Raw genomic sequence first — 55,948 nt, forward strand, 5'->3', positions numbered from 1 at the left:
CCGCCCCCCCCCCCCCCCCCCCCCCCGGCGGGGGGGGTCAATGGTGGTGGCCGTGGGCGCCGTGGGCGTGGCCGTGGGCGATTTCTTCCGGGATGGCGGCACGCACCGAGATCACCTTGAGCGCGAACTTGAGCGTCTGCCCGGCGTAGGCGTGGTTGCCGTCCAGGTGCACGGTGTCACCCTTGATCTTCTTGACGATGAACCACTGCTCCTGGCCCTGGTCGTTGTAGCCCTTGATCTCGCCGCCCACCTTGACGCCGGGCGGGAAATCCTTTTTCGGCATGGTGGTCACCAGGCTCTCGTCGTGCGGGCCGAAGGCGTCTTCGGGCGCCAGCGTCAGCGTGGTCTGGAAACCGGCCTCCTTGCCTTCGAGTTCGGCCTCCACGCGGGGCAGGGTGTTGCCGTAGCCGCCGTGCAGGTAGGCGCGCGGCTCCTTGCCGTCTTCGAGCAGCTTGCCCTGGGCGTCGGTGACCTTGAAGGTCATGGTGACCACGGTGTTCTTGGTGATGTGCATGGGGTGCTTTCAGCGCGGGGGGCGCACGGCGGATTTGGGCCGGAAGGCCTTGCAGACGCTGTCGTCGGTTTCGAGGTAGGGCCCGCCGATGAGGTCGATGCAGTAGGGAACGGCGGCAAAGATGCCGTTGACCTTTTGCGTGCCATCGGGGTTTTTCAGGCCTTCGAGGGTTTCGGCGATGGCCTTGGGCTGGCCGGGCAGGTTGATGATCAGGCTCTGGCTGCGGATCACGGCCACTTGGCGCGACAGGATGGCGGTGGGCACAAAGGCCAGGCTGATCTGGCGCATCTGTTCGCCAAAGCCGGGCATCTCCTTGTGGGCCACGGCCAGCGTGGCCTCGGGTGTCACGTCGCGCAGCGCGGGACCCGTGCCGCCGGTGGTCAGCACCAGCGAACAACCGGCGTCCACCAGCTCGATCAGCGTGTCGCTGATGCGCGCCTGTTCGTCGGGGATCAGGCGCGGCTCGAAGTTGATCGGGTTTTTCAGTGCCCGCGTGAGCCAGTCCTGCAAGGCTGGCAAGCCTTTGTCTTCGTAGACGCCGCTGCTGGCGCGGTCGCTGATGGAGACGATGCCGATGCGCACGGCGTCCAAACGGTTGTCACTCATGTTCGGTGTCGGTGTCTTCGGTGTCGTCTTCCTCATCACCGCCGCGCAGCGCGGCGCGCACCAGCTGGAAGATTTCACGGTAGGCCTTGCCGTGGCGCTGGGCCTCGCCCGGGCGCTCCTTGACGCCCTGGGCGTCCTTGCGGGCCTGGCGGATGAGGGTGCGCAGGCGCTGCACATCGGTGTCGGGGAAGGAGCCCAGCCACCCGGTCAGGGCGTCCTCGTCGGCGATCAGGCGGTCGCGCCACTGCTCGGCCTGGTGCAGCACCACCGACTCCTGGGCCGAGCCCTTGTGCTGTTCGTCCAGCGCGGCCTGCGCGGCATCGACCGTGTCTTCATCGAGCTGGCGCATCAGCTTGCCGATGAACTGCATGTGCCGGCGCCGGCCCTCGAAGTTGGTGATGCGCCTGGCCTCGGCCAGGGCGTCGGTCAGTTTTTCCGAGAGTCCAAGCCGCGCCAGCAGGTCGGCGCGCAGTGTCACCAGGGCTTCGCCCAGCGCCTGCCGCCGGTCGCTTTCTTTCTTGAGATCGGTGCGGCTCAGTTCGACCGAACCCTTGAGTTCGCGCTTGAGCTCCAGGTCGAGCTCGCTGCCTTCGGCCACGAAGTGGCCTCGGACGTAATAACCTTTGGTGGGTTTTCGGGACATGGTCTTTGGGGAATCCTCGCGGCCCGGCGGACAGCGGCAAGTATCATAGCCGCGCCATGAAGAAAACCCCCACCCGCGCTGTTTCAAGCGCCGCCACCCCTTCCCAGTCCCTCGATCCCCAGCAGCCCGGCCCCGGCTTCCAGTACGCCCGGGCGCAGTTCGAAGCCCTGGCCGACGTGGCGCTGAGCCACGCCCGGCAACTGGGCGCGGCAGACGCCGGCGTGGAGGTGTCCGAAGGCGCGGGCCTGAGCGTGTCGGTGCGCAAGGGCGAACTGGAGAACGTCGAGCGCAACCGCGACAAGTCGCTGGGCATCACGGTCTACCTGGGCCAGCGGCGCGGCAACGCGTCCACTTCCGATTTTTCGCCCGACGCGGTGCGCCAGACGGTGCAGGCAGCCTACGACATCGCCCGCTTCACCGCCGAAGACCCAGTGGCCGGCCTGCCCGACCCCGAGGACGTGGCCGACGAGTTTCCCGACCTCGATCTGTTCCACCCCTGGGCCATCTCCTCGGCCGAGGCGCTGCAGATCGCGCTGGCCTGCGAGGCCGCGGCCTTTGCCACCAGCAAGAAGATCAGCAACAGCGAAGGCGCGGGCGTGTCGGCGCAGCAGTCGCATTTCTACGCCGAACACATGCGCGGCGGCCAGCGCCGCATGACCGGCATCTTCAGCGGCGGCTACGCCAGTTCGCGCCACAGCCTGTCGGTGGCGCCCATCGCCGGCAAGGGCAAACACATGCAGCGCGACGCCTGGTACAGCTCCATGCGCGCGCCGCAGGACCTGGCCAGCCCCGAAGCCGTGGGCCGCTACGCCGCCGAGCGCGCGCTGGCGCGCCTGCACGGGCGCAAGATCGCCACCACCGAATGCCCGGTGCTGTTCGAGGCGCCGCTGGCCGCTGGCCTGCTGGGGGCCTATGTGCAGGCCACCAGCGGCGGTGCCCTGTACCGCAAGACCACCTTCCTGAACGAGAGCCTGGGCAAGCGGGTGCTGGCCCCGCACATCGACATCACCGAAGACCCCTTCCAGATGCGCGGCAAGGGCAGCGCGCCCTTCGACGACGAAGGCGTGCGCACGGCCAAACGCAAGGTGCTCAGCGCCGGCAAGGTGCTGGGCTATTTCCTGAGCACCTACTCGGCCCGCAAGCTTGGCATGCGCACCACCGGCAACGCGGGTGGCTCGCACAACCTGGTCATGAGCAGCCGCCTGACCCAGCCGGGTGACAACCTGGACGAGATGTTGCGCAAGCTGGGCACCGGCCTGTTCGTCACCGAACTCATGGGCCAGGGCGTGAACTACGTCACCGGCGACTACTCGCGTGGCGCGGCCGGTTACTGGGTGGAAAACGGCGTCATCGCCTTTCCCGTCGAAGAGATCACCATCGCCGGCAACATGCGCGACATGTTCAAGCAGATCGAGGCCATCGGCGCCGACACCTACGCCTACGGCGCCAAGACGGTCGGCTCCATCCTCATCGGCAAGATGAAGGTCGCGGGGAACTGAAGGAACACCCCGCGCCGCTTCGCGTCACCCCCCAGGGGGCGATGCCAGCCGACCGGCGGAGCCGGATCGGCGGCATCCCCGGAAAAGGCATGTCGCTCGGCTGAGGTGGTTTCTTCAAACCCAGCCCAGGGCGCCCAGCGCGGCGCCCGCCGCCAGCATCCACAGCAGGTGCAGCCGGGTGCGCCAGATCAGCAGGCTGCTGCCCAGCGTCAGCAGCCACAGGCCGGCATCGTGTGTGGGGTCGCCGCCGGCCCGGCCCAGCAGCCAGCTGGTGGCCAGCAGCACACCCACCACGATGGGGCCCATGCCCTGGCGGAAGGCCTTGACGCCCAGCCGCTGGTGGTGGCGCTGGCACCAGCGCGTGGCCCACACGGTCAGCAGCGAACTCGGCGCCAGCACGCCCAGGGTGCAGATCAGCGCGCCCGCCATCGCCAGCGGCAGGCCGAGTCCGGCACTGGTCCCGGGGCCGGCTGCGTTCAGGCCGACGTTCCAGCCGACCAGGGCCACGAACAAGACGTTGGGGCCAGGTGCGGCCTGCGCCAGCGTGACCGATTGGTTGAACTGCAGGTCGGTGAGCCAGTGCTGTTCGCTGGCCAGGAAACGGTGCATGTCGGGCACCAGGGTGATGGCGCCGCCCACGGCCAGCAGCGAGATCGACAGGTGGAACAGCAGCAGTTGGGCCCAGTCGGCCAGGCTCATGGTCGGTGCCCCCGGTGCAGCGCCAGCCCGGTGAGCAGGCAGGCCAGGCCGCCCACACCCAGCACGATGAGGTGCAGGCCGAGTTGCAGCACCACCACGCCCACAAAGGCCAGCGCGGCCAGCAGCAAGACCGCCGCAAAACCCAGCACATGCCGGCGCAGGCTGCCCAGCAGCTTGAGGCCCGCGCCCGCCATCAACCCGGCGGCCACCGCGCCCATGCCACGCAGCGCGCCCGCCACCTCGGCCTGGTCCGAGAAATGGGTGAACAGCGTGCCCAGCGCCAGCAGCAGCCCCATGGGCAGGGCCAGCAGCCCGGCCAGGGCCACCGCGGCACCGCGCCAGCCGGCGTGGCGGTCGCCGAACATCAGGGCCAGGTTGCAGACGTTGGGGCCGGGCAGGATTTGCGCCACCGCCCAGTCCTCCAGGAACTCGGCCTCGGTCAGCCAGCGGCGCTTGTCCACCAGTTCGCGGTGCACCACGGCCAGCACACCACCAAATCCCTGCAGCGAGAGCCAGGAAAAGGCCCAGAACAGCGCGCCCAGGCTGTGTGGCGCCGGGCGGGCGGCAGGTTTCACTTGGCCGTGCCTTCGGGGCGGGGCGCCACCGGGTCCAGGCCGGTGGCGCGCACGATCTCGGCCACGGACGGGGAGGTCAGGAAGCCCAGCAGCTGGCGCGCCAGCTCGGGCTGTTGTGCGCCCTGCACCAGGCCGGCCGAGAAGAAGATGGTCTGCTGCACCTCATCGGGCAGGGTGCCGATGAAGTCCAGCTCCTTGAAGTAGATCAGCTCGCTGACCTGCTGGAAGCCCAGTTCGGCATCGCCGCGCGCCACCACTGCGCCCACGCGCTCGCTCAGGATCTTCTTGCCGGTCTGGGCCAGGCGCTCCTGCACGCCCAGCTTGGCGAACAGCTCGGTCGACAGGTAGGTGCCGCTGGCGCTGGCCGAGTAGGCCACCGACGGCGCGTTCAGCAGCGCCTGGCGCAACGCGGCCACCGTGCTGATGTCCGGCTTGGGCGTGCCCTTGCGCACGGCGGCGCCAATCTGCGAGCGAACGATGTCCACCCGCGAGCCGGGCACCAGCTTGCCGTCGCGCATCAGCGCTTCCAGCCCACCTTCGGACAGGATGACCAGGTCAAAAGCCTCGCCGCGCGCGAAACGGCTTGGGATCGAATCGGGCGCGTTGCCGATGGATGCGCCATACGAACTGATGACGCGGTGGCCGGTGGCCGCCTCGAACATCGGCACCAGCTTCTTGTAGGCCTCGGTGAAGGCGCCGGAGGTGACGACGCGGATGTCGGCGGCCAGCGCACCCTGGGTGACCAGCAGCATCAGCAGCAGGGCACCCAGGCAGCGGCGGAACAGGGAGGTGATGGGCAACATGGGGGTCTCCTTCAGGGGGTGGGGTTCACTGCACGGTGATCTTGCGGTCGCGGATCACGCGGCCCCAGGTGCTGGACTCGCGTTCGATTTCCTTGGCGAGTTCGTCGCGCGTTCCGGGCTGGGGCGGCATGCCGTGGCCGTTGAGCTCGGTGACCACCTCGGGCGCTTTCAGCACCTTGACCAGTTCGGTGTTCCAGCGGTCCAGCACGGCCGTGGGCACCTTGGACGAGGCGACAAAGGCGTACCAGTTGGTGGCGCTGTAGCCGGGGTAGCCCGACTCGGCAATGGTGGGCACCGAGGGCAACTGCGGCAGGCGCTTGGGGCCGGTCGAGGCCAGCGGGACCAGCTTGCCGCTCTGGATGTGGGGCTGCGCGGTGTTCAAGGTCGAGTAGTACGCAGCGACGCGACCCCCGAGCAGGTCCTGCAGGGCCGGCGCGCCGCCCTTGTAGGGCACGTGCAGGGTGTCGATCTTGGCCATGTCGTCCATCAGCTCGCCCGCCAGGTGGGAGGCCGAGCCGTTGCCGGTCGAGGCGTAATCCAGCTTGCCAGGGTTTTGTTTGGCATAGGCGATGAACTCGCCAAAGGTCTTGATCTTGGTGCCGCTGTGCACCACCAGCACGTTGGGGAAGTTCACCCCCATGGTGATGGGCGCCAGGTCCTTGACCGGGTCGTAGGGCAGCTTCATCAGGTGCTGGGCGATGGCCAGCGGACCGACCGAGCCGAACAGCAGCACGCTGCCGTCGGCACTGCCCTGGGCCACGTACTGGTGGGCGATGTTGCCACCCGCGCCCGGCTTGTTGTCGATGATCACCGGCACGCCCAGGTTGTCGCCGAGCTTCTTGCCGATGATGCGGGCCGCCGCGTCGGCCGCGCCACCGGCGGCAAAGCCGACCACGATGGTCACGCTTTTCTTGGGAGGAAAGTCCTGCGCCTGCGCCTGCGCCCAAGGCGAGGCGATGGCGAGCAGGGCCGCGCAGGCGCTTGTGGTGAGTAGGTAGCGTTTGTTCATTCGATGTCTCCGTTGTGGATGGGATGCTTCAATCCGCGCTCAGGCCGATGGGGTTGGGCTGGCGTTTTTCGACCGCGTGGCGCAAGAGCGCGGCGGTGCGGAACACGCCATGGGCGAACTTGCCGTAGGGCAGGGTGGCGAACAGGGCCATCACCGCGCCCAGGTGCAGGCACAGCAGCAGCGGCAGGGCGGCACTGCCCCGGCCCAGCCACAGCGCCAGGCCGCTGGCGCTGGTGAGGAAGAGCAGGGCGATGAAGCCGAGGTCCATGGGCTTTTGCGCCGCGTCGCCGTGGTCGGGATGGCGGCGCCGGTTGAGCCGCCACAGGCCCGCCGTGCCCACCATCAGGCTCAGCCCGCCGGCCACACCCAGCAGCTTGGGCAGCGAGGGCAGCTCGTAGGGCGCGGCCCAGCCGAAGGCGTAGTGGTAGACGGTGGCCACGCTGGTGGCGGCGAAACACAGCATGAAGCCGTAGAAGGTCAGGTGGTGGAAACGCCGGCGCGACAAGGTGTGGGCGTCGTCCTCGTTGTGACAGCCGGCGCCATGGCCGCCGTCCAGGTACTTCAGGCGCAGCACGTCGTGGGTGGTCTCGGCCGAGGCGGGCAGGCTCACGGGCGCACCGCTGGTGGCGGGGGTCAGGTCGCGCCAGAAGCGTCGCACGCCCATGCCCAGCGCGAACACCACGAACAGGAAGACCGGCGCGAACAGCCCCACCAGCAGGTTGTGCGGAAAGATGGCGTAGAAACCGCCGCTGCCCACGGCACCCCACAGCCGGCCCTGCGAGGCCACGGCCAGCACCAGGAACAGGGCCAGCGCGGCGGCCAGTGCCACCGCCAGCGTCAGGCCGTTGCGCTGGTACAGGCGGCCCAACGCCGGCGGCCAGGCGTAGTCCACGTAGGTCTGGGCGCGCACCTGGGCCATGGCCTGGGGCACGTTGATGGCGAAGGCGTGGGGTGGCGCGTACTGGCAGGCGTGCAGGCAGGCGCCGCAGTTGTGGCACAGGTTGGCCAGGAAGTGGATGTCGGCCTGGCCGAATTCGAGGCGCCGCGTCATGGCGGGAAACACCGCGCAAAAGCCCTCGCAGTAGCGGCAGGCGTTGCAGATCTGCATCTGGCGCGCCACTTCGGCTTCGGGTGTGGTGAGCACCTCGCCGTTGGCCAGTGCCCGGGCGTCGCGGGTCAGGGCATCAAGCGCTTGCATGCTGGGGTACTCCGGGGTTGAGGGCGGCACGTGCCGCGTTGCTGCCGGCGATGCGGCCGAAGGCGGTGCCGATGGACATGCCGACACCGGCGGTGTAGCCCTGGCCCAGCACGTTGCCGGCCATCATTTCGCCGGCCACGAACAGGTTGTCGCTGGGTTGGTCCGCAAAGCGCACGGCGGCGCTGTCGTCGGTGTGCAGGCCCAGGTAGGTGAAGGTCACGCCCGGCCGCACGGCGTAGGCGTAGTAGGGCGCGGTGTCGATGGGGCGCGCCCAGTGGGTCTTGGCCGGTGCCAGGCCATCGGTGTGGCAGTCGTCCAGGCGGGTGTGGTCGAACTGGCCGACGCGGCAGGCCGCGTTGTAGGCGGTGAGCGTGGCCATGAAGGTGTCCACGTCCAGGCCCAGCTGTTGCGCCAGTTCGGGCAGGGTGTTGGCCTGGACGCCCGGGAACACCGGCGGCATGAAGCGGCCGATGGCCTTGGCGTCGATCACCGAATAGGCGATCTGCCCCGGCTGCTGGGCCACCAGCCGGCCCCAGATGGCGTAGCGCTTGGGCCAGAAGTCCTCGCCCTCGTCGTAGAAGCGTTGGGCCTCGCGGTTGACCACCACGCCCAGCGACACGCAGTCGATGCGGGTGCAGATGCCGCCGTCGTAGAGCGGCGCGCGGGCGTCGATGGCCACCATGTGGGCCTGGGTCGGGTCGCCGATGCGGTCGGCGCCGTGGTCGTCGAGCAGGTGCCTGAGCAGCACGCCCTGGTTGTAGGCCGTGCCCCGGATCAAGAAGTTGTCGGCCGGCCACTCGCCGCGCGCGTTCTGGCCCCAGGCGGCGCGCAGCCACTCGCGGTTGGATTCAAAGCCGCCGGCGGCCAGCACGCAGGTCTTGGCCGTGATGCGTTCGCCCTTGACATGAGCCGCCACGAAGCGGCCGTCGCGGATCTCCAGGCGGTCCACTGGCGCTTCGTAGCGGATGCGCACGCCCAGGCGTTCGGCGCTGCGGTAGTAGGCATTGACCAGGGCCTTGCCGCCGCCCATGAAGAAGGCGTTGGTGCGCGCCACGTGCAGCGCGCCCGACAGCGGCGGCTGGAAGAACACGCCGTGGCGGCGCATCCAGTCGCGGCAGGTGGACGAGGCGCGTATGGTCAGGCGGGCCAGGTGTTCGTTGGTGCGCCCGCCGGTGACCTTGAGCAGGTCCTGCCAGAACTCCTCCTCGGGGTAGGCCTCGACCAGCACGTCCTGCGGCGCGTCGTGCATGCAGCGCAGGTTGCGGGTGTGCGCCGAATTGCCGCCGCGCCAGGCGCGTGGCGCCGCTTCCAGCAGCAGCACGCTGGCGCCCGCTTCGGCGGCCATGAGGGCCGCACACAAGGCGGCGTTGCCGCCGCCGATGACCAGCACGTCTGTGCTCATGAGAATCTGCCTCCAGGTGGAATGGGGCCGATTCTGCTAGCGGGTCATTGTTTTGAGAAATGAAACCTGGGTTTTGATTGTTGCGATTCAAGGATGAATATCAAACCTTGAAATGTGCTTGGCGCAACAGCGCCTGGAAGGCTTCCGCCGCGGGCGACAGGCTGCCCCGCCTGGGCTGCAGCAGCACCACCTGGCGCTTGACCGCAGGCCGGGTGAGCGGGATCTTGCGCACGTTCGGGCGGTCGCCTTCCTTGAAAGTGGAGGATGGCAGGATGGCGCTGCCCACGCCGGCGGCGACCAGGTTGACCGCGGTGGCGTGGTGCTGCACCTCGTAGTTGCCGTGCAGGCGGATGCCGCGCTTGGCGAGCTGGTAGTCCATGAACACCCGGGTCGCCATGAAGCTGCTGACGCCGATCAGTTCGGTGTCGCGCATGTCGGTCCAGGTGACCGATGCGTGGTCCTGCAGCGGGTGGGGCGTGTGGCAGATGAAGACCAGCGGATCGGCGAACAGCGGCGTCTCGGTCAGGTCCGGGTGCTTGTCGCTCGACAACGCGATGCCCAGTTCGGCCTGGCCATTGAGGACGGCTTCCCGCACCTCGTTGGAGGAGCCATCGAGCAACCGTATCCGGTTGTCGGGGTACTGGCTGGCGTAGCGGCGGATGACGTCGGGCAGCACGTGCGAGGTCATGGACGGAATGCAGGCCAGCGTGAAGTTGCCGCGCGCGTGTTGCGACATGTCCTTGAGGCGCTCCACCGCAGCCGTCATCTCGTGGACGATGTTGCGGGCCTGCGGCAGGAACTCGCGGCCCACGGCAGTCAGGTCGACCCGCCGCGTGGTGCGGTCCAGCAGCTTCAGGCCCAGGTAGGCCTCCAGCTTCTGGATGCGCCGCGTCAGCGCGGTCTGGGTGATGTGCAGTTGCTGGGCCGCCTTGTTGAAGCCGCCGAGTTCGGCGATGAGGACGAAGGCCTGGACGCCGTCGAAGTCGATTTTCATGGCCCATGGTATGACACGGCGACAATCCCAGCCACGTCACGCCGCAGATTGAACCCATGCCCGTCGAATCCCTGGCCTTGCTGGCCGCTGCCTGCTGGGCCTCGGCCAGCCTGTTCTCCGCCACCGCCTCCAGCCACATGGGGGCCTTTGCCTTCACCCGCTGGCGCATGGTGTTCGCCTCGCTGATCCTGTGGGCCATGGTGGCCTTCACCGGCGGCTGGCGCAGCCTGGCCTGGGATGGCGTGGGCCTGCTGGTGGTGTCGGGGCTGATCGGCATCTTCGTCGGCGACACCGCTCTCTTCGCCTGCATGAACCGGCTGGGGCCGCGCCGCTCGGGCATCCTGTTCGCCACCCATGCCCTGTTCTCGGCCGTGCTGGCCTGGGCCTTCCTGGGCGAGCACATCCAGGGCTACGCCTTGTTGGGCAGTGCCCTGCTGGTGGGTGGGGTGATGACGGCCATCGCTTTCGGCAAGCGCGGGGACGAGGCGCACCGCTGGGAGGCCACACGTGGGCGGCTGGCCGTGGGGGTGGCCCTGGGCCTCACGGCGGCGCTGGGCCAGTCGGTGGGCACCCTGATCCTCAAGCCCATGATGAGCAGCGGCGTGGATCCCATGGCCGGTTCGGCCGTGCGCATGACGGCCGGTTTTGCCGCCCACGGGCTCTTGTGGCTCAGCGGCTGGCAGGTGGCGCGCAACCGGGCGCCGCTCAACGCGCGCGACCTGGGCTTCACCTTCGTCAGCGCCGCCGTGGCCCTGGCCTTGGGCATGACGCTGATCCTGCAGGCCCTGGCGCATGGCAGCGCGGGCCTGGTGGGCCTGTTGTCGTCCGTTTCGCCGGTGTTGCTGCTGCCGCTGCTGTGGGCGGTCTACGGGCGCCGGCCGCCGGCGGGCGCCTGGGTCGGCGCGCTGCTGGCGGTGGCCGGCTGCGCGCTCATCCTGGGGCTGATCAGCCCGCCAGGGCGGCCTTGACCGCCGCGCTGACCAGGCCCATGTCGGCCTTGCCGGCCAGCTTCTGCTTGACGGCTCCCATGACCTTGCCCATGTCGCCGGGGCCCACACCACGTCCCAGTTCTGCGCCCAGCGCCGCCACGATGGCGTGCACCTCGGCCGCCACCTCGTCGGCGCTCAGGCGTGCCGGCAGGTAGGCCTGCAGCACCAGCAGCTCGGCCTGCTCCTGGGCCACCAGATCCTGGCGGTCGGCTTTCTGGAAGGCCTCGATGGAGTCCTTGCGCTGCTTGACCAGCTTGTCCACGATGGCGATCACGGCGGCATCGTCCAGGGTCACGCGCTCGTCCACTTCCTTCTGTTTCATGGCCGCCTGCAGCAGGCGGATGGTGCCCAGGCGCGCCGAATCCTTGGCGCGCATGGCGGTTTTCATGTCTTCGGTGATCTGGTCCTTGAGTGCCATGGTGGATCTCGCTGTGAAGGGGAAAAATCGGAAAGGGGCGTCGGAAACAAAAAAGCCCGCCTGAGCGTCCTCCAGCGGGCTTGTGTGCGGGGGCCGCCCGAACGGGCAGCACCGGCTGTGCTCAGTACAGCTTCTTGGGCAGCTGCATGGAGCGCACACGCTTGTAGTGGCGCTTGACGGCGGCGGCCTTCTTGCGCTTGCGTTCGGCGGTGGGCTTCTCGTAGAACTCGCGGGCACGCAGATCGGTCAGCAGGCCCAGTTTTTCGATGGTGCGCTTGAAGCGGCGCAGGGCGACGTCAAACGGCTCGTTGTCTTTAACGCGGATGGTGGTCATTAGCTAATGGTTTCAAAATGGAGCACCGGGTAGATCAAGCCCTGTGCCGGGAGCAATTTCCCGAGGTTTTCCCGTCTGTGAAATGTATTGGCCGACGGGGATTGCCAGAAAAGCCCAGGATTATAGCGTGTCCTGGGCGGCTGTCACGTCCTGCTACAGTGTTCGCACAGCCACACCGGAGCGGTCCATGTTCGAGTCGGCGGAAATCGGCCACGCGGTCGACAAAAAAACCTACAAACGCGAGGAGCCGCTGCTGCGCGAAGCGCTGCTGGCCGCCCAGTATGCGCTGCTGCGCCAGGCGCGCACCGCGGTGGTGGTGCTGGTCAATGGCACGCCGGGGGCGGGCAAGGGCGAGACGGTCAACCTGTTCAACGAATGGATGGACCCGCGCCACATCCGCACCGAAGCCTTTGGCGCCGCCGGCAGCGATGGCCGCCCCGACATGTGGCGCTTCTGGCAGGTGCTGCCGCCCAAGGGCCACATCGGCATCCTGTTCGGTTCATGGTACGTCGACCCGCTGACCGATGCCGTCACCGGGCTGGACACGCGGGACCGCTTTGCCCATCGGCTGGAGCGCATCCGCCAGTTCGAGCGCATGCTGGTGGCCGAGGGCGTGGTGCTGGTCAAGCTGTGGTTCCACCTCTCCAAGAAGGCGGCCAAGGCCCGTTTCAAGCGGCTTGAATCCGATCCCAAGACCGCTTGGCGTGTGACCACCTCGGAGTGGGATCACCTCAAGCACCATGATGCATGGGTGTTGGCCAGCGAGGAGGCGCTGCGCAGGACCGGCACCGGCGAGGCGCCGTGGCGGGTGATCGAGGGCGCCGACCCGGCCTACCGCGCGCTCACCGCGGGCCAGCTGCTGCTGGATGCGCTCAACACCAGCCTGCGGGCCCCACCACCGGTGGCCCCCGCGGCCCATCCCGCCGCGCCACCATCACCGGTGCTGGATGAGGGCAGCCTGCTGGCGACGCAGGACTATCGCCGCCACATCGGCCGCAAGCGCTACGACGACCAGTTGGAGGTTCTGCAGGGCCGGCTCAATGGGCTCAGCCGCCGCCTGGCCGAACAGCACCGCTCGCTGGTGCTGGTGTTCGAGGGCATGGACGCGGCCGGCAAGGGCAGCACCATACGCCGCATCACCCAGGCGCTGGACGCGCGCCACTACCGGGTGGTGCCGGTGGCCGCACCCAACGAAAACGAACGCGCCCAGCCCTACCTGTGGCGCTTCTGGCGCTACATCCCGCACCACGGCCACGTGACCGTGTTCGACCGCTCCTGGTACGGCCGCGTGCTGGTCGAACGCGTCGAAGGTTATTGCAGCGAGGCCGACTGGATGCGGGCCTATGGCGAGATCAACGCCTTCGAGGAGCAGCTGGTGGAAGCGGGCGCGGTGGTGGTCAAGTTCTGGCTGGCCATCACGCCCGAGGAGCAGTTGCGCCGTTTTGACGAACGCAAGAACACCGCGCACAAGCAGTACAAGATCACCGAGGACGACTGGCGCAACCGCGCCAAGTGGCCGCTCTATGCACAGGCGGTTGGCAACATGATCGACCGCAGCTCCACCCAGGTGGCGCCCTGGCACCTCGTGGCCTCGGACGACAAGCTGTGGTCGCGCGTCGAGGTCTTACGCACCCTGTGCGAACGGCTGGAGGCGGCGCTGGGCTGAGGGATCAGGGTGGCGCCGACGCCAGCGCCCGCGCGCAGGCGAAGGCGCTGGCCCAGGCCCACTGGAAGTTGTAGCCGCCCAGCCAGCCGGTGACGTCGGTCACCTCGCCAATGAAGTAGAGGCCAGGCTGCCTGGATTCCAGGGTCTGTGAGGACAAGGCCTTGGTGTCGACGCCACCCGCCATGACCTCGGCCTTGCGGTAGCCCTCGGTGCCGGTGGGCGTGAGCTGCCACTGCCGCAGCGACTGGGCCAACCGGGCCAGGGCCTTGTCGGGCACTTCGTTGATCGGGCGTTGCAGCAGCGGGTCCAGCCGCGCCCAGGCATCGGCCAGGCGGCTGGGCAACCAGGTGGCCAGTTCGTTGGCCAGCAGGCGCCGGCTGGTGTGCTTGCGTTCGGTCAGCGCCGCCAGCACGTCCACCGTGGGCAAGAGATCCAGCCGCAGCGGCTGTGGATCGCGCCAGTAGCTGGATATCTGCAGCACCGCCGGACCGGACAGGCCCCGGTGGGTGAACAACAGGTCTTCGTCGAACGCGCCCTTGCTTTTTTTCTCACCGGTTTCGATGCGCACCGGCAGCGCCAGCCCGGCCAGATCGGCAAATGGGGCCCAGGCGGCCTCGTCAAAGGTCAGCGGCACCAGCGCGGGTCGGGTGGGCACGATGGGCAGGTCGAACTGCTGGGCCAGGCGCAGGCCCCAGTCGGTGGCGCCGATCTTGGGGATGGACAGGCCACCGGTGGCCACCACCAGCGCGCGGGCGCAGACGCTGCCGTTGCCGGTGTCCACGGTGTAGCCACCGGCGCCGTGCGACACCGCGTGCACCGTGCAGGGCTGCCAGCGTGTCACGCCACCGGCCTCGCATTCGCGCAACAACACCTGGATCAGGTCTTCGGCCGAACGGTCGCAGAACAGCTGGCCCTTGTGTTTTTCGTGGAAGGACACGCCATGGCGCGTCAGCAGGGCGGTGAAGTCGGCCGGCACATAACGCGACAACGCGGAACGGCAGAAGTTCGGGTTGTCGCCGATGAAGTGTTTGTGGGGGGCACGCGGGTCGAGGTCGCGGTTGGTGAAGTTGGCCCGGCCGCCGCCCGAGATGCGGATTTTTTCGGCCACCTTCTCGGCGTGGTCGATCAGCAGCACCTTCTGGCCCAATTGGCCGGCCACCCCGGCACAGAACAGGCCGGCCGCGCCGGCGCCCACGATCACGACGTCGAATTCAAGCATGGCGGCAGTGTAGCCAGCGCGTCGCGCGGCCTGTCACAGCGCGGGGTGCGGCACAAACACGTCGTTTCCCCGGCCGCCGGCTTTGGCGCGGTACAGGCCCTGGTCGGCGCGCTGCCACAGGCTGTCCGTGCTGTCGCTGGCATGGGCCTGCGCGATACCGGTCGAGAATCCAATGGCCACGCTGGGTGGCAGATGGGGCAATGTCTGGGTGCGAAACAGGGTGCGCAATGCGTTCAGCACGCGCTGCGCGCCTTCCCGGCCGGTGTCGGTCAGGACCAGCAGGAATTCTTCGCCACCGATGCGCCCGACCGCGTCCCGCTGGCGTACCGACTGGGCCAGGCGTTGCGAGAAACCCACCAGCACCTGGTCGCCCACCGCGTGGCCGTGTTGGTCGTTGATGGCCTTGAACTCGTCCAGGTCGATCACCACCACCGTCAATGGCCGCGCGTCTGCCTGGGCCTGTGCCAGCAGCGTTTCCAGGCGGCCAAACACGAAGCGGCGGTTGGGCAACTCGGTCAGCGGATCGGTGATCGACGCCATCAACGCGGCGTCACGGGCGCGGCGCAGGTCCGCCTCGGTGGACTTGAGGCTGGTGACGTCGGTGGACACGCAGAGTTGCCAGCCATCGGGCCGGGTCTCTTCGGTCACCCGCAGCCAGCGCCCGTCGGCGATGTCCGATTCGAAGCGCCGCAGGGCCTGCTGGCGGTATCGCTTGCGCACATCGGCCAGCCAGGCATCGATGTCGTCGGTGTCGATGCGCAGGCCGTTCTGGCTGCGGTGCGCCTCGCGCATCACATCTTCCCAGGTCGGTGTTTCGTCGGGCCGGTCCCAGTACAGGCCACGGTAGCTGCGGTTGGCATAGGCCAGGCGCTCGGCGGGGTCGAACAAGGCCACCGCCAGTTGCGAGCTGTCCAGCAACTCCAGGAGGCGGGTGGTGGTGTCTGACGGCGGCGTGGCCGGCGCGGGCACCCGCTGCGGCGCGGGCAGGTTGTCGCCTTGCGCCTGCGCCTGGCGCCGCGGCTGACACAGCCAGGTGGTGGCCTGCTCATGGGTGAGCGGGCGGGCGTACAGGTAGCCCTGGCCCTTGTCGCATGCCAGTGCCGCCAGCAGCGCCGCCTGGCCAGGGGTTTCCACCCCTTCGGCCACCGTGCCCATGCCCAGGGTGCGGGCGACGCGCACCGTCGCTTGCACCAGCACGCGGTGGTATTCGCTGGACTCCAACTGGCTGACAAAAGAGCGGTCGATCTTGACCACGTCCACCGGCAACTGGTGCAGGCTGGCCAGCGACGAGTAGCCGGTGCCGAAGTCGTCCAGCGCCAGCGTCAGTCCCAGCGCCTTGAGTTCACGCAGGCCCGCCTGCACGTGTTCGTCCTGTGCGGCCAGGCTTTCGGTCACCTCCAGCTGCAGGCGGCCGGCGGGCATGCCGGTGCTGCGCAGCACCTCGGCCACCTGGTCCACCAGGCTCGGGTCGGCCAGCTGCGCGCGCGACAGGTTCACCGACATCAGCCCCGGCGCCGATGCGCCCAACTCGTTCTGCCAGCGCACGAACTGGGTGCAGGCGCCACGCAGCACAAAGGCAGACAGGGGGCCGATGAGCCCACTTTCCTCGGCGATCGGGACGAAGTCGACGGGCGACACCAGGCCACGCACGGGGTGGTTCCAGCGCACCAGCGCTTCCATGCCGGCGGCCTGCTGGGTCGCGAGATCAACGATAGGCTGGTAGACCACAAACAGCTGTCGTGTCGCGATGGCCTGGCGCAGGTCGTCCTCCACCACGCCACGCCACCAGGCGCGCTCCTTCATGTCGGTGGTGAACATCCTGTAGCGGGCGCCGCCGGCCAGTTTGGCCTCGCGCATGGCCAGGCTGGCGTCCTGCAACACCGCGTCGCCGTGGGGCTGGGTGCTGCTGCCCAGTGCCACGCCCACGCTGACGGATGCATAGACCTGTTCGTTGCCGATGTGGTACGGCTTGCCCAGCACCTCGACCAGCCGAGCCGCCAGGGCGCGCGCGTCGCCAGGGTGCTGCAGGTCCTCCATCACCACCACAAATTCGTCGCTGCTGAGCCGCACCGGGGTGTGGCGGCCGTCGCCGCTGCTGGCCACCGCGTCGCCTTGCCGCACCAGCCCCAGGAGGCGGGCCGCCATCTGGCGCAGCAGCTCGTCGCCGCCGGCCTGGCCCATGGTCACATTGATGCGGTTGAAGCGGTCGCCGTTGATGAACAAGACCGCAAACGACGGCCCCTGGCGCTGCCGTGTGGCCTGCAGCGCGGCCTCGATGCGCTCGATGGCCACGGCCCGGTTGGGCAAGGCGGTCAGGGCATCCACGCGCGAGGCGTCGCGCAGCCGGTGGGCCAGGCGCTGCTGCTCTTCGTGCTCCACCTGCGACACATCGTTCACGCTGGCCATGAGCTTGTCCGGGCCCAGCCGCAACAGGCGCAGCGCGAGGGTGGTGGGCACACGGCCGCGTCCCTCCGGCTGGCTGTCCGCCAGGCCGGGGACGCGCAGGCGCAAGGCATCGCACACCGTGCCCGTGCCGCTGGCTTGCACCAGCCCGCGCAGCTCGGGCGCCAGCGGCGCCAGCAGGTCGAACAGGTTGGTCAGTTGGCCGTCGGTTGCCAGCGGCATCAGCAGCTGAGCGCCCATCGGGTTGATCATGGTGATCTCGCCATCGGCGCTGGTCTGCACCAGACCCACGGGCGCCTGGTAGAGGAACTGCATCAGCGCCTCGTGCTCTTGTTCTGCGCTGGCGTTCATGGCGGGCAATGTGGGGTCAGCTGGAACGGTCGACCAGCACAAAACGCTGGGCCATGCCGGGCTGGTACAGCAGACGCAGCCTGACCTTGACCGGGCGCATGCGCAGCGTCAGCACATAGGGGAGGGTGTCGTCCAGTGCCGTTTGCTGGGCCTCGGCATCGTCGAAACGCTGGGCCACCATGAAGTTGTTCATGCAGGGCGCCACCACGGTGAACAGGGCGTGGCCCAACACCCGCTCGCGCGACAAGCCGGCGGCGTTGGATTCAAAGCGGTTGTAGCGTTGCACCCGTCCCAGGCTGTCCATGCCGATCACGCCGAAGTCCAGCCCATCCAGATCGTCGTCGGTGGACTGGTGCAGGGCGGTGATCAGGCCGGGGTCGGCAAAAGCCAGGGCAGCGGTCGAATTCATGGCGGGTGGCTTGGGCGGACGGTGGCGCAGGGGGCCGCACCAGGGGTGGGCAGGGCATTGAAATTTCATTATAGAAACGGATGCCGCCGCGTGCACCTCATTGGCGCAAAGCCCCGCCGATGCGCGGGCTTGTCGGCGCGTGGCCCACGCGCCGATCGGCCGTCAGGCAGCGAAGCGCGTGGCCCGGTCCTCGGCAGGGGGGGTGTCGGTGGCGTGCCGCGACAGCTGCGCCACACCCGCGGTCACATCACCCACCACCATCACCGCCGGGCTGCCCATGCCCTGTTCGCGCACAGTGCGGGCCAGTTCGGCCAGGGTGCAGAAGGCCTCGCGCTGCTGCGGCAGGCTGGCGTGTTGCACGATCGCCACCGGCGTGTGGGCGGGCAGGCCAGCCAGCAGGCCATCGGCGATCTGCTCGACGCCGCTCACACCCATGTAGATCACCAGCGTCAGTTTCGCCTGGTGGGCACTGGCCGCCAGGGCCGGCCAGTCGGTGCCGTCGTCGCCGGGCTTGGCGTGGCCGGTGACGAACACCACGCCGTGGGCGTGGTCGCGGTGGGTCAGCGGCACGTTGAGCGAGGTCACGGCGGCCAGGCCGGCCGTGATGCCGTTGACCACCTTCACCTGGATGCCGGCGGCCTGCAGGCTTTCCACCTCTTCGCCGCCACGGCCGAAGATGAAGGGGTCGCCACCCTTGAGGCGCACCACGTTTTCGCCTTCGAGCGCGGCCATCACCATGAGCTTCTCGATGAAGGCCTGCGGCGTGCTCTTGCAGCCGCCGCGCTTGCCCACGTGCACGATGCGCGCGCTGGGACTGGCGTGTTCGAGCACCGCCACGTTGACCAGGTCGTCGACCAGCAGCACCGTGGCCTGCTGGATGGCTTTCACGGCCTTGAGCGTGAGCAGCTCCGGGTCGCCAGGGCCGGCGCCAACCAGGGTCACGGTGGGGGACAGGGTGCTCAGTGGTGTCATGTCAGCAGGCTCGGCTCGGGGCGGGCGTGGGAGGTTTGCATGAGGCGGTGCGCGTGCAAGATGTGTTCCACCTGCGCGGCGATCGGGGCGGGGACCGGCAACTGCCCGCCCAGCACCGCTTCGGTGTAGCGGGCGGTGGCCTCGGCGTCGGGGGACGGCAGCTCGGGCAGGCGCTGCAGCGAACCCGACTGCGCCGCCTGCAGGGTTTGGCGTTGGCCACCGATGAAGGCCTCGATCTGGGGCGCGCGCCGGGGGTCGGCCACGGGTTCGCCTTCGGTGCCACGCAGCAGCAGGGCATCGGCTTCCACCAATTCGAAGGTGGCCGCCATCGACAACGCGTATTCGGGATGGGTGTAACTGCCCACAACCAGGGCGCGACCGGCGCAGGGGTTCATGAGCTTGACCAGGCTGTGGGCCGGGTTGCGCAGGCCGACCACGCGGCGCACGTCGAGCAGGCGCTTGAGGCCCGGGCACAGCAGCGCGGTGGGCGCGTAGGCCACGCGGCCGGGCGCCAGCGAGCCTGGCGTGTCCAGCGGCGTGATGCCCAACTGTTCAAAGACCGTGGGCGCGTGCACGCGCACCGAATCGGTGGCCGCGCCGTGCACCAGCACCGGCAGACCGCGCCGGGCCAGCAGCAGGGCCAGCAGGGGGGTGAGCACCGGCAGCTTGCGGGCGCCGTTGTAGCTGGGCAGCACCACGGCGGGGCTGCCGGCGCTGTCCAACAAGCGGCTGCGCTGGCGCGTGGCGTCCAGGAAACCGGCCATCTCCTCGGGCGTTTCGCCCTTGATGCGCATGGCCAGGCAGAAGGCGCCCACCTCCAGGTCGGTCACGCTGCCGTCCAGCACCTGCCCGAACAGGTCGGTCGCCTGCTCACGCGACAGCGCCCGGGCGCCGTCCTTGCCACGCCCGATTTCCTTGATGTATTGGCTGATCCCCATGGTTTGCGATTGTCCGGCAAGCTTGATGACTTCGGGTTATATGCCGTGCGAAATCAGTGGGCTTGCAGCTGGGGCGTGGCGCGCACAAGGCGGCGCAGTTCGGGCACGCAGGAGCCGCAGTTGGTGCCACATTTCAGGCTGCCCTGCAGCGCGGCCAGGCGCTCGTCCTCGCTGCCTTCGCACGCCGACAGGCGTTCGGTGATCGCGGGCTCGGTGACGTTGAAGCAGGTGCAGACCTGGCGGCCCTTGGCCACCACGGCCACGGGGGCCTTGGCGCCGGGCATCAGCAGCAGGCGGCCATAGCCGCCGGCGGGCAGCTGGTCCTGCAGCAACGGCAGGATCCAGGCCTCCGCGCGGCTGTCGCCCGCCAGCACGAAAGCTTCCAGCGTGGTGGCCTCGCCCTGGCGCACCAGGCGGGCGGTGCGGCGCTGGCCCAGGCGGCGGTCGTTGTAGCGCAGGGCATCGGGCGTGGCCAGGCCCAGCAGCTGTTCGATCTGGTCGATCAGCGCGGTGTCGGGTGCGTCGTGCGCGGCGGCTCGCAGCAGCACGCCGGTGCGCTCGCGCCCGAAGGGCACGCAGGACGCGAACTCGAAGGCCGGCATGAGCCGGCGCAGCGCGGCCAGCGTGGCCAAGGCCTGGTCGTCGGGCAGCCAGGCCACGGCCAGCAGGGTCCAGGGCAGTTCGGCCTTGAGCACCTTGACCGCCGCGTGCTTGAGCTCGGGCTGCTTGGAGCTGGGGCAATAGGCCGAGGTGGTGATGGCGTTGACGCCGGCCAGCGGCTCGCCGATGCTGCTGCGCCCACTCAGGTACTCGGGTCCCCAGTGCATGGCGATGAAGGCCTGCGACAGGCCGGTGCCGGCGTCGCCCTGGGCGGGCAGCACGATGGAGCCGCGTTTGCTGGTGACGTGGACCAGGTCGCCGTCTTTCAGGCCGCGGCGCTCCATGTCCTGCGGGTTGAGCTGCACCGACGGTTCGGCCACGTGGCCGAACAGCCGGCCCAGCGTCCCGGTGCGCGTCATGCCGTGCCACTGGTCGCGCAGTCGGCCGGTGGTCAGCGAGAAGGGGAAACGCGATTCGCGCGGCTCGGCCAGCGCGCGCCAGGGCAGGGCGGCGAAGCGGGCCCGGCCATCGGCGGTGGGAAAGATGCCGTTCTCATACAGACGCACGCGGCCGTGGGCGCTGCCCTCGGGCAGGGGCCACTGTTGCGGGCCGCGCTGTTCGAGGGTGGCGTAGCTCAGGCCGGTGATGTCGAGGTCGCGCCCGCGCGTGCTTTCGCGGTGTTCCAGCCAGATGCTTTCGGGCGTGGGGTAGTTGAACAGGCTGGGCTGGCCCGGGCGCAGGCGCGCTTCCAGCCGTTGCGCCACGTCCACGGCGATAAGCCAGTCGTGCCGCGCCACGCCCGCAGCGGGCACGGCGGCGCGCACGCGGCTGATGCGGCGCTCGCTGTTGGTGACCGTGCCTTCCTTCTCGCCCCAGGTGGTGGCGGGCAGCAGCAGGTCGGCGAAGTCGCAGGTGCTCGCGCTGGCAAAGGCTTCCTGCACGATCACGAATTCGGCGCGCTGCAGCGCGCGCCGCACGGTGGCCTGGTCGGGCATCGATTGCGCCGGGTTGGTGCAGGCGATCCACAGCGCCTTGATCTCGCCATCGGCCGCGGCCTGGAACATCTCCACCGCCGTCTTGCCCGGTTTGTCGGGCACGTTGATGCCCATACGATCCAGGCCCCACAGTGCTTCCACCTCGGCGCGGTGCGCGGGGTTGGCGAGGTCGCGGTGCGCGCTCAGCAGGTTGGCCAGGCCGCCCACCTCGCGTCCGCCCATGGCGTTGGGCTGGCCGGTCAGGCTGAAGGGGCCGGCGCCGGGCTTGCCGATCTGGCCGGTGGCCAGGTGCAGGTTGATCAGGGTCGCGTTCTTGGCCGTGCCGCTGCTGCTCTGGTTCAGGCCCTGGCAGTAAAGGCTGAGCGTGGCGGTCGAGGTCGCGAACCACCTGGCGGCGGTGAACAGGTCTTCCTTCCTGAGCCCGCAGGCCTCGGCCACCGATTCGGGCGTGTGCTCGCGCACCAGGGCCTTGAGCTCGTCGAAACCGCTGGTGTGCGCGGCGATGTAGCTGGCATCGATCCAGCCTTCCCACAGCATGATGTGCAGCAGGCCGTGGAACAGCATCACGTCGCTGCCGGGCAGCAGGGGCAGGAAAAGGTCGGCGAGCTCGGCCGTGTCGGTGCGGCGCGGATCAGCCACGATCACCTTCATGGCCGGGTTGGCGCGTTTGGCTTCCTCGATGCGGCGGAACAGGATGGGGTGGGCGTAGGCCGCGTTGCTGCCGACGATGAACAGGCACTGGGCGTGGTTGACGTCGTCGTAGCAGGCCGGGGGCGCATCCGCACCCAGCGTGAGCTTGTAGCCGGCCACGGCGCTGCTCATGCACAGGCGGGAGTTGGTGTCGACGTTGTTGGTGCCCAGCAGGCCCTTGGCCAGCTTGTTGAAGACGTAGTAGTCCTCGGTCAGCAGCTGGCCGCTGAGGTACAGGCCCACGGCGTCGGGGCCGTGGGCTTGCACGACGCCGCCGATGCGCTCGCTGGCCAGGTCCAGGGCCGCGTCCCAGCTGAGGGGGGTGGTGGCGCCGCCGCGTTCGAGCCGGCGCAGCGGCTGCAGCAGGCGGGTCTGGCGCGTCACCTGGGGCGTGGCCGTCAGGTGCAGCGTGCTGCCCTTGGTGCAGAGCTTGCCGAAGTTGGCCGGGTGGTCCGGGTCGCCGCGCACACCGGTGATCTGCGCGCCATCGGACTCGATGATCACACCACAGCCAACGCCGCAGTAAGGACAGGTGGAGCGCGTTTCGGTCATGGTGCTCAGGCCGGGATGGACCTGCGTGCAGGGCCGGCGATGGGACGGGCGAGATCGGTGGCTTGTGTCGCGAGTTCGTTCGCGTCCAGGAACACCTGGCCATCTTCCACCTTGAGGCTGAATTTGGGCGTGCAGCCTTCGTCGGGCGCGGCCGCCTGGCCGGTGCACAGGCCAATGGTCCAGTTGTGCAGCGGGCAGGCCACGCTGGTGCCGAAGACGATGCCCTGGCTCAGCGGGCCGCCCTTGTGCGGGCAGCGGTCCAGCAGGGCGAAGACCTCGTCCTTGTCGTTGCGGAAGATGGCCACGTCCAGGCCCTGGGCGCGCGCCACGCGGCGCGAGCCCAGCACCGGGATGTCCTCGACGCGGCAGATGGGGGTCCAGTTCGTTTGGCTCATGCGGCGCTCCCTTCGGTCAGCACGGGTTTGATCGGAATGAATTGGCGGGTGTCGACGGCGGCTTCCTTGAAGTCGAACCAGGGGTCGGGTTCGCCGTCGAGCGCGAACTGCAGCTGTTCCCACAGCGCCTTGCGGCCTTCGGCGTCGTCCAGGATCTTCTTCTTGACGTAGTCCAGGCCCACGCGGTTGATGTAATGCACGGTCCGTTCCAGGTACCAGCCTTCCAGTCGGTAGAGCTGCATGAAGGCGCCGGTGTACTCCATCACCTCCTCGGCGGTCTTGAGCTTGGCGAAGAAGTGCGCGACCTCGGTCTTGATGCCGCCGTTGCCGCCCACGTACATTTCCCAGCCCGAGTCGACGCCGATGATGCCCACGTCCTTGATGCCGGCCTCGGCGCAGTTGCGCGGGCAGCCCGAGACGGCGAACTTCACCTTGTGCGGCGCGTACATGCGCCACATGGCCTTTTCCAGGTCCTTGCCCATCTGGGTGCTGTCCTGGGTGCCCATGCGGCACCATTCGGAGCCCACGCAGGTCTTGACCGTGCGCAGCGCCTTGGCGTAGGCGTGGCCGCTGGGCATGCCGATGTCCTTCCAGACATTGACCAGGTCTTCCTTCTTCACGCCCAGCAGGTCGATGCGCTGGCCGCCGGTGACCTTGACGGTGGGAATCTTGTACTTGTCCACCGCGTCGGCGATGCGGCGCAGCTCGTCCGCTGTGGTCTCGCCGCCCCACATGCGCGGGATCACGCTGTAGGTGCCGTCCTTCTGGATGTTGGCGTGGGCGCGTTCGTTGATGAAGCGGCTCTGCGGATCGTCCTTGGCCTCCTTGGGCCAGGTGCTGATCAGGTAGTAGTTGACGGCCGGGCGGCAGCTGGAGCAGCCGTTGGGCGTCTTCCAGCCGAGGTGGGCGAAGACCTGTGCCGAGGTCAGCAGCTTGCTGCCGTCGGGCAGGGGCTTGGCGATGGCCTCGCGCACCGCCGCGTGGCCGTGGTCGGTGCAGCTGCACATGGCCTTGAGCTTGGGCGTGGCGGAGTAGTCGCCGCCAGCGGTGAACATCAGGATCTGCTCGACCAGGCCGGTGCACGAACCACAGGAGGCGCTGGCCTTGGTGTGCTTGCGCACCTCTTCCAGCGTGAAGAGGCCCTTGTCCTTGATGGCCTTGCAGATCGCGCCCTTCTTGACGCCGTTGCAGCCGCAGACCTCGGCCTCGTCGGGCATGGTGGCGGCCTTGTTGTGGCCTTCGTGGCCGACATCGCCGATGTTGGACTCGCCGAACATCAGCTTGTCGCGGATGTCGGCCACGCTGCGGCCTTCGCGCAGCAGCTTGAAGTACCAGCTGCCGTCCACCGTGTCGCCGTACAGACAGGCGCCGATCAGCTTGTCGCCCTGGATCACCAGCTTCTTGTAGACGCCGCCCGAGGGATCGCTCATCACGATCTCTTCGGAGTCGGGGCTGCCCATGAAGTTGCCGGCCGAGAACAGGTCGATGCCGGTGACCTTGAGCTTGGTGGATGTGAGCGAGCCGGTGTAGCGGCCGATGCCGAACTCCGCCAGGTGCGTGGCCAGCACCTTGCCCTGCTCGAACAGCGGGGCCACCAGGCCGTAGGCGATGCCGCGGTGCGCCGCGCACTCGCCCACCGCATAGATGCGCGGATCGGTCACGGTCTGCATGGTGTCGCTGACCACGATGCCCTTGTTCACATGCAGGCGCATGCTTTCGGCCAGCGCGGTGTTGGGGCGTATGCCCACGGCCATCACCAGCAGGTCGGCCGGCACCTCGCTGCCGTCCTTGAAGCGGATGGCCTTGACGCGGCCATCCTCGCCGCCCACCAGTTCCTGTGTCTGCGCGCCGATCAGGAACTTCATGCCGCGCTCTTCCAGCGACTTCTGCAGCAGCTTGCCGGCCACGTCGTCGAGCTGGCGCTCCATCAGCCAGGGCGCGACGTGCACCACGCTCACGCTCATGCCGCGTTTCATCAGGCCGTTGGCCGCTTCCAGGCCCAGCAGCCCGCCGCCGATGACGACCGCATGCTTGTAGGTGGCAGCGGCGTCGATCATGGCCTGGGTGTCGGCGATGTCGCGGTAGGCCAGCACGCCCTTGAGGTCCTTGCCGGGGATGGGCAGGATGAAGGGGTTGGAACCGGTGGCCATGATGAGGCGGTCGTACTCGGCCGAGACCTTCTCGCCGGCCTCGTTCACCGCGTGCACCACGCGCTTGACGCGGTCGACCTCGGTCACCTTGTAGCCGGCGTGCAGGGTGACGCCGTTGTCGGTGTACCAGGACCAGTCGTTGAGGACGATCTCCTCCAGCGTCTGCTCGCCTGCCAGCACCGGCGACAGCAGGATGCGGTTGTAGTTGGGGTGGGGCTCGGCGCCGAAGACCGTGATCTCGTAGAGCTCGGGAGCGATCTTGATCAGCTCCTCCAGCGTGCGCACACCGGCCATGCCGTTGCCCACCATCACCAGTTTTGATTTCTTCATCGCGGCTACTCCTGTCAGTGATTCGCTTGAATAGGGAAAAGACGTTGCGTTGCGGAACGGGCCGTGCAGGGGCGCATGGCCTGGTCACCAGGGATACAAGTCGGGTATGTATGCAGCCCGGCCGAGTGGCCGGGTAGGGGTCGCCGCAAGGCTTGCCCTGGTCGTCGCTTGCGCACGTCGTTGTGCACACAAACCCCGTCGCTGCGGTCGGGGCGGGACGCTTCGTCACGTCTGGTCTGGGTTATGCAAGAGGTGTGCCATATCATCGGACCCCTGCCGCCCCCGACCGACGGGCGGGCCCGCCGATGCCGGCCGGGCGGTCCGCCCAGCGGACCGTTTTCACTCTGAAAGCCTTGATTTCCATGACCTCAGTGCTGGTTTTTCACCATGGTCCCCGCGCCACCCTGCCGCTGGTGGCCGATCTGGAGGCGGCAGGCTTTCAGGTGCTCGGGCATGTCGACGATTGCAGCAAACTGGTGCAAGGCGTTGTGCGGCATGCACCAGATCTGTTGATGGGCGAGGCCAACCTGCCGGGCGATGCCCTGTTCAGCGCCACCCGCGCCGTGGCCGACACCGCGCCCCGGCCGGTGATCGTGTTCACCACCGACTCCGACGCCGGGCGCATCGCGCAGGCCACCGCCTCGGGCATACAGGCCTACGTGGTCCACGGCTACGGCGCGCAGCGCCTGCGCCCGCTGGTGCACCTGGCGACGGCCCGCTTCGAGCAGGAATCGGCCCTGCGCGCGCAGCTCAACGACGTCACCCAACGCCTGGAGGAGCGCAAGATGGTCGAGCGGGCCAAGGGCATCCTCATGAGCGCGCGCCAGGTCAGCGACGACGAGGCCTTCCAGATCCTGCGCACCGCGTCCATGCACACCAACCAGCGCCTGAGCCAGGTCTCGCAGCACATCATCCATTCGGCGCACTTCGCCGATTCGGTCAACCGGGCCGGGCAGTTGCGCATGCTGTCGCAGCGCCTGCTCAAGCTGCATCTGTTGCGCTGCGCCGGCGTCTTGCCCGGCCCCTCCAGCCAGCGTTTCGACGATTCGGTCCAGCGCATCGACGCCAACCTTGCCCTGCTGGGCAAGGGCCTGTCGGCCGCGACCTTCGGAGACCTGCTGGCCCAGGTGCTCGCGACCTGGAAACAGCTGAAGGCCGTGCTGCAGGCCGCGCCCGCGCCCGGCCAGGTGCGCGAGGCCGATGGCCTGGCCGAACGCCTGCTGCAGGATGCCGAGCGCCTGACCGCCAGCCTGGAGAGCGCCGGCTCGGTGGCGCCGCTGCAGGTGCTCAACATGGCCGGTCGCCAGCGCATGCTCTCGCAACGCTTCGCCAAGCTGGCGCTGATGGACCTGCTGGACACCGACACCGGGGCCAGCGCCGACGAACAGGCCACGCGCGAGGCCGCCACCACCGCCGCGCAGCGCGACTTCGAGCAGGGACTGGCCTACCTGAACCGCATTCCCCTGTCCACGCCCGACATCCGCCAGGCGCTGGAGGCCGCCACGCAGGACTGGCAACAGATGCTGGCCGCCGCGCCCAAGGGTGGCCGGCGCCCGGCCGGCCGCGACCGCCTGGCCCGCCTGGACACCATTGCCACGGCCAGCGAGAGCCTGCTCGAATGTTTCGAGCAGCTGTCGGCCAAGTACGAGCACAGCATGCAGATGCTGATGGGCTAGGCTGGCATGGCGTTCCCCAGGCTCCGCCGCTGCGCGGGTCGCTGCCCCCCGAGGGGGCGGTTTCGCCTTGGGACGGTCCGGCGGCGAATCGGGATACCCCACGCTCCGCCGCTGCGCGGGTCGCTGCCCCCGAGGGGGTGGTTTCGCCTTGGGACGGTCCGGCGGCGAATCGGGGGCGTGCACCAAACCTGGGCATTCTTCTTGCTTATGGTGGTGCATGGCTTTTGACATCGACATCGGTTTCGTCTCACAGACCGGGCGCAAGGACAGCAACGAGGATTTTTGTGCCGCGATGCTGCCGACCGAAGGGCAGGCGGACATGGGCTCCATCGTGGCCATTGCCGATGGCGTGAGCGCGGGGGGCATGGGCCGCGAGGCGGCGCAGACCACGGTGACCAGCCTGGTGCGTGACTACTACGGCACGCCCGAAACCTGGGACACCACCGTCGCGCTCGATCGCATCATTGGTGCACAGAACACCTGGCTGGCCGGCATCAACCGTCGGCGCCAGCCGGTGATGGGCCTGACCACACTCACCGCTCTGGTGCTGCGTGGCCAGTCCTACACGCTGGCGCACGTGGGCGACTCGCGTTGCTACCTGCTGCGCGATGGCCAGACGCAACTGCTGACACACGACCACGTGGTCAACCACCCCGATCTCAAGCACCAACTGCTGCGCGCGGTGGGGGCCGAGGATCACCTGGTGGTCGACTATGTGCAGGGCGAACTGCAGGTGGGCGACACCTTCGTGATGCTGACCGATGGCGTGCACGGCAAGGTGCCCGAGCGCAAGCTGGCCGAATGCGCCGGCCAGCCCAGCGCCCAGGCCGCCAGCGAGGGCCTGGTGGAAACCGCACTGGCCGCTGGCAGCGACGACAACGCCACCGCCATGGTGGTGCGGGTGCTCGGCTTGCTGGACCCCAACCTGCAGGACGCCGGCCGCGACGCCCTGGCGCTGCCGGTGCCGCCGCGCCTGAAGCTGGGCGAGGCCATCGACGGCTTGCTGGTCACCGCCACCGTGGCCGACAACGGCGTCAACCTGCTCTACCAGGTGCGCGACCCTGCCTCACAACAGCTGTACGCGCTCAAGACCCTGCACCCCGGGCGCGCCCACGACCAGGATGAACGCGCCATGCTGGCGCACGAGGCCTGGCTGGCCAAGCGCATGCGTTCGTCGCAGGTGGCGGAGCACCTGGTCCACATCCACGACAGCCTGCCCAACCGCCAGCCGCGCAGCGCCTACTACCTGCTCTACGACTGGCATGGCGGCGAGACCCTGCAGCAGATGCTGGATCGCCAGCAGCGTTTCGGCCCGGTGCAGGCCGTGGGCACCGCCATGCAGGCGTTGCGCGTGCTGGGCCGACTGCACCGCCAGGGCGTGATCCACCGCGACATCAAGCCCGCCAACCTGCACCAGGGTGACGACGGCGTGCTGCGGGTGCTGGACCTGGGCGTGGCGCTGACCGGTCGCGAACCCGAGAGCATGCGCCGCCTGCACGCCGGTACGCCCAGCTACGTGAACCCCGAGCAATGGGGCTACAACAGCCGCGTGCCGGCGGGCGGCGAAGCCGACAAACAGCTGCCCAACGCGCAGAGCGACCTGTTCGCGCTCGGCGTCACGCTGTACCAGTTGCTCACCGGCAAGCTGCCGTATGGCGAGGTGCTGCCCTACCAGGTGGGCCGCTACTACCGCGACCCGACACCGCCGAGCCGGCACAACCCGGAGGTGCCGATCTGGCTGGACCACGTGGTGCTCAAGGCCGTGGCGCGCGACGAGATTCTGCGCTTCGAGACGGCCGAGGAATTCCTGCTCGCGCTGGAGCGTGGCGCGTCGCGCCCGCTGACCATGCCGCCGGCGTCGGCCCTGCTGGACCGCGATCCCACCATGCGCTGGAAGCTGATGCTGGCCCTGAGCCTGCTGTTGAACCTGATGCTGGTGTACTGGCTGCTGTTCCTGCCTCGGTGAGGGGGCTGCCTGCCATGGCGGCGGCCACGCCGGTTCACCCCCGAAGGAAGGCCAGAAGCGCATCGTTGAACGCGGGCGCATGCGACAGGTTCAGCCCGTGTGGCGCGCCGTCCACCGTCACCAGTTGGCTGTGTCCCACGGCGCGGTGGGTGCGCAGGCCCGAGATTTCGATCGGCACGATCGCATCGGCCGTGCCGTGGACCACCAGCGTGGGCACGGTCACCCGCCGCAGGTCCGCGCGGAAATCGGTCGTGCTGAACGCGTCCATGCATGCCAGTGCCGCGTGTGGCGCCGACTGGTGGCACAGGGCGATGGCATCCGTGCGCTGCGACTCGGTGACCAGCAGTGTGTCCTTGGCCGAGAAGAAGTCCCGGGTGAACTGCTCAAAAAACGTGCCACGGTCCAGCTCGAGTGCCTGTCTCTTCTGCTGCACCTTCTCGGGCGTGAGTGGCCCCTCGGGGTTGTCAGCCGTTTTCCTCAGGTAGGGCGGCACGGCCGCGGCAAACACCACGCTGTGCAGGCGCGACTCGCCGTGCCGGGCCACGTAGCGCGCCACTTCTCCGCCGCCCATTGAAAAACCCACCAGCGTCACATCCTGCAGCCCGCAACGGTTCATGACCTGCTGCAGGTCATCGGCCAGTGTGTCGTAGCCGTAGCCCGACGCGGGTTTGTCGGAGCGGCCGAAGCCCCTTCGGTCGTACGCGACCACGCGGTAGCCGGCGGCGCGCAGCGCCGACACCTGCGGCTCCCAGGCCTGTGCCGACAGTGGCCAGCCATGGATCAACACCAGCGGCCGGCCGCCGCCACCGCTGTCCTCGATGTGCAGCCGCACGTTGGCCATGGACGCCGTGTTGGTGTCATGCGAATCCGCCGCATCCACCATCGTGCCAGCGGCGGCTCCCCCGAGCGCGCCGGCGACGGCGCCCAGTGCGGCACCCACCACCCCCCCCGCAGGGCCGGCCACCATGACGCCGAGGGCGGCTCCCGTGGCCGTGCCGGCCACCACACCGCCGCCCATCAGCACCGAGTTCGCCTCGCGCGCGGCTTCCTGGGGCGCCAGCGCATGTTGGGCGGCGGGGTCCGGGTCCTGCGACGGAATGCCGTGGCCGGGAAGGGCTTGTTCGGCAAGGTCTTCATCGGCGCCCGTGGTGCGGGTGGGCAAGGTGGCGATGGGGCTCATGTGTCTCTCCTGAGTGTGTTGACGACGGAACGACCACGAGGCTGGTGCCGTGACCGGTGTGTGACCTTATGCCCGCGCCAGCGCGCCTGTCCGTGCGGCAGCGGACGGTCGCCGCGCCATGTGTGGCCTTGTCGCCGTGACGGCTTACCGGGTCAAGGCCGCTTCGAGCTGCGCCTTGTTCATCTTCGAGCGCCCCTTCACGCCGCGTTGCCGGGCCTCATCGCGAAGCTGGAGCAGCGTTCGGCCACCCGGACCTTGATGCGAACGCTGGCCACCGCGCCGGCCCGATGGCATGTCGTTGAGCGACGAGGCGCTGGCCGTTGCGGACTCGCCGTGTTGTGCCCGCGCCTTGTTGACCACACGCGCTGCGATCTCCTCGGCCACGGGCTCGGGCCTGCCCCGCTCGAGCAGGCTGTCCTTGATGTGCACGTATTGGCGCTTGCGTTGGGCGCTCCAGGCGTTTGGTGGCATGACGGGTCCTCGCAGGCCAGGGCGCAGCCGGCGGCGCTCGGCGAGCGCCGTGTATGCACGCGGAAGCGGATGGTCGCCGTCCCGGGTTGCCGTGTCTGTTCTTCAGCACACAGAGCCGACGGATCGGCCTGTCCGGGGCCACGGGGGGTGGCAGGGGCGCCGGCTGCGATCCCCCACCGGCTGCGCAGTTCACGCGCTGCGCGCGCGGCCTCCCTTTTTGTGTCTCAGAAAGTGGGGCCAGGTGCTGGCGCACCTGTCTGCTGCGCAGATCACGCGCTGCGCGCGCGGCCTCCCTTTTCTGCCCAGGTGCGGGTCCAGCGCACTTGCATCTTGCGCATCACGGCCAGCATCAGCAGCGAGAAGATGGCCATGGCGACGAAGCCGGGCAGGAAGCTGTCGGTGTGCTGCTTGGCCTGACCCATCATGGCGGGCACCAGGCCGCCGCCCAGGGCGCCGATTTCACCGATCATGGAGCCGGCCACGGCGGTGGACATGGGCCAGCGCAGGGGCACCAGCTGGAACAGCGCGCCGTTGCCCGCGCCCAGGGCGGCGAAGCAGACGATGAGCAGCAGCGTGGTCAACACGATGGAGTGCGCCGACAGGCCAACACCCACCAGCGCGAAGGAGACGACAACGAGCACCACGGTCAGGGTGTTGACGCCGCCCCAGTGGTCGGAAATCCAGCCGCCGAAGATGCGCACCACGGCGCCCATGAGGGCCGCCAGCATGGTCAGCTGGCCGGCTTGCACCTTGCTCACGCCAAACTGGTCGTGGTAGTAGGTGGGCAGGAAGGTGGTGACGCCGATGAAGCCGCCGAAGGTGACGACGTAGATGAGGCTGAACACCCAGCCGTCTTTTTCCAGCAGGCAGGCCAGGTGGTCGCGCAGGCTGGCGTGTTCGTCGCGGTCGGGGGGCTCCTTGGCCATGAAGGCCACCACCAGCATGGGCACCAGGGTGGCGATGGCGGCAAAGCCGTACACCGTCTGCCAGCCAAACTTCAGCGCCAGTGGCGGCGCGGTGAGGGCGGCGATGGCGGTGCCCACGTTGCCCGCGCCCACCAGGCCCATGGCGAGGCCTTTGTACTTGGGCGGATACCAGCCGGCGCCCAGCGACATGGCAACGCCGAAACTGGCGCCGGCCACGCCCAGCAGCAGGGCCAGCTTGAGCATGTCGTCGTAGGTGCTGACGAAGAAGTAGCCAAAGGCCATGGTGAAGCAGATCAGGCTCAGCTCCACCAGGGTGGCCGTCTTGCGACCCACGTACTGCGCCAGCAGGCCCAGCGGGAAACGCATGATGGCGCCGGCCACGATGGGGATGGACAGCAGCAGCCCCTTCTGGGCCGGCGTGAGGTTGAACTGCTCGCTGATGAAGGGCGCCATGGCGCCGTTCATGACCCAGATCACGAACGAGAACGTGAGGTAGAAGAAGGCGGCAAACAGTGTGGGGCTGTGTCCGCTGGCAAGAAAGGAACGGAATCCGGCCATGGTGTGCTCAGGGTGGTGGCTAGGGGGAGGGGCTGCCTGTCCAGCCCGCGCACCGGCGTGGCGGTGGGCGGGGCAGGGTGGGCGTGGATGCGCCGGCCGCGGGGTCGGGCAATACCAGTGGGGTGAGGCCTTCGTCAGCCTCGTGGTGCCACATGCAAACTCCGTGCCTGTACCGCTCGCGGGCCAAGGCCCGGCGTCCGGCCATCTTGCACCAGCATGGTGAAAACGGATCCCGAAGCGCCCATGAAAAAAGGGACGCGCCTCGCGGCGTGCCCCTTTTTGGGTGGTTGGACCTCAGGCCACTTTTTCCACGTGTCCCTGGCGCGTGTAAAGGAAATCGATGACGGCCTTGCGGTACTGCTGGTACTGCGGGTCGTCGGCGAGGGCCACGCGGTTGCGCGGGCGCGGCAGCTCGACGCTGAGGACCTCGCCGATGGTGGCGGCCGGGCCGTTGGTCATCATCACGATCTTGTCGCTCAGCAGCACGGCCTCGTCGACGTCGTGGGTGACCATCACCACCGTGGCCTGGGTCTGGGCGACGATGTCCAGCAGTTCGTCCTGCAGCTTGGCGCGGGTCAGGGCGTCGAGCGCGCCGAAGGGCTCGTCCATGAGCAGCACCTTGGGTTCCATGGACAGGGCACGGGCGATGCCCACGCGCTGCTTCATGCCGCCCGAGATTTCACCGGGGCGCTTCTGCGCGGCCGGCGTCAGGCCGACCAGGGCCAGGGCGGCGTCGGTGCGGGCCTTGAGCTGGGCGCGGTTCTCGGTGGCGCCGAACACGCGCTCGACCGCCAGGTAGATGTTCTCGAAGCAGGTCAGCCAGGGCAGCAACGAGTGGTTCTGGAACACCACCGCGCGCTCGGGGCCGGGGCCGGCGATCTCGCGGTTGGCGCACAGCAGGGTGCCGGCGGTGGGCGTGGTCAGGCCGGCGATCAGGTTGAGCAAGGTGGACTTGCCACAGCCCGAATGGCCGATCAGCGCCACGAATTCGCCCTTGGCGACGTTGAGGTGGATGTCGCGCAGGGCCGGGAACAAACCCTTTTTGGTCTTGAAGGTCTGCTCGACGTTCTGGATCTCGATGTACTTGCTGGTCAGGTTGTCGCTCATGATTTCACTTCCTCGAAGGTGAAGGCGGTGGCCAGTTTGATGAGCGCGAACTCCAGCACCAGACCCACGATGCCGATGACGAAGATCGCGATGATGATGTGCTGGACGTTGAGGTTGTTCCACTCGTCCCAGACCCAGAAGCCGATGCCCACGCCGCCGGTCAGCATCTCGGCCGCCACGATCACCAGCCAGGCCGTGCCCACGGCCAGGCGCACGCCGGTCAACATGTAGGGCAGCACGGCGGGGAAGAGGATCTTGGTCAGGATCTTCCATTCGCTCAGGTTCAGCACGCGGGCCACGTTCATGTAGTCCTGCGGCACGCGCTGCACGCCCACTGCGGTGTTGATGACCATGGGCCAGATGGAGCAGATGAAGATGGTCCAGATGGCGGCCGGGTTGGCGCCCTTGAAGACCAGCAGGCCGATGGGCAGCCAGGCCAGCGGCGAGACAGGGCGCAGCAGGCTGATGAGCGGGTTGAACATGCGCGACAGGAAGCTGAAGCGCCCGATCATGAAACCCACCGGTATGCCGATCGCCGCCGCCATGCCGAAGCCCACGGCCACGCGCTGCAGCGAGGACAAGACGTTCCAGCCGATGCCCTGGTCGTTGGGGCCGTTGCGGTAGAAGGGGTCGCTGAACAGTTTGACGGCGGCCTCCCAGGTGGTGGCCGGCGAGGGGATGCTGCTGCCGGTGGAGACCGACACCAGGGCCCAGATGCCGATCAGCAGGCCGAGGCCGAACAGCGGCGGCAGGACGCGCAGCCACAGGCCGCGCCAGTCGAAGGACGGGCGGCTGGGTGCCGCCGCGACGGGGGCCGTCACGGGGGGGGCCTTGGCGGCGGGCCGCGCGGCGGCCGAGGGCGTGGCGGTGCTGGTGTTCATGGAACTCGCCTCCAGGGGTGAGTGAAAAACGGCGCTGACCATGGCTGTCTCCTTCAGGCTTTCACTTTGAAACTGTCGGCGTACTTGACCGGGTCCTTGCCGTCCCAGGTCACGCCGTCAATGAACTTGTGCGTGCGCAGGTCGCTCTTGGGCAGGCTGACCTTGGCGGCGCTGGCGGCCTGCTTGTAGATGTCGATGCGGTTGATGGACTTGGCCACGTTCAGGTAGTCCGGGTGGTCCTTCATCAGGCCCCAGCGCTTGTGCTGGGTCAGGAACCACATGCCGTCGGACAGGTAGGGGTAGTTCACCGCGCCGTCGTTGAAGAACTTCATGTGGTTGGGGTCGTCCCAGGTCTTGCCCAGGCCGTTCTGGTAGCGGCCCAGGATGCGCTGGTTGATGGCGTCCACGCTGGTGTTCACGTAGGCGCGGTCGGCGATGGTCTCGGCCATCTTCAGCTTGTTCTGCAGGCCGGCATCGATCCATTTGCTGGCCTCCAGGATGGCGGCGGTCACGGCGCGCGCCGTGTTGGGGTTCTTCTGCACGAATTCGGACGTGGTGCCCAGCACCTTTTCGGGGTGGTCCTGCCAGATGTCCTGCGTGGTCACGCCGGTGATGCCGATGCCGTCCATGATGGCGCGGTGGCCCCAGGGCTCGCCCACGCAGTAGCCGTCCATGTTGCCCACGCGCATGTTGGCCACCATCTGCGGCGGCGGCACGGTGATGATCTTGGCGTCCTTCATCGGGTTGACGCCATAGCTGGCCAGCCAGTAGTACAGCCACATGGCGTGGGTGCCGGTGGGGAAGGTCTGGGCGAAGGTGTATTCGCGCTTTTCGCTGCCCATCAGCTTGGCCAGCGAGGCCCCGTCCACCGCGCCCTTGTCGGCGATCTTCTTGCTCAGGGTGATGGCCTGGCCGTTGTGGTTCAGGTTCATCAGCACGGCCATGTCCTTCTTGGGGCCTGCCGTGCCCAGGTGCACGCCGTAGATCAGGCCGTACAGCACGTGGGCCATGTCGAGTTCGCCGTTGACCAGCTTGTCGCGCACGCCGGGCCAGCTGGCCTCCTTGGTGGGGATGATCTTGACGCCGTACTTCTGGTCGATGCCCAGCACCGATGCCATGACCACGCTGGCGCAGTCGGTCAGCGGGATGAAGCCGATCTTGACTTCCTTCTTCTCGGGGGCGTCGGAGCCGGCGGCCCAGGCGCCGTGGTGGCCCAGCGTGCTGAACAGGGCACCGGTGGCCAGTGCGCCCCCGGTCTTGATGAAGTCGCGGCGCGAGGCGGCCGCGGTGGCGGCGCTGGTGCCTGCAACGGGGGGGTTTGCCGGTGTGTCCATGGTCAACTCCTGTAAGCCAATAAAAAAATGCGGTTCCGGAAAGCACAACGGCGTCCATCTTCGGAGTGCGGATGCACTGCGATGACGGACGCCGTTGTCCTGTGTCTGGCTGACTGTTGGCACCCACCGCCCTTGGCGGGTGCCGCACCAAGGACTAAGCAGTTTGTGTGCCAGGTCGGTGTGGCGGGTTGAGGACCGAAGATGGCGCCTGAATGGGCCGGTGCAGAGGGTGCAAGCCACTTGTTGGTGCATCCCGCCGGGGGCAGGCACAGCTCTTGTGCGTTGCAGCATCCGGCGCTCCGCCGGGGTCAGTACACCGTCAGCGTTCGGTCTGTGGCAGGTCCGCCAGGGCCAGCACCGACTCGGCCACGTCCACCAGGCGCCGGTTCTGGTTCATGGCCAGCTGGCGCAGGGTCTTGTGGGCCTCGGCCTCGCTGATCTGGCGTTGCGCCATCAGCAGGCCCTTGGCGCGCTCGACCAGCTTGCGCTCGTTGAGGCTGGCGCGCGTGGTGTCGAGTTCCGCCGACATCGCCTGCAGACGCTTGGCCTGTGCCTGCACCAGGTCCAGCACGGAACGGTCGAGGTGCGAACCCAGCGGGTAGCTGGGCGCTGCCGGCGTGGCGTCCTGGGGTTCGTCGAAATAGGACAGCGACACGGCTTCGTCCGGTGTGCCGGCCACGTGGCTGTGGATGCCGTCGAGCGCGCTCAGCTCGTGTTCGAGGTTGTCGCGCCGGAGTTCGCACAGCGCCCGCAGGTCGGCGCTCAGGTGGTCTTCCACCGCCTTCATCGCGTTCATGCGGTCGGTGCAGATGTCGAACCAGCGCTGGCTGAGTTCGGGATTGAGGGGCCCGCGTTCGCCGGCGGTGCACAGGATGCGGCGCATGCGTTCCAGCGCGGCCTGGGTGCTGGGCACGTCGCAACGCTGCCACAGGGCCACCGCGTCGGGGTGGGCGAACTGGGCAAAAACCTCCAGCGCCCGCTCCTGCGAGTCGATCAGGTAGAGCAGCCGCTGCTGACCGGCGCCGTCGACCTGGCCGCTGGCGAACAGGGCGGAGCCGGTGGCGCGCTCCTGGCCCGCGAACTCCTTGCTCTGCATGAAATTGAACAGGCCCACCAGCAGGCGCGAAATGGCCGGATCGCTGGCGGTGTCCGCCGCCTCGAAGATCACCGCCAGCAGGCCGGCGATCAGGCGTGTGTAGGCGGCCGACGAGCGGGTGGGCGTCCACGCCCCCGACGCCACCTGCTGGCGCAGGGCGGGCAGGGCGGCCAGGCCATGCAGCACGTAGGCGATGCGAGCAAACAGGCGCGCGCCGTGGCCCAGCCGGGCGGCCTCGGTGTCGAGCCGGTCAAAGTGCGCGCACAGCGCGGACTGGGCGGCCCCGGTGTTGGCCACCTGCGCCAGCCGCTCGGCGCCAAAACGCTGGCCAGCCGACGCCAGGTACAGGTTGCTCATGCCACGCTCGCGCTGCAGCTCGTGGACCAGCCCGGCGCTGGCGTCCACCAGGGTGGCGGTCAGCGTCAGCTGCTGCAGCTCGGCGATTTCACAGCGCTTGGCTGCCAGGAGGAAATGGAGGCCTGATTTCATGGTGCGCCCTGGGTGCAGCAATAACCGTGCCCTGTTGCGGTGCATCCGGGGCACACCCGCCGCTTACACTCGGCGCCATGTTGATCCTGGGTATCGAATCGTCCTGCGACGAAACCGGCGTGGCGCTGGTGGACGCCTCCGTGGCCGCCACCGCCGCCGGTGTGCCGCGCCTGCTGGCGCACGCCCTGCACAGCCAGATCGCCATGCACCAGGCCTATGGCGGGGTGGTGCCCGAGCTGGCCAGCCGCGACCACATCCGCCGCGTGCTGCCGCTGAGCACCGAGGTGCTGACGCAGTCCGGCCGCACGCTGGCCGAGGTCGATCTGATCGCCTTCACCCGTGGCCCCGGCCTGGCCGGCGCCCTGCTGGTGGGGGCCGGGGTGGCGGTGGCCATGGGTGCCGCGCTGGGCAAACCGGTGCTGGGCATTCACCACCTGGAGGGGCACCTGCTGTCGCCTTTTCTGAGCGCTGATCCGCCCGAATTTCCCTTCGTGGCCTTGCTGGTGTCGGGTGGTCACACCCAGCTGATGCGGGTGGACGGCGTGGGCCGCTACGAGCTGCTCGGCGAGACCATCGACGACGCCGCCGGCGAGGCCTTCGACAAATCGGCCAAGCTGCTGGGCCTGGGCTACCCGGGCGGGCCGGCCTTGTCGCGCCTGGCGCAGCAGGGTGACGGCACGGCCTTCAAGCTGCCGCGCCCGCTGCAGCACAGCGGCGACCTCGACTTCTCGTTTGCAGGCCTCAAGACGGCGGTGCTGACCACGCTCAAGAAACAGCTGGCCCAGCACGATGTGGCCACGGTGGCCGATCTGCCGCCCCAGGTGGTGGCCGACATCGCGGCGTCCACTCAGACCGCCATCGTCGAGGTGCTGGTCAAGAAGGCGCTGGCGGCGGTGGCCCAGAGCGGCCTCAAGCGCCTGGTGGTGGCCGGTGGTGTGGGCGCCAACAGCCTGCTGCGCCAGCAGCTCAACGCCGGCTGCGCGGCGCGCCGGGTGCGCGTGCATTACCCCGAGCTGGACCTGTGCACCGACAACGGCGCCATGATCGCCCTGGCCGCCGGCATGCGCGCCCAGGCCGGCCTGCTGCCCGCCGCCGAGGCCGGCATGAGCTACCGGTTCGACGTCAAGCCGCGCTGGCCCCTGTCCGAGCTCGCCAGCCAGCCTGTTTGAATAGAAAGCACACCGTTCATGAGAGACATCGTCAGCGCCCTGGAGGGCTCCCGCATCCGCGAGGTGGCCAACGAAGGCCTGGGCCGCGAGGGCGTGCTCAAGTTCTGGTTCGGCGAAAGCGACGAGGTCACGCCGGCCTTCATCCGCGAGGCCGCGATCGCCTCCATCAACGAAGGCGAGACCTTCTACGCCCACAACCTCGGCCTGGTCGAGCTGCGCGAGGCCCTGGCGGCCTACACCGCGCGCCTGCACCCGGCCCAGCCCGCCGCGGCGCTGGCCGAGCGGCTGGCCGTCACCTCTGGTGGCGTCAACGGCCTGATGCTGGCCTGCCAGGCGCTGGTGGACGCGGGCGATGAGGTGGTGGCGGTGACGCCGGTGTGGCCCAACCTGGTGGCGCAGCCGGCCATCATGGGCGCCATCGTGCGGCGCGTGCCGTTGCGCGTGGGCGCGGGCGGCGCCTGGCAATTGGATCTGGAAGAGCTGCTGGCCGCCATCACACCACGCACCCGCCTGCTGGTGGTCAACGCGCCCAACAACCCCAGCGGCTGGACCCTGAGCGCCGACGAGCAGCGCGCCATCCTGGCGCACTGCCGCCGCACCGGCACCTGGATACTGGCCGACGAGGTGTACGAGCGGCTGTATTACGCCCCAACAGCCAACGGCTGCGCGCCGAGTTTTCTGGATCTGGCCGAGCCCGATGACCGGCTGGTGGTCACCCACAGCTTCTCCAAGAGCTTTCTCATGACCGGCTGGCGCCTGGGCTGGCTGGTGATGCCGCCCGGGCTGACCGCGCCCATGGGCAAGCTGATCGAGTTCAACACCTCCTGCGCGCCGGTCTTCGTGCAGCGCGCCGCGCTGCAGGCCCTGGCCCGCGCCGACGAGGTGACCCCCGCCCTGGTGGCTCATCTCAAGACCTGCCGCGACACCCTGGTGCCTGCGCTGCAGGCCCTGCCCGGCATCGAGGTTGCCACGCCGCTGGGCGGCATGTACGCCTTCTTCCGCATCCAGGGCCAGGACGACTGCCTGGACGTGGCCAAGCGCCTGGTGCGCGAGGCCGGCCTGGGCCTGGCGCCGGGCAGCGCCTTCGGGCCGGAAGCCGCCGGCTGGCTGCGCTGGTGCTTCGCCAGCCGCGACACCGGTCGCCTGGTGGAAGGTGTGGATCGACTCCGGCGCTGGCTCGGGCTATAATCACCGGTTGCTGCCCGTTTGGGCGGCATCTTCACGCCTGCTGTGGCGCCGCCGACCGGGATCTGTCCCGGGGCTGCGGACCCGCTGCGACAGGTCGCATGTCACTCTAGGAAATCGAAATGATCGCTCAATCCATCAAGGCCGAAGTCATTGCGGCCAACGCCCGTGGCGCTGCCGACACCGGCAGCCCCGAAGTCCAGGTCGCCATCCTGACCGCTCGCATCAACGAACTGACCCCCCACTTCAAGACCCATGCCAAGGACCACCACGGTCGTCGCGGTCTGCTGCGCATGGTCAGCCGCCGCCGCAAGCTGCTGGACTACCTGAAGTCGCGTGACGCCGACCGTTACGTGGCCCTGATCGCCAAACTGGGCCTGCGCAAGTAATTGCTCTAGCCAAGTGGCCAAAAACGCCTGGGTTGGTTCGCTGGCTCAGGCGTTTTTCGCTTCTTTTCCGCGTTAGTTCATCGGAAACACCACCACAGCAGAGCGAAGCTGTGTCATTCCAACGGGTCTGCCCCAGGCCCGCAGCCCCGCTGGAATGGCATCGTGTTCTGCAACTGTGGGTTCCGGGCACCGGGTGCTGCCACAAGCACCTCATCTCCAGGAGAACCACATGACCATGTTCAACAAAGTCACCAAGACCTTCCAGTGGGGCCAGCATTCGGTCCGCATGGAAACCGGCGAGATTGCCCGCCAGTCCAGCGGCGCCGTGCTGCTCGACATGGAAGGCACCGTGGTGCTGGCCACCGTGGTGGCCAAGTCCGACGCCAAGGCCGGCCAGGACTTCTTTCCGCTGACCGTCGATTACATCGAGAAGACCTACGCCGCCGGCAAGATCCCCGGCAGCTTCTTCAAGCGCGAAGGCCGCCCGAGCGAACTCGAGACCCTGACCAGCCGCCTGATCGACCGTCCGATCCGCCCGCTGTTCCCCGAGGGCTTCTTCAACGAAGTGCAGGTGGTCATCCACACGCTGTCGCTGAACCCCGAAGTGGACGCCGACATCGCCGCCATGATCGCCACATCGGCCGCCCTGTCGGTCTCGGGCATCCCCTTCAACGGCCCCATCGGCGCCGCCCGCGTGGGCTACGTCAACGGCCAGTACGTGCTGAACCCGGGCCAGACCGAGCGCAAGAACTCGTCCATGGACCTGATCGTGGCCGGCACCCAGGCCGCCGTGCTGATGGTCGAGTCCGAAGCCCAGCAGCTGAGCGAAGAGATCATGCTCGGCGCCGTGGTGTTCGGCCACGAGCAGGGCAACATCGCCATCGCCGCCATCAACGAGCTGGTGCGTGACGCCGGCAAGCCCGAGTGGAACTGGCAGGCACCGGCCAAGGACGAGGCCCTGATCGCCAAGATCGACGGCCTGGCCAAGGCCAAGCTCGAAGCCGCTTACCAGATCCGCAACAAGCAGGCCCGCACCCAGGCTTGCCGCAGCGCCTATGCCGACGTGATGGCCGCCCTGAAGGCCGAAGGCGTGGCCTTCGACAGCGTGGCCATCGAAGGCCTGCTGTTCGAGATCGAAGCCAAGATCGTGCGTGGCCAGATCCTGGCCGGCGAGCCCCGCATCGACGGCCGCGACACCCGCACCGTGCGCGCCATCGAAATCCGCAACGGCGTGCTGCCGCGCACCCACGGTTCGGCCCTGTTCACCCGCGGTGAAACCCAGGCGCTGGTCGTGGCCACGCTGGGCACCGACCGCGACGCCCAGCGCATCGACGCCCTGGCCGGCGAGTACGAAGACCGTTTCATGCTGCACTACAACATGCCTCCCTTTGCCACTGGCGAAACGGGTCGCGTGGGTTCGCCGAAGCGCCGCGAAATCGGCCACGGCCGCCTGGCCAAGCGCGCCCTGGTGGCCGCGCTGCCGAGCAAGGAAGAGTTCCCCTACACCATGCGTGTGGTGTCGGAAATCACCGAATCCAACGGCTCGTCGTCCATGGCCTCGGTCTGTGGCGGCTGCCTGGCGCTGATGGATGCCGGCGTGCCCATGAAGGCGCACGTGGCCGGCATCGCCATGGGCCTGATCAAGGATGGCAACCGCTTTGCCGTGTTGACCGACATCCTGGGTGACGAAGATCATCTGGGCGACATGGACTTCAAGGTCGCCGGGACCACCAACGGTGTGACCGCGCTGCAGATGGACATCAAGATCCAGGGCATCACCAAGGAAATCATGCAGGTCGCGTTGGCCCAGGCCAAGGAAGCCCGCATGCACATCCTGGGCAAGATGCAGGACGCCATGGGCGAAGCCAAGACCGAAGTGAGCAACTTCGCGCCCAAGCTGTTCACCATGAAGATCAACCCCGAGAAGATCCGCGACGTGATCGGCAAGGGCGGCGCCGTCATCCGCGCGCTGACCGAGGAAACCGGCTGCCAGATCAACATCGAGGAAGACGGCACCATCACCATCGCCGCCACCGACTCGACCAAGGCCGATGTGGCCAAGAAGCGCATCGAAGCCATCACCGCCGAAGCCGAAATCGGCAAGGTCTACGAAGGTCCGATCACCAAGATCCTGGACTTCGGCGCCCTGGTCAACATCCTGCCCGGCAAGGACGGCCTGCTGCACATCAGCCAGATCGCCCACGAGCGCGTGGAAAAAGTCACCGACTACCTGCAGGAAGGCCAGATCGTCAAGGTCAAGGTGCTGGAGACCGACGAGAAGGGCCGCATCAAGCTGTCCATGAAGGCCCTGGCCGATCGCCCGGAGCGCACGGAGCGTGCCGACCGTGGCGCGGCCGACGCCGCTGCACAACAGCAGCAGCAACAGCAGCAATAAGGCGGAGCTGCGCCATGGCCACCATGCAAGCTGTGGAGATCGCCGCCTTTGGCGGGCCCGAGGTCTTGCAACTCTGCGAGCGCCCCCGGCCCGAGGCTGGGGCGGGCGAGTTGTTGATCCGTGTCGGCGCGTCGGGCGTGAACCGCCCGGACGTGCTGCAACGCACCGGCAACTACCCTGTCCCGCCGGGTGCGTCCGATCTGCCCGGCCTGGAAGTGGCTGGTGTGGTCGAGTCCGGCGACGCGGCGGCCCTGGCCGCCGCCGGCCTGAAGCTGGGCGACCGCGTCTGTGCGCTGGTGGCCGGTGGCGGCTACGCGCGGTACTGCGTGGCGCCCGTGGGCCAGTGCCTGCCGGTGCCGGCGGGCCTGTCCGACGTCGAGGCCGCGTCGCTGCCCGAGACCTTTTTCACCGTCTGGAGCAACGTGTTCGACCGTGCCCACCTGGCGGCCGGCGAAACCCTGCTGATCCAGGGCGGCTCCAGCGGCATCGGCGTGACCGCCATCCAGATGGCCAAGGCGCTGGGCGCGCGCGTGATCGTGACCGTGGGCAGTGAGGACAAGGCGCAGGCCTGCCGCGCGCTCGGCGCCGACCACGCCATCAACTACAAGACGCAGGACTTCGTGCGCGAGGTGGCCGACTTCACCGGTGGTGCCGGTGTCAACGTCATCCTCGACATGGTGGCTGGCGCCTACGTGGCGCGCGAGATCGACTGCCTGGCCGATGAGGGCCGCCTGGTCATCATCGCGGTGCAGGGCGGGACCAAGGCCGAGTTCAATGCCGGTGCCGTGTTGCGCCGCCGCCTCGCCATCACCGGCTCGACGCTGCGCCCGCGTCCGATCGCCTTCAAGGCGGCCATTGCTCAAGCGCTCAAGGCCCGCGTGTGGCCGTTGATCGAAAGCGGTGCCATCAAGCCCGTGATCCACAGCGTGTACCCGGCCGCAGAGGCGGCCCGGGCCCATGCGCTGATGGAGTCCAACCAGCACATCGGCAAGCTGGTGCTGAGCTGGGCCTGAGGGTCCGCCAGACATCACACGTTTCGGGAATCAAGAGATGAAGAAGCTCATCGTCGGCAACTGGAAGATGAACGGCAGCCTGGCGGCCAACGAGACCTTGCTGCAAGGTGTCCTGGCGGGGCTGGGGGCCGAAGACCAGTCGGTGCTGGTGGCGGTGTGCGCCAGCGCGCCCTACCTGTCGCAGCTGCAGCAGCGCCTGGGCCAGGGTCCTGTCGCCTGGGGCGCGCAGGACGTGTCGGCCCACGAATCGGGTGCCTACACCGGCGAGGTCGCTGCGGCCATGCTGCGTGAATTCGGCTGCCGCTACGCCATTGTGGGTCACTCCGAGCGCCGCCAGTACCACGGCGAGACCGACGAGGCCGTTGCGGCCAAGGCGCAGCGCGCGCTGGCGGCGGGCATCACGCCCATCGTCTGCGTGGGCGAAACGCTGGCCGAGCGCGATGCCGGCCAGACCGAAGCCGTGGTCAAGCGCCAGCTGGCCGCCGTGATCCACACCGTGGGCCATTGCAGCAGCGAGATCGTGGTGGCCTACGAGCCTGTCTGGGCCATTGGCACCGGCCGCACGGCCACGCCAGAGCAGGCGCAGGCGGTGCACCATGTGCTGCGTGCGCAGGTGGCGGCGGCCACGGTCAATGCCGACAAGCGCGTGCACATCCTCTATGGCGGCAGCATGAACGCCGCCAACGCGGCCAGCCTGCTGGCCATGCCCGACATCGACGGCGGCCTCATCGGCGGCGCGTCGCTCAAGGCGCCCGACTTTCTGCAGATCATTCGCGCCGCCCGCAGCTGAGCCGCTGGCGTGACGCTTTTCGACTTTTTGGAGCAAACATGAGTGTGTTGATGACAATCCTGCTGGCTGTGCAAATCCTGGCGGCGGTGGGCATGATCGGGTTGATCCTGATGCAGCATGGCAAGGGTGCCGATGCGGGTGCCGCCTTTGGCGGCGGTGGCGGTGGCTCGGCCAGCCTGTTCGGAGCCTCCGGCAGCGCCAATTTCCTGTCGCGTGCCACGGCTGTGCTCGCGACCCTGTTCCTGGCCTGCACGTTGGGCCTGGCCTACTTCGGCAACCTGCGTCCGGCAGCGCCTTCGGGCAGCGTGCTGGAGACCGCGCCGGTGCCCGTCGAGGCCGCGCCGGCTGCCGCCGGTGGCGCGCCCGCAACGCCTGCCCCGGAAACCGCGCCTGCCAAGCCGCAGATTCCTGCGCAGTAAGCGCCTTGTCATCCTGGGTGGGGGTGTGTGCATCCGCATCCCCCGCCTTCCCTGCCGGGCGGGTGCGCGGCCAGCTGATTTTCAGTGGCCGTGTCCAAAAACCCGTGTGGTTTCAGGGTAAACTCCAATGCTTGTCAGCAAGCCCGCAAACTTCCCTCGTGGGCTTGGCGATCTGACGATGACTGACAAATGCCGACGTGGTGAAATTGGTAGACACGCTATCTTGAGGGGGTAGTGGCGAAAGCTGTGCGAGTTCGAGTCTCGCCGTCGGCACCAATCATTGGCACACATGGCACCGCAGTGGTGTCACTGGTACACGCAAGATGAACCTCGACCAATACCTGCCCGTTCTTCTGTTCATCATTGTGGGTATCGCGGTCGGTGTGTTACCGCAATTGTTGGGCTACATCCTGGGTCCCAACAAGCCCGACGCGGCCAAGAACTCTCCCTACGAATGTGGCTTCGAGGCCTTCGAAGACGCGCGCATGAAGTTTGACGTGCGCTACTACCTCGTCGCCATCCTGTTCATCCTGTTCGACCTCGAGATCGCGTTCCTGTTTCCCTGGGCTGTGGCGCTCAAGGACGTCGGGGTGGTCGGTTTCTGGTCGGTGGTGGTCTTCCTGGGCATTCTGGTCGTGGGTTTTGCCTACGAGTGGAAAAAAGGCGCCCTGGACTGGGAATGACGGGTCGCACCCTAAGGAACACAGCACATGATTGAAGGCGTCCTGAAAGAGGGCTTTGTCACCACCAGCTACGACTCGGTGGTGAACTGGGCCAAGACCGGTTCGTTGTGGCCCATGACCTTTGGTCTGGCCTGCTGCGCGGTCGAGATGATGCACGCGGCGGCAGCCCGTTACGACATCGGCCGCTTCGGCTCCGAGGTCTTCCGTGCCAGCCCGCGCCAGTCCGATCTGATGATCGTCGCCGGCACGCTGTGCAACAAGATGGCGCCCGCGCTGCGCAAGGTCTACGACCAGATGAGCGAGCCGCGCTGGGTCCTGTCCATGGGCTCCTGTGCCAACGGCGGTGGCTACTACCACTACAGCTATTCGGTGGTGCGTGGCTGCGACCGCATCGTGCCGGTCGACGTCTATGTGCCGGGCTGCCCGCCCACGGCCGAAGCCCTGCTGTACGGCATCATCCAGCTGCAGCAGAAGATCCGCCGCACCCAAACCATCGCGCGCGCCTGAGGGACTCCCATGAGTGAATTTGCCATCCGGCCCGAGGCCATCCAGGATGCGGTTGTGGCCGCGTTGGGCGACAAGGTCCGCCGCATCGACGTGGCGCTGGGCGAGGTGACGTTGCATGTGGCGCCGGCCGACTACCTGGCCGCCATGGCCACCCTGCGCGATGCGCCGGGTTGCCGCTTCGACCAGCTGATCGACCTGTGTGGCCTGGACTACTCCACCTACCGCGACAGCGTGTGGGAGGGGGCCCGTTTCTGCGTGGTCTCGCACCTGCTGTCGGTTGAGTTGAACCAGCGCCTGCGCGTCAAGGTGTTCTGCGCCGACGACGAACTGCCGGTGGTGGACTCGGTCAACGACCTGTGGGCCTCGGCCAACTGGTTCGAGCGCGAGGCCTTCGACCTCTACGGCATCGTCTTTGAAGGTCACAGCGACCTGCGACGCATCCTGACCGACTACGGTTTTGTCGGCCATCCCTTCCGCAAGGACTTCCCGGTTTCGGGTCATGTGGAAATGCGCTACGACGCCGAGCGCCAGCGCGTGGTCTACGAGCCGGTGTCCATCGAGCCGCGCGACATCACGCCGCGCATCATCCGTGAAGACAACTACGGAGGTCTGCACTGAGCACACCGTGCAAAGTGGGATGACACATGGCAGAAATCAAGAACTACACCCTGAACTTCGGTCCGCAGCACCCGGCCGCCCACGGCGTGTTGCGCCTGGTGCTGGAGCTCGACGGCGAGGTCGTGCAGCGCGCTGATCCGCACATCGGCCTGCTGCACCGCGCCACCGAAAAACTGGCCGAGAGCAAGACCTTCATCCAGTCGCTGCCCTACATGGACCGGCTGGACTACGTGTCGATGATGTGCAACGAGCACGCCTACTGCCTGGCCATCGAAAAGCTGCTGGGCCTGGAAGTGCCCATCCGCGCGCAGTACATCCGCGTGATGTTCAGCGAGATCACCCGCCTGCTCAACCACCTGATGTGGCTGGGCTCGCACGGCAACGACTGCGGCAGCTCCACCATCCTGATCTACGCCTTCCGCGAGCGTGAAGACCTGTTCGACATGTACGAGGCGGTGTCGGGCGCGCGCATGCACGCGGCCTACTTCCGTCCAGGCGGCGTCTACCGTGACCTGCCGGACAGCATGCCGCAATACCGCGTCAGCAAGATCAAGAACGCCAAGGCGCTGGCGCAGATGAACGAGAACCGGCAGGGCTCGCTGCTGGACTTCATCGACGACTTCACCCAGCGTTTCCCGACCTACCTGGCCGAGTACCACACGCTGCTGACCGACAACCGCATCTGGAAACAGCGCACCGTCAACGTCGGTGTGATGGCGCCCGAGCGTGCCATCAACCTGGGTCTGACCGGCCCCATGCTGCGCGGCTCCGGCATCGCCTGGGACCTGCGCAAGAAGCAGCCCTACGACGTCTACGACCGCATGGAATTCGACATTCCGGTGGGCAAGACCGGCGACAGCTACGACCGCTACCTCGTCCGCATGGAAGAGATGGCCCAGTCCAACCGCATCATCCAGCAGTGTGTTGCGTGGTTGCGGGCGAATCCGGGTCCGGTCATCACCGACAACCACAAGGTGGCGCCGCCGTCGCGCGAGGCGATGAAGTCCAGCATGGAAGAGTTGATCCACCACTTCAAGCTCTTCACCGAAGGTTTCCACGTGCCCGAAGGCGAGGCCTACGCCGCGGTCGAGCACCCGAAGGGCGAGTTCGGCATCTACCTCGTGAGCGACGGCGCCAACAAGCCCTACCGCCTGAAGATCCGTCCACCCGGCTTCGTGCACCTGGCCGCGCTCGATGAGCTGGCCCGCGGCCACATGCTGGCTGACGCGGTCGCCATCATCGGCACGCTGGACATTGTTTTTGGGGAGATCGATCGATGATCACCGACGCCACCCGTGCGCGCTTTGACCGCGAAGTCGCCAAATACCCACCCGAGCAGGCGCAGTCGGCCGTGATGGCCTGCCTGTCCATCGTGCAGCAGGAGCAGGGCTTCGTCAGCACCGACGCCGAGCGCGAGATCGCCGAGTACCTGGGCATGCCGGCCATGGCCGTGCACGAGGTCACGACGTTCTACAACATGTACAACCAGCGGCCGGTGGGCAAGTTCAAGCTCAACGTTTGCACCAACCTGCCGTGCCAGCTGCGCGACGGCCAGAAGGCGCTGCATTACCTGGAGGGCAAGCTGGGCGTGCACATGGGCGAAACCACGGCCGACGGCCTGTTCACCCTGCAGCAGAGCGAGTGCCTGGGCGCCTGCGCCGATGCGCCGGTGATGCTGGTCAACGACCGCCACATGTGCAGCTTCATGAGCAACGAAAAACTCGACCAGCTGGTCGCCGGACTGAAGGCTTCGGAGGGACGCGCATGAACGCGAACCAGGTGCTCGAACAGTTCCAGGCCACCGGTGTCCAGACCTGCTTCCACGACCGCCACATCAACCCGCAGATCTACGCGGGCCTGAACGGCGCCAACTGGAGTCTCAAGGACTACGAAGCGCGAGGCGGCTACCAGGCCCTGCGCAAGATCCTGGGCAAGGATGGCTCGGCCCCCCACGCCGAGACCGGCGTGTCCGGCATGACGCAGGACCAGGTCATCGCGGTGGTCAAGGAGTCGGCCCTGCGCGGCCGCGGTGGCGCCGGTTTCCCCACCGGCCTGAAGTGGAGCTTCATGCCGCGCCAGTTCCCGGGCCAGAAGTACCTGGTCTGCAACTCGGACGAGGGCGAGCCCGGCACCTGCAAGGACCGGGACATCCTGATGTACAACCCCCACATCGTCATCGAAGGCATGGCGATCGCCGCCTACGCGATGGGCATCAACGTGGGCTACAACTACATCCACGGCGAGATCTTCCAGGTCCACGAGCGCTTCGAGGCAGCCCTCGAAGAGGCCCGCGCGGCCGGCTACCTGGGCGACAAGATCATGGGCAGCGACTACAGCTTCCAGCTGCACAGCCACCACGGTTTTGGTGCCTACATCTGCGGCGAGGAAACCGCGCTGCTCGAGTCGCTGGAAGGCAAGAAGGGCCAGCCGCGCTTCAAGCCGCCGTTCCCGGCCAGCTTTGGCCTGTACGGCAAGCCGACCACCATCAACAACACCGAGACCTTCGCGGCCGTGCCCTGGATCATCCGCAACGGCGGCCAGGCCTACCTCGAATGTGGCAAGCCCAACAACGGTGGCACCAAGATCTTCTCGGTCAGCGGTGACGTCGAGCGTCCGGGCAACTACGAGATCCCGCTGGGCACCCCCTTCAGCAAGCTGCTGGAACTGGCCGGTGGCGTGCGCAAGGGCCGCCAGCTCAAGGCCGTCATCCCCGGCGGCTCGTCGGCACCGGTGCTGCCCGCGCACATCATGATGGAATGCACGATGGACTACGACTCCATCGCCAAGGCCGGTTCCATGCTGGGCTCGGGCGCCGTCATCGTGATGGACGATTCGCGTTGCATGGTCGAGTCGCTCAAGCGCCTGTCCTACTTCTACATGCACGAGAGCTGCGGTCAGTGCACCCCCTGCCGCGAAGGCACGGGCTGGCTGTTCCGCCTGGTCGACCGCATCCACAACGGTCAGGGCAAGGCGGCCGACATGGGCGTGCTGGACAACGTGGCCGAAAGCATCATGGGGCGCACCATCTGCGCCCTGGGCGATGCCGCCGCCATGCCGGTGCGCGCCATGATCAAGCACTTCCGTCCCGAGTTCGAGCACTTCATCGAACACAAGACGCCCCTGGTCAAGACGGCCGCCTGAGCGCGTGTCACCCGCGTGAGAACACAACATGGTTGAAATCGAACTCGACGGCAAGAAGGTGGACGTGGCCCCCGGCAGCATGATCATGCATGCGGCCGAAAAGGCGGGCAGCTACATCCCCCATTTCTGCTACCACAAGAAGCTTTCCATCGCGGCCAACTGCCGCATGTGCCTGGTCGACGTGGAAAAGGCGCCCAAGCCCATGCCGGCTTGCGCCACGCCCGTCACCCAGGGCATGATCGTGCGCACCAAGAGCGACAAGGCGATCAAGGCCCAGCAGTCGGTGATGGAATTCCTCCTCATCAACCACCCGCTGGACTGCCCCATCTGCGACCAGGGCGGCGAGTGCCAGTTGCAGGATTTGGCCGTGGGCTACGGCGCGGGCAAGTCGCGCTACGAGGAAGAAAAACGCGTCGTTTTCCACAAGGACGTCGGTCCGCTGATCTCCATGGAGGAGATGAGCCGCTGCATCCACTGCACCCGCTGCGTGCGCTTCGGCCAGGAAGTGGCCGGCGTGATGGAGCTGGGCATGTCGCACCGGGGTGAACATTCCGAGATCGAGACCTTTGTCGGCCAGTCGGTGGACTCCGAACTGTCGGGCAACATGATCGACATCTGCCCGGTGGGCGCGCTGACCAGCAAGCCCTTCCGCTACAGTGCCCGCACATGGGAGCTGTCGCGCCGCAAGTCGGTGAGCCCGCACGATTCCACCGGCGCCAACCTGATCGTCCAGGTCAAGAACCACCAGGTCATGCGTGTGGTGCCGCTGGAGAACGAGGCCGTCAACGAATGCTGGATCGCCGACCGCGATCGCTTCAGCTACGAAGCCCTCAACGGCGACCAGCGCCTGACCGCACCCATGCTCAAGCAGGGTGGCGAGTGGAAGACGGTCGACTGGCAGACCGCGCTGGAGTACGTGGCCAACGGCCTCAAGCAGATCAAGAACGATTTCGGCGCCCAGGCCATCGGCCTGCTGGCCAGCCCGCACAGCACCGTGGAAGAACTGGCCCTGGCCAGCGCCCTGGTGCGTGGCCTGGGCAGCGCCAACGTCGACCACCGCCTGCGCCATGCCGACTTCGGCAACAGCACCGGCGTGCGCTGGCTGGGCGCGCCCATCGCGTCCCTGTCCACCCTGCAGCGTGTGCTGGTGGTGGGCTCGAACCTGCGCAAGGACCACCCGCTGTTCGCCCAGCGCATCCGCCAGGCGGCCCGCAAGGGCGCCCAGGTGAACGCGGTCAACAGCCGCGTGCACGACTGGGCCCTGCCGGTGGCCAACACCCTGGTCGCCGAGAGCGGCGTCTGGGTCCAGGCGCTGGCCCAGGTGGCAGCGTCCATCGCCCGTGAAAAAGGCATCGCCTCGCCCTGGAACATGGCCACCAGCGTCGAGTCCGACGCCATCGCCCGTTCACTGCTGGGTGGCGAGCGCAAGGCCGTGTTGCTGGGCAACGCCGCCGCGCACCACGCCTTCGCCGCCAGCCTGCTGGCCGTGGCGCAGTGGGTGGGTGAACAGACCGGTGCGTCGGTCGGCTACCTCACCGAAGCCGCCAACACCGTCGGCGCGCAGTGGCTGGGCGTCCTGCCGGGCAACGGTGGCCAGAACGCGGGTCAGATGCTGGCCGGTGGCCTCAAGGCCGCCCTGCTGCTGAACAACGAACCCGTGTTCGACAGCGCGGCCGGGCAGGGGGCCATCGCCGGGCTGGAACACGCCCAGATGGTGGTGAGCCTGAACCCCTTCAAGGCCAACCTGGACGTGGCCGACGTGCTGCTGCCCATCGCACCCTGGACCGAAACCCCGGGCAGCTTCGTCAACGCCGAAGGTCTGCTGCAGAGCTTCTACGCTGTGGCCCGTCCGCTGGGTGACACCCGCCCGGCCTGGAAGGTGCTGCGCGTGCTGGGCAACCTGCTGGGCCTGCCGGGCTTCAACCAGGAAACCGCCCAGGACGTGCTGGCCGAGGTGCTGGCGCAACGTGGACTGACGGGCCAGAAGGCGCCGCTGCAGCTGCCTGCGTCCGCCCTGAGCAACACCACCTCGGTGGCCGCCGACCTCTCGCCCGTCTCGGGCCAGCCGGCCCAGGCCGCCATCTACCAGCTCGACGGCACGGTGCGCCGCGCGCCGTCGCTGCAACTGACCGCTGACGCGCGTGCCGCGCAGGAGGCCCTGGCATGATCGACGCGATGTACAACGCCGGCCTCGGGCTGCTCTCGGCCCACTGGTGGACGGCCATCGTCTGGCCCGTGTTGTGGGCCCTGATCAAGATCGTCGCCGTGCTGGCGCCCCTGATGGGCGCCGTCGCTTACCTCACGCTGTGGGAGCGCAAGCTGCTGGGCTGGATTCAGGTTCGCCACGGTCCCAACCGCGTCGGCCCCATGGGCCTGCTGCAGCCCATCGCCGATGCGCTCAAGCTGCTGACCAAGGAACTGATCCAGCCGACCGCCGCGGCCAAGGGGCTGTTCCGTCTCGGTCCCATCATGGCCATCATGCCCGCGCTGGCGGCCTGGGTCGCCATCCCGTTCGGGCCCGACGCCATCCTGGCCAACATCAACGCCGGCCTGCTGCTGATCATGGCCATCACCTCCATCGAGGTCTATGGCGTGATCATCGCCGGCTGGGCGTCCAACTCCAAGTACGCCTTCCTGGGCGCGCTGCGTGCCTCGGCGCAAATGGTGAGCTACGAAATCGCCATGGGCTTCTGCCTGGTGGTGGTCATCATGGTGTCGGGCAGCCTGCACCTGGGCGAGATCGTGGCCGCCCAGGGCCGTGGCATGGCCGCCAGTGCCGGCCTGACCTTCCTCTCCTGGAACTGGCTGCCGCTGCTGCCCATCTTCATGGTCTACCTGATCTCCGGCGTGGCCGAGACCAACCGCCACCCCTTCGACGTGGTCGAAGGCGAGGCCGAGATCGTGGCCGGCCACATGGTCGAGTACTCGGGCATGGGCTTCGCCATCTTCTTCCTGGCCGAATACGCCAGCATGTGGCTGGTCTCCATCCTGGCCGCGCTGATGTTCCTGGGCGGCTGGCTGCCTCCGATCGACAGCATCCTCTTCAACTGGGTCCCGGGCTGGATCTGGCTCGGTATCAAGACCTTCCTGGTGGTGTCCATGTTCATCTGGATACGTGCCACCTTCCCGCGCTTCCGCTACGACCAGATCATGCGTCTGGGCTGGAAGATCTTCATTCCCGTCACGCTGGTCTGGTTGCTGGTGGTGGGCGGCTGGATGATGACCCCGTGGAACATCTGGAAGTGAGAAAGCACTGACATGACCGCTGCTTCCATCAAGGACTTCATGTCCTCCTTCATGCTGGCCGAGTTGTTCAAGGGCATGGCCCTGACTGGCAAGTACATGTTCCGTCGCAAGGTGACGGTGCAGTTTCCCGAGGAAAAGACGCCGCTGTCGCCGCGTTTCCGCGGCCTGCACGCCCAGCGCCGCTATGACAACGGCGAAGAACGCTGCATCGCCTGCAAGCTGTGCGAAGCTGTGTGCCCGGCCATGGCCATCACCATCGAATCCGACGTGCGCGATGACGGCACCCGCCGCACCACCCGCTACGACATCGACCTGACCAAGTGCATCTTCTGCGGCTTCTGCGAAGAGGCCTGTCCGGTGGACGCCATCGTCGAAACCCACATCTTCGAGTACCACGGTGAGAAGCGGGGCGACCTTTACTTCACCAAGGACATGCTGCTGGCCGTGGGCGACCGTTACGAAAAAGAGATCGCCGCCGCCAAGGCCGCCGACGCTCCCTACCGCTGACCGTCCTTCGCTCAATGCTCAACGCACAACGCTGAAATCCCATGGACGTCACAACCGGTTTCTTCTACTTCTTCTCGGCGGTGCTGCTGTTCGCGGCCTTCCGGGTCGTCACGGCGCGCAACCCCGTGCACGCGGTGCTCTACCTCATGCTGGCCTTCTCCCAGGCGGCGGCGGTGTGGATGCTGCTCAAGGCCGAATTCCTGGCCATCACCCTGGTGCTGGTCTACCTCGGCGCCGTCATGGTGCTGTTCCTCTTCGTCGTGATGATGCTGGACATACGCATCGAAGGCGACCGCTGGGGTTTCTGGCAGAACTTCCCGCTGGCCCTGCTGATCGGTGGCGTGATCGCCATTGAAATGGGCGCCATCCTGTCGGGCGGTTTTGGCTCCGTCACGCTGAGTCCGGCCGCCGCCGCCGGACAGATCGAGAACACCAAGGAACTGGGCAAGCTGCTCTACACCAGCTACCTGTACCCGCTGGAAATCGCCGCCGTGATCCTGCTGGTGGCCATCATCGCCGCCATCGCCCTGACCCTGCGCCAACGCAAGGACAGCAAATTCGTTGACGCCTCCGAGCAGGTGCGCGTCAAGGCGCGCGACCGCCTGGCCGTGGTGCAGGTGGCGGCCACCCGCGAGGCGCCGGTCCCCGCCCCGGCTGTTGAGGAGAAACAGGCATGACCCTGACGCTGACCCACTTTCTGACACTGGGCGCCATCCTGTTCACCCTGTCGGTGATCGGCATCTTCCTGAACCGCAAGAACCTGATCGTGCTGCTCATGGCCATCGAGCTGATGCTGCTGGCCGTCAACATGAACTTCGTCGCGTTCTCCCATTACCTGGGCGACATGCATGGGCAGGTTTTCGTCTTCTTCATCCTCACCGTGGCGGCGGCCGAGTCGGCCATCGGCCTGGCCATCCTGGTCCTGCTGTTCCGCAACAAGTCCTCGATTCGCGTCGATGAGCTCAACGCCCTCAAGGGTTGAGCCGGGCTTAGAAAGAACGACACCACAATGACAACAAGCCTCTCCGCAAGCACCTTGCTGGCCGTTCCGCTGGCGCCCCTGGTCGGCTCCCTGGTGGCCGGCATCCTGGGCACCACCTTTGGCGGCAACGTCATCGGCCGCAAGGCATCGCACACCGCCACCATCCTGGGCGTCTTCGTCGCCATGGTCCTGTCCTTCCTGACGCTCAAGGACGTCATGCAGGGCGCGCGCTTCAACGCCACCATCTACGAATGGATGGTGATCGGCGGGCTCAAGATGGAGATTGGCTTCCTGGTCGATGGCCTGACCGCGATGATGATGGTGGTGGTCACCTTCGTCTCGCTGATGGTCCACCTCTACACCATCGGCTACATGGAAGAAGACGAAGGCTACAACCGCTTCTTCGCCTACATCTCCCTGTTCACCTTCTCCATGCTCATGCTGGTCATGAGCAACAACCTGCTGCAGCTGTTCTTCGGATGGGAAGCGGTGGGTCTGGTGTCCTACCTGCTGATCGGTTTCTGGTTCAACAAGCCCACTGCCATCTTCGCCAACATGAAGGCCTTCCTGGTCAACCGCGTGGGCGACTTCGGCTTCATCCTGGGCATCGGCCTGATCGTGGCCTACACCGGCACCCTGAACTACGCCGAGGTCTTCGCCAAGGCGCCCGAGCTGGGCAAGCTGGGCTTCCCGGGCACCGAGTGGCTGCTCATCACCGTGATCTGCATCTGCCTGTTCATCGGCGCCATGGGCAAGTCGGCCCAGTTCCCGCTGCACGTGTGGCTGCCCGACTCGATGGAGGGCCCGACCCCGATCTCCGCGCTGATCCACGCCGCCACCATGGTGACGGCCGGCATCTTCATGGTCTCGCGCATGTCGCCGCTGTTCGAGCTGTCCGACACCGCGCTGAGCTTCATCATGGTCATCGGCGCCATCACCGCGCTGTTCATGGGTTTCCTGGGCATCATCCAGAACGACATCAAGCGCGTCGTGGCCTACTCCACGCTGTCGCAGCTGGGCTACATGACGGTGGCCCTGGGCGCCTCGGCCTACTCGGTGGCGGTGTTCCACCTCATGACCCACGCCTTCTTCAAGGCTCTGCTGTTCCTCGGCGCCGGCTCGGTCATCATGGGCATGCACCACAACCAGGACATCCGCTGGATGGGCGGCGTGCGCAAGTACATGCCCATCACCTGGATCACCTCGCTGCTGGGCTCCCTGGCCCTGATCGGCACGCCCCTGTTCTCGGGCTTCTACTCCAAGGACAGCATCATCGAGGCGGTGCACTTCAGCCACCTGCCGGGGTCGGGCTTCGCCTACTTCGCGGTCATGGCCGGCGTCTTCGTGACCGCCTTCTATTCCTTCCGCATGTACTTCCTGGTCTTCCATGGCGCCGAGCGCTACGACCAGAACCCCGACGCCCACCACGGGCACGACGAGCACCACCATGACGACCACGGCCACCATGGCGACGCCAAGCCGCACGAGTCCCCCTGGGTGGTGTGGGTGCCCCTGGTGCTGCTGGCCATCCCCTCGGTGCTGATCGGCTTCTTCACCATCGAACCCATGGTGATCGGCAAGTTCTTCGCCGATGCCATCACGGTGAACGCGCAGGCCCACCCGGCCCTGGCCGAATTCGCCGAGGAGTTCCACGGCCCGCTGTCCATGGCGCTGCATGCCTTCAGCACCGCGCCGCTGTACCTGGCCCTGGCCGGTGTGGCGCTGTCCTACTACATGTACATGGTCAACCCGGCGCTGCCGGCGGCCATCAAGCGCAGCGTGATGCCCGTCTACAACCTGCTCGAGAACAAGTATTACCTCGACTGGATCAACGAGAACATCCTCGCCAAGGCCGCCCGCGGCCTGG

At 67.7% G+C, this 55,948-nt stretch carries 51 protein-coding genes and 1 tRNA gene (1 of these 52 cut by a window edge); 25 read left to right on the plus strand and 27 right to left on the minus strand.

All coding sequences use genetic code 11. From position 1 onward, the window contains the following. Positions 1-37: 37 nt before the first annotated feature. From AAHB17_RS03400 to yjgA, 3 genes are read right to left on the minus strand one after another with little or no spacing between them, the layout of a single operon-like run. Positions 38-514, minus strand: coding sequence for an FKBP-type peptidyl-prolyl cis-trans isomerase (locus AAHB17_RS03400; protein WP_342129083.1), 477 nt, complete (start codon positions 512-514; stop codon positions 38-40). A gap of 9 nt (positions 515-523) precedes the next feature. Next, positions 524-1,120: a molybdopterin adenylyltransferase gene (mog, locus tag AAHB17_RS03405; RefSeq protein WP_342129084.1), complete on the minus strand. Its 597-nt coding sequence runs from the start codon at positions 1,118-1,120 to the stop codon at positions 524-526. Continuing rightward, positions 1,113-1,763, minus strand: a complete 651-nt coding sequence (gene yjgA / locus AAHB17_RS03410; protein WP_342129085.1) for a ribosome biogenesis factor YjgA — start codon at positions 1,761-1,763, stop codon at positions 1,113-1,115. The genes mog and yjgA overlap by 8 nt, the downstream gene beginning before the upstream one ends. Positions 1,764-1,819: 56 nt before the next feature. Between yjgA and pmbA the strand changes: the two genes are divergently transcribed. Continuing rightward, the gene (gene pmbA, locus AAHB17_RS03415) at positions 1,820-3,262 is read left to right on the plus strand and encodes a metalloprotease PmbA (protein WP_342129086.1); all 1,443 of its coding nucleotides are present in this window, start codon (positions 1,820-1,822) and stop codon (positions 3,260-3,262) included. A 114-nt stretch (positions 3,263-3,376) separates the two neighbouring features. Here pmbA and AAHB17_RS03420 read toward each other — a convergent pair whose 3' ends face one another. The 7 genes from AAHB17_RS03420 to AAHB17_RS03450 all read right to left on the minus strand — a co-directional run bounded on the left by AAHB17_RS03420 (position 3,377) and on the right by AAHB17_RS03450 (position 9,942). Further along, positions 3,377-3,961, minus strand: a complete 585-nt coding sequence (locus tag AAHB17_RS03420; RefSeq protein WP_342129088.1) for a chromate transporter — start codon at positions 3,959-3,961, stop codon at positions 3,377-3,379. Beyond that, on the minus strand, positions 3,958-4,536 hold the full coding sequence (locus AAHB17_RS03425) for a chromate transporter (RefSeq protein ID WP_342129089.1): 579 nt from the start codon (positions 4,534-4,536) through the stop codon (positions 3,958-3,960). The genes AAHB17_RS03420 and AAHB17_RS03425 overlap by 4 nt, the downstream gene beginning before the upstream one ends. After that, positions 4,533-5,339 (minus strand): substrate-binding domain-containing protein, encoded by an 807-nt coding sequence (locus tag AAHB17_RS03430; protein WP_342129090.1) that lies wholly within the window; start codon positions 5,337-5,339, stop codon positions 4,533-4,535. Before AAHB17_RS03430 ends, AAHB17_RS03425 begins: the two co-directional genes overlap by 4 nt. A 25-nt stretch (positions 5,340-5,364) precedes the next feature. Beyond that, positions 5,365-6,348 (minus strand): Bug family tripartite tricarboxylate transporter substrate binding protein, encoded by a 984-nt coding sequence (locus tag AAHB17_RS03435; protein ID WP_342129091.1) that lies wholly within the window; start codon positions 6,346-6,348, stop codon positions 5,365-5,367. Between the two features lie 28 nt (positions 6,349-6,376). Further along, positions 6,377-7,546, minus strand: a complete 1,170-nt coding sequence (tcuB, locus tag AAHB17_RS03440) for a tricarballylate utilization 4Fe-4S protein TcuB (RefSeq protein WP_342129092.1) — start codon at positions 7,544-7,546, stop codon at positions 6,377-6,379. Beyond that, positions 7,533-8,948: an FAD-dependent tricarballylate dehydrogenase TcuA gene (gene tcuA, locus AAHB17_RS03445; RefSeq protein ID WP_342129093.1), complete on the minus strand. Its 1,416-nt coding sequence runs from the start codon at positions 8,946-8,948 to the stop codon at positions 7,533-7,535. Before tcuA ends, tcuB begins: the two co-directional genes overlap by 14 nt. A gap of 100 nt (positions 8,949-9,048) precedes the next feature. Beyond that, positions 9,049-9,942 (minus strand): LysR family transcriptional regulator, encoded by an 894-nt coding sequence (locus AAHB17_RS03450; RefSeq protein WP_342129094.1) that lies wholly within the window; start codon positions 9,940-9,942, stop codon positions 9,049-9,051. A gap of 56 nt (positions 9,943-9,998) precedes the next feature. On the opposite strand from AAHB17_RS03450, the gene AAHB17_RS03455 reads away from it, so the two are divergent. Then, positions 9,999-10,910, plus strand: coding sequence for a DMT family transporter (locus AAHB17_RS03455; protein ID WP_342129095.1), 912 nt, complete (start codon positions 9,999-10,001; stop codon positions 10,908-10,910). Here AAHB17_RS03455 and AAHB17_RS03460 read toward each other — a convergent pair. Further along, positions 10,888-11,349, minus strand: coding sequence for a GatB/YqeY domain-containing protein (locus tag AAHB17_RS03460; protein ID WP_342129096.1), 462 nt, complete (start codon positions 11,347-11,349; stop codon positions 10,888-10,890). The genes AAHB17_RS03455 and AAHB17_RS03460 overlap by 23 nt on opposite strands. A 121-nt stretch (positions 11,350-11,470) precedes the next feature. Next, positions 11,471-11,683, minus strand: coding sequence for a 30S ribosomal protein S21 (gene rpsU, locus AAHB17_RS03465; RefSeq protein WP_056273869.1), 213 nt, complete (start codon positions 11,681-11,683; stop codon positions 11,471-11,473). A 187-nt stretch (positions 11,684-11,870) separates the two neighbouring features. On the opposite strand from rpsU, the gene pap reads away from it, so the two are divergent. Next, positions 11,871-13,349 carry a polyphosphate:AMP phosphotransferase gene (pap, locus tag AAHB17_RS03470; protein ID WP_342129097.1) on the plus strand — a complete coding sequence of 493 codons (1,479 nt, stop codon included), beginning with the start codon at positions 11,871-11,873 and terminating at the stop codon, positions 13,347-13,349. Positions 13,350-13,353: 4 nt separating this feature from the next. Here pap and AAHB17_RS03475 read toward each other — a convergent pair whose 3' ends face one another. The 8 genes from AAHB17_RS03475 to nirB form a co-directional block, all read right to left on the minus strand. Next, a complete protein-coding gene (locus AAHB17_RS03475; protein ID WP_342129099.1) occupies positions 13,354-14,568 on the minus strand; it encodes an NAD(P)/FAD-dependent oxidoreductase in 1,215 nt (404 codons plus the stop codon). A 33-nt stretch (positions 14,569-14,601) separates the two neighbouring features. Next, positions 14,602-17,322, minus strand: a complete 2,721-nt coding sequence (locus tag AAHB17_RS03480; protein WP_342129100.1) for an EAL domain-containing protein — start codon at positions 17,320-17,322, stop codon at positions 14,602-14,604. A gap of 16 nt (positions 17,323-17,338) precedes the next feature. After that, entirely contained in the window at positions 17,339-17,731 is a 393-nt protein-coding gene (locus tag AAHB17_RS03485) for a phosphonate transporter (RefSeq protein ID WP_342129101.1), read from the minus strand. Between the two features lie 162 nt (positions 17,732-17,893). After that, the gene (cobA, locus tag AAHB17_RS03490; RefSeq protein ID WP_342129102.1) at positions 17,894-18,703 is read right to left on the minus strand and encodes a uroporphyrinogen-III C-methyltransferase; all 810 of its coding nucleotides are present in this window, start codon (positions 18,701-18,703) and stop codon (positions 17,894-17,896) included. Beyond that, the gene (ybiB, locus tag AAHB17_RS03495) at positions 18,700-19,641 is read right to left on the minus strand and encodes a DNA-binding protein YbiB (protein ID WP_342129103.1); all 942 of its coding nucleotides are present in this window, start codon (positions 19,639-19,641) and stop codon (positions 18,700-18,702) included. Before ybiB ends, cobA begins: the two co-directional genes overlap by 4 nt. 53 nt (positions 19,642-19,694) lie before the next feature. Beyond that, positions 19,695-22,478 (minus strand): nitrate reductase, encoded by a 2,784-nt coding sequence (locus AAHB17_RS03500; RefSeq protein WP_342129104.1) that lies wholly within the window; start codon positions 22,476-22,478, stop codon positions 19,695-19,697. A 5-nt stretch (positions 22,479-22,483) separates the two neighbouring features. Beyond that, on the minus strand, positions 22,484-22,873 hold the full coding sequence (gene nirD / locus AAHB17_RS03505; RefSeq protein ID WP_342129105.1) for a nitrite reductase small subunit NirD: 390 nt from the start codon (positions 22,871-22,873) through the stop codon (positions 22,484-22,486). Beyond that, positions 22,870-25,353: a nitrite reductase large subunit NirB gene (gene nirB, locus AAHB17_RS03510; protein WP_342129107.1), complete on the minus strand. Its 2,484-nt coding sequence runs from the start codon at positions 25,351-25,353 to the stop codon at positions 22,870-22,872. Before nirB ends, nirD begins: the two co-directional genes overlap by 4 nt. Before the next feature lie 362 nt (positions 25,354-25,715). On the opposite strand from nirB, the gene AAHB17_RS03515 reads away from it, so the two are divergent. Next, complete coding sequence (locus AAHB17_RS03515) at positions 25,716-27,029, plus strand: type IV pili methyl-accepting chemotaxis transducer N-terminal domain-containing protein (protein ID WP_342129108.1); 1,314 nt, start codon at positions 25,716-25,718, stop codon at positions 27,027-27,029. A 217-nt stretch (positions 27,030-27,246) separates the two neighbouring features. After that, the gene (locus AAHB17_RS03520) at positions 27,247-28,995 is read left to right on the plus strand and encodes a bifunctional protein-serine/threonine kinase/phosphatase (RefSeq protein ID WP_342129109.1); all 1,749 of its coding nucleotides are present in this window, start codon (positions 27,247-27,249) and stop codon (positions 28,993-28,995) included. A 34-nt stretch (positions 28,996-29,029) separates the two neighbouring features. Here AAHB17_RS03520 and AAHB17_RS03525 read toward each other — a convergent pair whose 3' ends face one another. From AAHB17_RS03525 to AAHB17_RS03555, 7 genes are all read right to left on the minus strand, one after another. Beyond that, a complete protein-coding gene (locus AAHB17_RS03525; protein ID WP_342129110.1) occupies positions 29,030-30,175 on the minus strand; it encodes an alpha/beta fold hydrolase in 1,146 nt (381 codons plus the stop codon). Positions 30,176-30,319: 144 nt separating this feature from the next. Next, complete coding sequence (locus tag AAHB17_RS03530; protein WP_342129111.1) at positions 30,320-30,646, minus strand: plasmid stabilization protein; 327 nt, start codon at positions 30,644-30,646, stop codon at positions 30,320-30,322. A gap of 269 nt (positions 30,647-30,915) precedes the next feature. Beyond that, positions 30,916-32,130: an MFS transporter gene (locus tag AAHB17_RS03535; protein ID WP_342129112.1), complete on the minus strand. Its 1,215-nt coding sequence runs from the start codon at positions 32,128-32,130 to the stop codon at positions 30,916-30,918. A 294-nt stretch (positions 32,131-32,424) separates the two neighbouring features. Next, positions 32,425-33,237: an ABC transporter ATP-binding protein gene (locus AAHB17_RS03540; RefSeq protein ID WP_342129113.1), complete on the minus strand. Its 813-nt coding sequence runs from the start codon at positions 33,235-33,237 to the stop codon at positions 32,425-32,427. Further along, positions 33,234-34,160, minus strand: coding sequence for a nitrate ABC transporter permease (ntrB, locus tag AAHB17_RS03545; protein WP_342129114.1), 927 nt, complete (start codon positions 34,158-34,160; stop codon positions 33,234-33,236). The genes AAHB17_RS03540 and ntrB overlap by 4 nt, the downstream gene beginning before the upstream one ends. Before the next feature lie 11 nt (positions 34,161-34,171). After that, a complete protein-coding gene (locus AAHB17_RS03550) occupies positions 34,172-35,452 on the minus strand; it encodes a CmpA/NrtA family ABC transporter substrate-binding protein (protein WP_342129115.1) in 1,281 nt (426 codons plus the stop codon). A gap of 319 nt (positions 35,453-35,771) precedes the next feature. Next, a complete protein-coding gene (locus tag AAHB17_RS03555; RefSeq protein WP_342129116.1) occupies positions 35,772-37,037 on the minus strand; it encodes a nitrate- and nitrite sensing domain-containing protein in 1,266 nt (421 codons plus the stop codon). Positions 37,038-37,114: 77 nt separating this feature from the next. Here AAHB17_RS03555 and tsaD point away from each other — a divergent pair, with 77 nt between their 5' ends. The 20 genes from tsaD to nuoL all read left to right on the plus strand — a co-directional run. Beyond that, positions 37,115-38,206, plus strand: a complete 1,092-nt coding sequence (gene tsaD / locus AAHB17_RS03560) for a tRNA (adenosine(37)-N6)-threonylcarbamoyltransferase complex transferase subunit TsaD (RefSeq protein ID WP_342129117.1) — start codon at positions 37,115-37,117, stop codon at positions 38,204-38,206. An 18-nt stretch (positions 38,207-38,224) separates the two neighbouring features. Beyond that, a complete protein-coding gene (locus tag AAHB17_RS03565; protein WP_342129118.1) occupies positions 38,225-39,394 on the plus strand; it encodes a pyridoxal phosphate-dependent aminotransferase in 1,170 nt (389 codons plus the stop codon). A gap of 119 nt (positions 39,395-39,513) precedes the next feature. Continuing rightward, positions 39,514-39,780, plus strand: a complete 267-nt coding sequence (gene rpsO / locus AAHB17_RS03570) for a 30S ribosomal protein S15 (RefSeq protein WP_342129119.1) — start codon at positions 39,514-39,516, stop codon at positions 39,778-39,780. A gap of 229 nt (positions 39,781-40,009) precedes the next feature. Then, positions 40,010-42,175: a polyribonucleotide nucleotidyltransferase gene (gene pnp, locus AAHB17_RS03575; protein WP_342129120.1), complete on the plus strand. Its 2,166-nt coding sequence runs from the start codon at positions 40,010-40,012 to the stop codon at positions 42,173-42,175. A gap of 23 nt (positions 42,176-42,198) precedes the next feature. Continuing rightward, a complete protein-coding gene (locus AAHB17_RS03580) occupies positions 42,199-43,188 on the plus strand; it encodes an NAD(P)H-quinone oxidoreductase (RefSeq protein ID WP_342129259.1) in 990 nt (329 codons plus the stop codon). Positions 43,189-43,225: 37 nt separating this feature from the next. Further along, positions 43,226-43,978, plus strand: a complete 753-nt coding sequence (gene tpiA / locus AAHB17_RS03585; RefSeq protein WP_342129121.1) for a triose-phosphate isomerase — start codon at positions 43,226-43,228, stop codon at positions 43,976-43,978. Positions 43,979-44,016: 38 nt separating this feature from the next. Next, entirely contained in the window at positions 44,017-44,397 is a 381-nt protein-coding gene (gene secG / locus AAHB17_RS03590; RefSeq protein WP_342129122.1) for a preprotein translocase subunit SecG, read from the plus strand. 191 nt (positions 44,398-44,588) lie between these two features. Then, positions 44,589-44,673 (plus strand) — tRNA-Leu (locus AAHB17_RS03595). Between the two features lie 47 nt (positions 44,674-44,720). Further along, positions 44,721-45,080, plus strand: a complete 360-nt coding sequence (locus AAHB17_RS03600; protein WP_342129123.1) for an NADH-quinone oxidoreductase subunit A — start codon at positions 44,721-44,723, stop codon at positions 45,078-45,080. Between the two features lie 27 nt (positions 45,081-45,107). After that, entirely contained in the window at positions 45,108-45,587 is a 480-nt protein-coding gene (locus AAHB17_RS03605) for a NuoB/complex I 20 kDa subunit family protein (RefSeq protein WP_342129124.1), read from the plus strand. A gap of 9 nt (positions 45,588-45,596) precedes the next feature. After that, positions 45,597-46,205, plus strand: a complete 609-nt coding sequence (locus tag AAHB17_RS03610; RefSeq protein WP_342129125.1) for an NADH-quinone oxidoreductase subunit C — start codon at positions 45,597-45,599, stop codon at positions 46,203-46,205. Between the two features lie 26 nt (positions 46,206-46,231). Further along, positions 46,232-47,485 (plus strand): NADH-quinone oxidoreductase subunit D, encoded by a 1,254-nt coding sequence (locus AAHB17_RS03615; RefSeq protein ID WP_342129126.1) that lies wholly within the window; start codon positions 46,232-46,234, stop codon positions 47,483-47,485. Further along, a complete protein-coding gene (gene nuoE / locus AAHB17_RS03620; RefSeq protein WP_342129127.1) occupies positions 47,482-47,973 on the plus strand; it encodes an NADH-quinone oxidoreductase subunit NuoE in 492 nt (163 codons plus the stop codon). The genes AAHB17_RS03615 and nuoE overlap by 4 nt, the downstream gene beginning before the upstream one ends. Continuing rightward, complete coding sequence (gene nuoF, locus AAHB17_RS03625) at positions 47,970-49,346, plus strand: NADH-quinone oxidoreductase subunit NuoF (protein ID WP_342129128.1); 1,377 nt, start codon at positions 47,970-47,972, stop codon at positions 49,344-49,346. Before nuoE ends, nuoF begins: the two co-directional genes overlap by 4 nt. Before the next feature lie 28 nt (positions 49,347-49,374). Then, positions 49,375-51,513, plus strand: a complete 2,139-nt coding sequence (nuoG, locus tag AAHB17_RS03630) for an NADH-quinone oxidoreductase subunit NuoG (RefSeq protein WP_342129129.1) — start codon at positions 49,375-49,377, stop codon at positions 51,511-51,513. Further along, on the plus strand, positions 51,510-52,592 hold the full coding sequence (gene nuoH, locus AAHB17_RS03635; RefSeq protein ID WP_342129130.1) for an NADH-quinone oxidoreductase subunit NuoH: 1,083 nt from the start codon (positions 51,510-51,512) through the stop codon (positions 52,590-52,592). Before nuoG ends, nuoH begins: the two co-directional genes overlap by 4 nt. 12 nt (positions 52,593-52,604) lie before the next feature. Beyond that, a complete protein-coding gene (gene nuoI / locus AAHB17_RS03640; RefSeq protein WP_342129131.1) occupies positions 52,605-53,099 on the plus strand; it encodes an NADH-quinone oxidoreductase subunit NuoI in 495 nt (164 codons plus the stop codon). 41 nt (positions 53,100-53,140) lie between these two features. Further along, the gene (locus tag AAHB17_RS03645) at positions 53,141-53,776 is read left to right on the plus strand and encodes an NADH-quinone oxidoreductase subunit J (RefSeq protein WP_342129132.1); all 636 of its coding nucleotides are present in this window, start codon (positions 53,141-53,143) and stop codon (positions 53,774-53,776) included. Then, positions 53,773-54,081, plus strand: coding sequence for an NADH-quinone oxidoreductase subunit NuoK (gene nuoK / locus AAHB17_RS03650; protein ID WP_342129133.1), 309 nt, complete (start codon positions 53,773-53,775; stop codon positions 54,079-54,081). The genes AAHB17_RS03645 and nuoK overlap by 4 nt, the downstream gene beginning before the upstream one ends. A 27-nt stretch (positions 54,082-54,108) precedes the next feature. Beyond that, positions 54,109-55,948, plus strand: partial view of an NADH-quinone oxidoreductase subunit L gene (gene nuoL / locus AAHB17_RS03655; protein ID WP_342129134.1) — the 5' portion only. 191 nt of this gene lie beyond the right edge of the window; the window shows 1,840 of its 2,031 coding nt (coding positions 1-1,840); its start codon is at positions 54,109-54,111; its stop codon lies beyond the right edge, outside the window.

It is taken from the genome of Hydrogenophaga sp. OTU3427, assembly GCF_038440225.1.
Classification (GTDB): Bacteria; Pseudomonadota; Gammaproteobacteria; order Burkholderiales; family Burkholderiaceae_C; genus Hydrogenophaga.

Bases quoted from the DNA above. Each gene is read 5' to 3' on its own strand.
- AAHB17_RS03400 (WP_342129083.1), bottom strand. From the start codon at position 514: ATGCACATCACCAAGAACACCGTGGTCACCATGACCTTCAAGGTCACC.
- mog (WP_342129084.1), bottom strand. From the start codon at position 1,120: ATGAGTGACAACCGTTTGGACGCCGTGCGCATCGGCATCGTCTCCATC.
- yjgA (WP_342129085.1), bottom strand. From the start codon at position 1,763: ATGTCCCGAAAACCCACCAAAGGTTATTACGTCCGAGGCCACTTCGTG.
- pmbA (WP_342129086.1), top strand. From the start codon at position 1,820: ATGAAGAAAACCCCCACCCGCGCTGTTTCAAGCGCCGCCACCCCTTCC.
- AAHB17_RS03420 (WP_342129088.1), bottom strand. From the start codon at position 3,961: ATGAGCCTGGCCGACTGGGCCCAACTGCTGCTGTTCCACCTGTCGATC.
- AAHB17_RS03430 (WP_342129090.1), bottom strand. From the start codon at position 5,339: ATGTTGCCCATCACCTCCCTGTTCCGCCGCTGCCTGGGTGCCCTGCTG.
- AAHB17_RS03435 (WP_342129091.1), bottom strand. From the start codon at position 6,348: ATGAACAAACGCTACCTACTCACCACAAGCGCCTGCGCGGCCCTGCTC.
- tcuB (WP_342129092.1), bottom strand. From the start codon at position 7,546: ATGCAAGCGCTTGATGCCCTGACCCGCGACGCCCGGGCACTGGCCAAC.
- tcuA (WP_342129093.1), bottom strand. From the start codon at position 8,948: ATGAGCACAGACGTGCTGGTCATCGGCGGCGGCAACGCCGCCTTGTGT.
- AAHB17_RS03450 (WP_342129094.1), bottom strand. From the start codon at position 9,942: ATGAAAATCGACTTCGACGGCGTCCAGGCCTTCGTCCTCATCGCCGAA.
- AAHB17_RS03455 (WP_342129095.1), top strand. From the start codon at position 9,999: ATGCCCGTCGAATCCCTGGCCTTGCTGGCCGCTGCCTGCTGGGCCTCG.
- AAHB17_RS03460 (WP_342129096.1), bottom strand. From the start codon at position 11,349: ATGGCACTCAAGGACCAGATCACCGAAGACATGAAAACCGCCATGCGC.
- rpsU (WP_056273869.1), bottom strand. From the start codon at position 11,683: ATGACCACCATCCGCGTTAAAGACAACGAGCCGTTTGACGTCGCCCTG.
- pap (WP_342129097.1), top strand. From the start codon at position 11,871: ATGTTCGAGTCGGCGGAAATCGGCCACGCGGTCGACAAAAAAACCTAC.
- AAHB17_RS03475 (WP_342129099.1), bottom strand. From the start codon at position 14,568: ATGCTTGAATTCGACGTCGTGATCGTGGGCGCCGGCGCGGCCGGCCTG.
- AAHB17_RS03480 (WP_342129100.1), bottom strand. From the start codon at position 17,322: ATGAACGCCAGCGCAGAACAAGAGCACGAGGCGCTGATGCAGTTCCTC.
- AAHB17_RS03485 (WP_342129101.1), bottom strand. From the start codon at position 17,731: ATGAATTCGACCGCTGCCCTGGCTTTTGCCGACCCCGGCCTGATCACC.
- cobA (WP_342129102.1), bottom strand. From the start codon at position 18,703: ATGACACCACTGAGCACCCTGTCCCCCACCGTGACCCTGGTTGGCGCC.
- ybiB (WP_342129103.1), bottom strand. From the start codon at position 19,641: ATGGGGATCAGCCAATACATCAAGGAAATCGGGCGTGGCAAGGACGGC.
- AAHB17_RS03500 (WP_342129104.1), bottom strand. From the start codon at position 22,478: ATGACCGAAACGCGCTCCACCTGTCCTTACTGCGGCGTTGGCTGTGGT.
- nirD (WP_342129105.1), bottom strand. From the start codon at position 22,873: ATGAGCCAAACGAACTGGACCCCCATCTGCCGCGTCGAGGACATCCCG.
- nirB (WP_342129107.1), bottom strand. From the start codon at position 25,353: ATGAAGAAATCAAAACTGGTGATGGTGGGCAACGGCATGGCCGGTGTG.
- AAHB17_RS03515 (WP_342129108.1), top strand. From the start codon at position 25,716: ATGACCTCAGTGCTGGTTTTTCACCATGGTCCCCGCGCCACCCTGCCG.
- AAHB17_RS03520 (WP_342129109.1), top strand. From the start codon at position 27,247: ATGGCTTTTGACATCGACATCGGTTTCGTCTCACAGACCGGGCGCAAG.
- AAHB17_RS03525 (WP_342129110.1), bottom strand. From the start codon at position 30,175: ATGAGCCCCATCGCCACCTTGCCCACCCGCACCACGGGCGCCGATGAA.
- AAHB17_RS03530 (WP_342129111.1), bottom strand. From the start codon at position 30,646: ATGCCACCAAACGCCTGGAGCGCCCAACGCAAGCGCCAATACGTGCAC.
- AAHB17_RS03535 (WP_342129112.1), bottom strand. From the start codon at position 32,130: ATGGCCGGATTCCGTTCCTTTCTTGCCAGCGGACACAGCCCCACACTG.
- AAHB17_RS03540 (WP_342129113.1), bottom strand. From the start codon at position 33,237: ATGAGCGACAACCTGACCAGCAAGTACATCGAGATCCAGAACGTCGAG.
- ntrB (WP_342129114.1), bottom strand. From the start codon at position 34,160: ATGGTCAGCGCCGTTTTTCACTCACCCCTGGAGGCGAGTTCCATGAAC.
- AAHB17_RS03550 (WP_342129115.1), bottom strand. From the start codon at position 35,452: ATGGACACACCGGCAAACCCCCCCGTTGCAGGCACCAGCGCCGCCACC.
- AAHB17_RS03555 (WP_342129116.1), bottom strand. From the start codon at position 37,037: ATGAAATCAGGCCTCCATTTCCTCCTGGCAGCCAAGCGCTGTGAAATC.
- tsaD (WP_342129117.1), top strand. From the start codon at position 37,115: ATGTTGATCCTGGGTATCGAATCGTCCTGCGACGAAACCGGCGTGGCG.
- AAHB17_RS03565 (WP_342129118.1), top strand. From the start codon at position 38,225: ATGAGAGACATCGTCAGCGCCCTGGAGGGCTCCCGCATCCGCGAGGTG.
- rpsO (WP_342129119.1), top strand. From the start codon at position 39,514: ATGATCGCTCAATCCATCAAGGCCGAAGTCATTGCGGCCAACGCCCGT.
- pnp (WP_342129120.1), top strand. From the start codon at position 40,010: ATGACCATGTTCAACAAAGTCACCAAGACCTTCCAGTGGGGCCAGCAT.
- AAHB17_RS03580 (WP_342129259.1), top strand. From the start codon at position 42,199: ATGCAAGCTGTGGAGATCGCCGCCTTTGGCGGGCCCGAGGTCTTGCAA.
- tpiA (WP_342129121.1), top strand. From the start codon at position 43,226: ATGAAGAAGCTCATCGTCGGCAACTGGAAGATGAACGGCAGCCTGGCG.
- secG (WP_342129122.1), top strand. From the start codon at position 44,017: ATGAGTGTGTTGATGACAATCCTGCTGGCTGTGCAAATCCTGGCGGCG.
- AAHB17_RS03600 (WP_342129123.1), top strand. From the start codon at position 44,721: ATGAACCTCGACCAATACCTGCCCGTTCTTCTGTTCATCATTGTGGGT.
- AAHB17_RS03605 (WP_342129124.1), top strand. From the start codon at position 45,108: ATGATTGAAGGCGTCCTGAAAGAGGGCTTTGTCACCACCAGCTACGAC.
- AAHB17_RS03610 (WP_342129125.1), top strand. From the start codon at position 45,597: ATGAGTGAATTTGCCATCCGGCCCGAGGCCATCCAGGATGCGGTTGTG.
- AAHB17_RS03615 (WP_342129126.1), top strand. From the start codon at position 46,232: ATGGCAGAAATCAAGAACTACACCCTGAACTTCGGTCCGCAGCACCCG.
- nuoE (WP_342129127.1), top strand. From the start codon at position 47,482: ATGATCACCGACGCCACCCGTGCGCGCTTTGACCGCGAAGTCGCCAAA.
- nuoF (WP_342129128.1), top strand. From the start codon at position 47,970: ATGAACGCGAACCAGGTGCTCGAACAGTTCCAGGCCACCGGTGTCCAG.
- nuoG (WP_342129129.1), top strand. From the start codon at position 49,375: ATGGTTGAAATCGAACTCGACGGCAAGAAGGTGGACGTGGCCCCCGGC.
- nuoH (WP_342129130.1), top strand. From the start codon at position 51,510: ATGATCGACGCGATGTACAACGCCGGCCTCGGGCTGCTCTCGGCCCAC.
- nuoI (WP_342129131.1), top strand. From the start codon at position 52,605: ATGACCGCTGCTTCCATCAAGGACTTCATGTCCTCCTTCATGCTGGCC.
- AAHB17_RS03645 (WP_342129132.1), top strand. From the start codon at position 53,141: ATGGACGTCACAACCGGTTTCTTCTACTTCTTCTCGGCGGTGCTGCTG.
- nuoK (WP_342129133.1), top strand. From the start codon at position 53,773: ATGACCCTGACGCTGACCCACTTTCTGACACTGGGCGCCATCCTGTTC.